This window comes from Streptomyces sp. NPDC048269 (assembly GCF_040652395.1).
GTDB lineage: Bacteria > Actinomycetota > Actinomycetes > Streptomycetales > Streptomycetaceae > Streptomyces.
This window is the reverse complement of sequence record NZ_JBEZLW010000040.1, coordinates 1-57671: the sequence shown is the minus strand read 5'-3', so window position 1 is coordinate 57671 and position 57671 is coordinate 1. Positions and strand designations below refer to the sequence as shown.

General features: G+C 72.1%; 48 protein-coding genes and 1 pseudogene. 27 read left to right on the top strand and 22 right to left on the bottom strand.

From position 1 onward, the window contains the following. Positions 1 to 135 precede the first annotated feature (135 nt). Both nadE and AB0D48_RS29920 read right to left on the bottom strand, forming a co-directional pair. Positions 136 to 966 (bottom strand): ammonia-dependent NAD(+) synthetase, encoded by an 831-nt coding sequence (gene nadE / locus AB0D48_RS29925; protein ID WP_362403741.1) that lies wholly within the window; start codon positions 964 to 966, stop codon positions 136 to 138. A gap of 140 nt (positions 967 to 1106) precedes the next feature. Beyond that, the gene (locus tag AB0D48_RS29920) at positions 1107 to 2735 is read right to left on the bottom strand and encodes a carboxylesterase family protein (RefSeq protein WP_362403738.1); all 1629 of its coding nucleotides are present in this window, start codon (positions 2733 to 2735) and stop codon (positions 1107 to 1109) included. 198 nt (positions 2736 to 2933) lie between these two features. Between AB0D48_RS29920 and AB0D48_RS29915 the strand changes: the two genes are divergently transcribed. The 6 genes from AB0D48_RS29915 to AB0D48_RS29890 all read left to right on the top strand — a co-directional run bounded on the left by AB0D48_RS29915 (position 2934) and on the right by AB0D48_RS29890 (position 8561). Then, complete coding sequence (locus AB0D48_RS29915) at positions 2934 to 4109, top strand: ABC transporter substrate-binding protein (RefSeq protein WP_362403735.1); 1176 nt, start codon at positions 2934 to 2936, stop codon at positions 4107 to 4109. A 1-nt stretch (position 4110) separates the two neighbouring features. Beyond that, positions 4111 to 4989, top strand: coding sequence for a branched-chain amino acid ABC transporter permease (locus AB0D48_RS29910; RefSeq protein ID WP_362403733.1), 879 nt, complete (start codon positions 4111 to 4113; stop codon positions 4987 to 4989). After that, entirely contained in the window at positions 4986 to 5963 is a 978-nt protein-coding gene (locus tag AB0D48_RS29905) for a branched-chain amino acid ABC transporter permease (protein ID WP_362403731.1), read from the top strand. The genes AB0D48_RS29910 and AB0D48_RS29905 overlap by 4 nt, the downstream gene beginning before the upstream one ends. Before the next feature lie 29 nt (positions 5964 to 5992). Continuing rightward, positions 5993 to 6721, top strand: coding sequence for an ABC transporter ATP-binding protein (locus AB0D48_RS29900; protein ID WP_362403729.1), 729 nt, complete (start codon positions 5993 to 5995; stop codon positions 6719 to 6721). Further along, complete coding sequence (locus tag AB0D48_RS29895; RefSeq protein WP_362403727.1) at positions 6718 to 7422, top strand: ABC transporter ATP-binding protein; 705 nt, start codon at positions 6718 to 6720, stop codon at positions 7420 to 7422. Before AB0D48_RS29900 ends, AB0D48_RS29895 begins: the two co-directional genes overlap by 4 nt. 137 nt (positions 7423 to 7559) lie before the next feature. Beyond that, positions 7560 to 8561 carry an RNA ligase family protein gene (locus AB0D48_RS29890; protein WP_362403725.1) on the top strand — a complete coding sequence of 334 codons (1002 nt, stop codon included), beginning with the start codon at positions 7560 to 7562 and terminating at the stop codon, positions 8559 to 8561. Positions 8562 to 8628: 67 nt separating this feature from the next. Here the strand turns inward: AB0D48_RS29890 and AB0D48_RS29885 are convergent, their stop codons facing one another. The 3 genes from AB0D48_RS29885 to AB0D48_RS29875 all read right to left on the bottom strand — a co-directional run bounded on the left by AB0D48_RS29885 (position 8629) and on the right by AB0D48_RS29875 (position 14128). Then, a complete protein-coding gene (locus tag AB0D48_RS29885; protein WP_362403723.1) occupies positions 8629 to 11445 on the bottom strand; it encodes an AAA family ATPase in 2817 nt (938 codons plus the stop codon). A gap of 278 nt (positions 11446 to 11723) precedes the next feature. After that, the gene (locus tag AB0D48_RS29880) at positions 11724 to 13076 is read right to left on the bottom strand and encodes a cytochrome P450 (RefSeq protein WP_362403720.1); all 1353 of its coding nucleotides are present in this window, start codon (positions 13074 to 13076) and stop codon (positions 11724 to 11726) included. A gap of 14 nt (positions 13077 to 13090) precedes the next feature. Next, positions 13091 to 14128, bottom strand: a complete 1038-nt coding sequence (locus AB0D48_RS29875; RefSeq protein WP_362403717.1) for a terpene synthase family protein — start codon at positions 14126 to 14128, stop codon at positions 13091 to 13093. 627 nt (positions 14129 to 14755) lie between these two features. Between AB0D48_RS29875 and AB0D48_RS29870 the strand changes: the two genes are divergently transcribed. Further along, a complete protein-coding gene (locus tag AB0D48_RS29870) occupies positions 14756 to 15163 on the top strand; it encodes a hypothetical protein (protein WP_362403714.1) in 408 nt (135 codons plus the stop codon). Positions 15164 to 15294: 131 nt separating this feature from the next. Then, positions 15295 to 15480: a hypothetical protein gene (locus tag AB0D48_RS29865; RefSeq protein WP_362403749.1), complete on the top strand. Its 186-nt coding sequence runs from the start codon at positions 15295 to 15297 to the stop codon at positions 15478 to 15480. Here the strand turns inward: AB0D48_RS29865 and AB0D48_RS29860 are convergent. The 3 genes from AB0D48_RS29860 to AB0D48_RS29850 all read right to left on the bottom strand — a co-directional run bounded on the left by AB0D48_RS29860 (position 15447) and on the right by AB0D48_RS29850 (position 18885). Then, positions 15447 to 16835, bottom strand: a complete 1389-nt coding sequence (locus AB0D48_RS29860) for an LCP family protein (protein WP_362403711.1) — start codon at positions 16833 to 16835, stop codon at positions 15447 to 15449. The two genes, AB0D48_RS29865 and AB0D48_RS29860, sit on opposite strands and share 34 nt — an antisense overlap. Positions 16836 to 16906: 71 nt before the next feature. After that, complete coding sequence (locus AB0D48_RS29855) at positions 16907 to 18517, bottom strand: N,N-dimethylformamidase beta subunit family domain-containing protein (protein ID WP_362403708.1); 1611 nt, start codon at positions 18515 to 18517, stop codon at positions 16907 to 16909. 86 nt (positions 18518 to 18603) lie between these two features. Next, positions 18604 to 18885 carry a hypothetical protein gene (locus AB0D48_RS29850; protein WP_362403705.1) on the bottom strand — a complete coding sequence of 94 codons (282 nt, stop codon included), beginning with the start codon at positions 18883 to 18885 and terminating at the stop codon, positions 18604 to 18606. Positions 18886 to 18981: 96 nt separating this feature from the next. On the opposite strand from AB0D48_RS29850, the gene AB0D48_RS29845 reads away from it, so the two are divergent. The 4 genes from AB0D48_RS29845 to AB0D48_RS29830 all read left to right on the top strand — a co-directional run bounded on the left by AB0D48_RS29845 (position 18982) and on the right by AB0D48_RS29830 (position 22978). Beyond that, positions 18982 to 19554: a putative glycolipid-binding domain-containing protein gene (locus tag AB0D48_RS29845; protein WP_362403703.1), complete on the top strand. Its 573-nt coding sequence runs from the start codon at positions 18982 to 18984 to the stop codon at positions 19552 to 19554. A 364-nt stretch (positions 19555 to 19918) separates the two neighbouring features. Further along, the gene (locus AB0D48_RS29840; RefSeq protein ID WP_362403700.1) at positions 19919 to 20497 is read left to right on the top strand and encodes a sigma-70 family RNA polymerase sigma factor; all 579 of its coding nucleotides are present in this window, start codon (positions 19919 to 19921) and stop codon (positions 20495 to 20497) included. Between the two features lie 941 nt (positions 20498 to 21438). Then, positions 21439 to 22188 carry an IclR family transcriptional regulator C-terminal domain-containing protein gene (locus AB0D48_RS29835; protein WP_362403746.1) on the top strand — a complete coding sequence of 250 codons (750 nt, stop codon included), beginning with the start codon at positions 21439 to 21441 and terminating at the stop codon, positions 22186 to 22188. Between the two features lie 301 nt (positions 22189 to 22489). Further along, entirely contained in the window at positions 22490 to 22978 is a 489-nt protein-coding gene (locus AB0D48_RS29830; protein ID WP_362403697.1) for a hypothetical protein, read from the top strand. A gap of 51 nt (positions 22979 to 23029) precedes the next feature. Here AB0D48_RS29830 and AB0D48_RS29825 read toward each other — a convergent pair whose 3' ends face one another. The 3 genes from AB0D48_RS29825 to AB0D48_RS29815 form a co-directional block, all read right to left on the bottom strand. After that, a complete protein-coding gene (locus AB0D48_RS29825; protein WP_362403694.1) occupies positions 23030 to 23263 on the bottom strand; it encodes a DUF6213 family protein in 234 nt (77 codons plus the stop codon). A gap of 73 nt (positions 23264 to 23336) precedes the next feature. After that, positions 23337 to 23660, bottom strand: a complete 324-nt coding sequence (locus AB0D48_RS29820) for a hypothetical protein (protein ID WP_362403691.1) — start codon at positions 23658 to 23660, stop codon at positions 23337 to 23339. Between the two features lie 271 nt (positions 23661 to 23931). After that, complete coding sequence (locus AB0D48_RS29815; RefSeq protein ID WP_362403688.1) at positions 23932 to 24669, bottom strand: VOC family protein; 738 nt, start codon at positions 24667 to 24669, stop codon at positions 23932 to 23934. A gap of 278 nt (positions 24670 to 24947) precedes the next feature. Between AB0D48_RS29815 and AB0D48_RS29810 the strand changes: the two genes are divergently transcribed. Together AB0D48_RS29810 and AB0D48_RS29805 are read left to right on the top strand one after the other, a co-directional pair. Beyond that, a complete protein-coding gene (locus tag AB0D48_RS29810) occupies positions 24948 to 25349 on the top strand; it encodes a hypothetical protein (protein WP_362403685.1) in 402 nt (133 codons plus the stop codon). 81 nt (positions 25350 to 25430) lie between these two features. Continuing rightward, positions 25431 to 26114 (top strand): DUF6766 family protein, encoded by a 684-nt coding sequence (locus AB0D48_RS29805; RefSeq protein WP_362403682.1) that lies wholly within the window; start codon positions 25431 to 25433, stop codon positions 26112 to 26114. Between the two features lie 81 nt (positions 26115 to 26195). Here AB0D48_RS29805 and AB0D48_RS29800 read toward each other — a convergent pair whose 3' ends face one another. Then, positions 26196 to 26396 (bottom strand): DUF5988 family protein, encoded by a 201-nt coding sequence (locus tag AB0D48_RS29800; RefSeq protein ID WP_362403680.1) that lies wholly within the window; start codon positions 26394 to 26396, stop codon positions 26196 to 26198. Positions 26397 to 26457: 61 nt separating this feature from the next. Next, complete coding sequence (locus AB0D48_RS29795) at positions 26458 to 26874, bottom strand: VOC family protein (RefSeq protein WP_362403677.1); 417 nt, start codon at positions 26872 to 26874, stop codon at positions 26458 to 26460. 212 nt (positions 26875 to 27086) lie between these two features. On the opposite strand from AB0D48_RS29795, the gene AB0D48_RS29790 reads away from it, so the two are divergent. Continuing rightward, complete coding sequence (locus AB0D48_RS29790; RefSeq protein WP_362403675.1) at positions 27087 to 31052, top strand: Pls/PosA family non-ribosomal peptide synthetase; 3966 nt, start codon at positions 27087 to 27089, stop codon at positions 31050 to 31052. Positions 31053 to 31119: 67 nt separating this feature from the next. Beyond that, positions 31120 to 32514, top strand: coding sequence for a M1 family metallopeptidase (locus AB0D48_RS29785; protein ID WP_362403672.1), 1395 nt, complete (start codon positions 31120 to 31122; stop codon positions 32512 to 32514). 56 nt (positions 32515 to 32570) lie between these two features. On the opposite strand, the gene katG is transcribed toward AB0D48_RS29785, so the two are convergent. Then, positions 32571 to 34802 carry a catalase/peroxidase HPI gene (gene katG / locus AB0D48_RS29780; protein WP_362403668.1) on the bottom strand — a complete coding sequence of 744 codons (2232 nt, stop codon included), beginning with the start codon at positions 34800 to 34802 and terminating at the stop codon, positions 32571 to 32573. Between the two features lie 320 nt (positions 34803 to 35122). Between katG and AB0D48_RS29775 the strand changes: the two genes are divergently transcribed. Beyond that, positions 35123 to 35533 (top strand): Fur family transcriptional regulator, encoded by a 411-nt coding sequence (locus AB0D48_RS29775; protein ID WP_362403665.1) that lies wholly within the window; start codon positions 35123 to 35125, stop codon positions 35531 to 35533. 168 nt (positions 35534 to 35701) lie between these two features. Beyond that, on the top strand, positions 35702 to 36319 hold the full coding sequence (locus AB0D48_RS29770; protein WP_362403662.1) for an NAD(P)H-dependent oxidoreductase: 618 nt from the start codon (positions 35702 to 35704) through the stop codon (positions 36317 to 36319). 41 nt (positions 36320 to 36360) lie between these two features. Here AB0D48_RS29770 and AB0D48_RS29765 read toward each other — a convergent pair whose 3' ends face one another. After that, positions 36361 to 38274 (bottom strand): protein kinase, encoded by a 1914-nt coding sequence (locus AB0D48_RS29765; RefSeq protein ID WP_362403659.1) that lies wholly within the window; start codon positions 38272 to 38274, stop codon positions 36361 to 36363. 193 nt (positions 38275 to 38467) lie between these two features. On the opposite strand from AB0D48_RS29765, the gene AB0D48_RS29760 reads away from it, so the two are divergent. Next, positions 38468 to 39022, top strand: a complete 555-nt coding sequence (locus AB0D48_RS29760) for a PadR family transcriptional regulator (protein ID WP_362403656.1) — start codon at positions 38468 to 38470, stop codon at positions 39020 to 39022. A 60-nt stretch (positions 39023 to 39082) separates the two neighbouring features. After that, on the top strand, positions 39083 to 40807 hold the full coding sequence (locus tag AB0D48_RS29755; RefSeq protein ID WP_362403653.1) for an acyl-CoA dehydrogenase family protein: 1725 nt from the start codon (positions 39083 to 39085) through the stop codon (positions 40805 to 40807). A gap of 62 nt (positions 40808 to 40869) precedes the next feature. Here the strand turns inward: AB0D48_RS29755 and AB0D48_RS29750 are convergent, their stop codons facing one another. Together AB0D48_RS29750 and AB0D48_RS29745 are read right to left on the bottom strand one after the other, a co-directional pair. Further along, a complete protein-coding gene (locus tag AB0D48_RS29750) occupies positions 40870 to 42975 on the bottom strand; it encodes an FUSC family protein (RefSeq protein ID WP_362403650.1) in 2106 nt (701 codons plus the stop codon). 95 nt (positions 42976 to 43070) lie between these two features. Further along, positions 43071 to 43493 carry a YjbQ family protein gene (locus tag AB0D48_RS29745; protein WP_362403647.1) on the bottom strand — a complete coding sequence of 141 codons (423 nt, stop codon included), beginning with the start codon at positions 43491 to 43493 and terminating at the stop codon, positions 43071 to 43073. Positions 43494 to 43608: 115 nt separating this feature from the next. On the opposite strand from AB0D48_RS29745, the gene AB0D48_RS29740 reads away from it, so the two are divergent. Beyond that, the gene (locus AB0D48_RS29740; protein WP_362403644.1) at positions 43609 to 45012 is read left to right on the top strand and encodes an MFS transporter; all 1404 of its coding nucleotides are present in this window, start codon (positions 43609 to 43611) and stop codon (positions 45010 to 45012) included. Beyond that, positions 45009 to 46259: an anhydro-N-acetylmuramic acid kinase gene (locus AB0D48_RS29735; protein WP_362403640.1), complete on the top strand. Its 1251-nt coding sequence runs from the start codon at positions 45009 to 45011 to the stop codon at positions 46257 to 46259. Before AB0D48_RS29740 ends, AB0D48_RS29735 begins: the two co-directional genes overlap by 4 nt. A 10-nt stretch (positions 46260 to 46269) precedes the next feature. On the opposite strand, the gene AB0D48_RS29730 is transcribed toward AB0D48_RS29735, so the two are convergent. Beyond that, positions 46270 to 48849: an MDR family MFS transporter gene (locus tag AB0D48_RS29730; RefSeq protein WP_362403637.1), complete on the bottom strand. Its 2580-nt coding sequence runs from the start codon at positions 48847 to 48849 to the stop codon at positions 46270 to 46272. A 116-nt stretch (positions 48850 to 48965) separates the two neighbouring features. Here AB0D48_RS29730 and AB0D48_RS29725 point away from each other — a divergent pair, with 116 nt between their 5' ends. Beyond that, entirely contained in the window at positions 48966 to 49466 is a 501-nt protein-coding gene (locus AB0D48_RS29725) for a hypothetical protein (RefSeq protein WP_362403634.1), read from the top strand. Between the two features lie 155 nt (positions 49467 to 49621). Here the strand turns inward: AB0D48_RS29725 and AB0D48_RS29720 are convergent, their stop codons facing one another. Further along, positions 49622 to 50605 (bottom strand): aldo/keto reductase, encoded by a 984-nt coding sequence (locus AB0D48_RS29720; RefSeq protein WP_362403631.1) that lies wholly within the window; start codon positions 50603 to 50605, stop codon positions 49622 to 49624. Between the two features lie 99 nt (positions 50606 to 50704). Between AB0D48_RS29720 and AB0D48_RS29715 the strand changes: the two genes are divergently transcribed. After that, a complete protein-coding gene (locus AB0D48_RS29715) occupies positions 50705 to 51304 on the top strand; it encodes a TetR family transcriptional regulator (protein ID WP_362403628.1) in 600 nt (199 codons plus the stop codon). A 561-nt stretch (positions 51305 to 51865) separates the two neighbouring features. Here the strand turns inward: AB0D48_RS29715 and AB0D48_RS29710 are convergent. Continuing rightward, positions 51866 to 53176, bottom strand: a complete 1311-nt coding sequence (locus AB0D48_RS29710; RefSeq protein ID WP_362403625.1) for a phytase — start codon at positions 53174 to 53176, stop codon at positions 51866 to 51868. Positions 53177 to 53403: 227 nt separating this feature from the next. Between AB0D48_RS29710 and AB0D48_RS29705 the strand changes: the two genes are divergently transcribed. After that, a complete protein-coding gene (locus AB0D48_RS29705) occupies positions 53404 to 54465 on the top strand; it encodes a hypothetical protein (protein WP_362403622.1) in 1062 nt (353 codons plus the stop codon). A 15-nt stretch (positions 54466 to 54480) separates the two neighbouring features. Here the strand turns inward: AB0D48_RS29705 and AB0D48_RS29700 are convergent, their stop codons facing one another. After that, positions 54481 to 55911, bottom strand: a complete 1431-nt coding sequence (locus AB0D48_RS29700) for an amidase (RefSeq protein WP_362403743.1) — start codon at positions 55909 to 55911, stop codon at positions 54481 to 54483. Between the two features lie 140 nt (positions 55912 to 56051). Here AB0D48_RS29700 and AB0D48_RS29695 point away from each other — a divergent pair, with 140 nt between their 5' ends. Beyond that, positions 56052 to 56648, top strand: a complete 597-nt coding sequence (locus AB0D48_RS29695; protein WP_362403619.1) for a TetR/AcrR family transcriptional regulator — start codon at positions 56052 to 56054, stop codon at positions 56646 to 56648. A gap of 277 nt (positions 56649 to 56925) precedes the next feature. Then, positions 56926 to 57474 carry a DUF1062 domain-containing protein gene (locus AB0D48_RS29690; protein ID WP_362403616.1) on the top strand — a complete coding sequence of 183 codons (549 nt, stop codon included), beginning with the start codon at positions 56926 to 56928 and terminating at the stop codon, positions 57472 to 57474. An 89-nt stretch (positions 57475 to 57563) separates the two neighbouring features. Here AB0D48_RS29690 and AB0D48_RS29685 read toward each other — a convergent pair. Then, positions 57564 to 57671: pseudogene (locus tag AB0D48_RS29685) on the bottom strand (carboxyl transferase domain-containing protein); the annotation flags it as partial.

Genomic DNA, 57671 nt, shown 5'->3' with positions numbered 1-57671 from the left:
CTCGTCCGGCTCGCGGCCGTGCCGGGCGTTTCGAGCTGCGGTACCGACGCCGGCCCGGACGGGCGCCGGGTGTGGGCGCTGCTGGAGACGACCCCGCCACGCCGCCGGACACCGGCGGCGTGACACGCGGGGCCCTTACGGCGCGATCGGCAGCCGGCGCTTGTGGTCGGTCAGGCGGTAGCGGCGCACGATCGTGTCGAAGGCCCGCTCACCGACCGGCTTGCCTTCCAGGAAGTCGTCGATGTCGTCGTACGTGACACCGAGCGCGTCCTCGTCGGCCTTGCCCGGGTCCAGGGTCTCCAGGTCCGCCGTGGGGGTCTTCCATACCAGCTCGGCGGGGGCGCCCAGGGTGTCGGCGACGGCCCGTACCCGGCGCTTGGTCAGGCCGGTCAGCGGGACCAGATCGGCCGCGCCGTCGCCGAACTTCGTGAAGAAGCCCGACACCCCCTCGGCCGCGTGGTCGGTGCCGACGACCAGGCCGTCGTGCGCGCCGGCCACCGCGTACTGGGCGATCATGCGCTGGCGGGCCTTGATGTTGCCCTGCACGAAGTCCTGGTGATGGGCGTCCCGGAAGACGGCGCCGCCGGCCAGGACGGTTTCCAGCGCGGCGTCGCTCGCGGGCTTGACGTCGACGGTCAGCACCCGGTCCGCATTGATGAAGCCGAGGGCGAGCTGGGCGTCCTTCTCGTCGGCCTGGACACCGTACGGAAGCCGCATGGCGTAGAACGTCGCGTCGTGGCCGGCCGCGCGGGCCCGCTCCACGGCGAGCTGGCAGAGCCGGCCGGCGGTGGTGGAGTCCACGCCTCCGCTGATCCCGAGCACCAGGGAGCGCAGGCCGGTGGAGGTGAGCCGCTCGGCGAGGAAGCCCACGCGGCGCTCGATCTCCCGCTGCGCGTCGAAGGTCTGCGTCACCTGGAGTTCCAGGGCGATCTCCTGCTGCAGGGCGGTGGACGCCGGCTGGCTCACTGCTGCTCCTCGTGGTCGTGCGTGGCGGGTGGTGCGCTGTCCCGTCGACCCTAGTCGAAACGGCTGGTCCGGGATCCGGCTGGGGCGCCCCGAGGCCGCTGGACCGGCCTGGGGCGCCCCCGAGGGCCGCGGTGGACCGGCTACGAGGTCGCCGGATGACGCAGCCGGCGCCAGTATCCGGCGACGTCGTCGACGGCGGTGGTGACCGAGTCGAGGGTCATCGTGGTGCGGGAGTCCCGGCCGTAGCGCTCCCAGCGGGACATGGGGCGGTGATTGGGGTCGCCCGTGCGGATGAAGGAGATCCACGACGCATGCATGGTCGCGGCGAGACCGTCCCGGACCCTGGGATCGAGCCCGGCGAGGAAGGGCGCCTGCGACCACTTGTCGAAGTTGTCGAAGACGAACGGCAGCTCCAGGCAGTGCGCCGCCGCCAGCCGGCCCTGGTGGGCGGGCGTCGGGAGGTTGAACTGGTACGCCCAGACCGGACGCCCGCGGGCCGCCCGCTGCTCGGCCAGCGCCAGGGCGGGCATGCGGAACAGGTCGTCGGTGATCAGGTCCATGAGCACGTCCACCGGGCGGGCACCCGGCCGGGCCTCCTCGTACGCGGTGTAGGCCTCGGCCGCCCGGTTTCCGAAGGTGTCCCGCGCTCTCGCGAGCACCTGTTCCTTGGTCGCCGCGGCGTACGGCTCACTGAGCGCGAAGGCGAAGTTGGCCTCCTCCCTGGTCCAGCCGATCAGGACGTCGATGTCCGCCCCCGCGCCGCCGAGCAGCAGATCGGCCGCGTCGCGGTCCAGCGTGACCCCGTCGAGCACGGGGAGGAACGGGGTGGACCAGTACCCCCACCGTCCGGTGCGCCCGAACATCTCGAAGGCGGCGGCGATCAGACGTGGCCAGGGCACGGCCCGCAGTTCCGACACGTCCTTGGCCTTGAGGATGTCCAGGTAGGCGGCGGTGCGCTGGAGCGATTCGGCGCGGGTGGGGATCCGCAGACCGAGCGGCGGGCTCTGCAGGATGGCGCGCCGGAACAACGGGCGGCCCTTGGGCCGGGCGCCGGCCAGCGCCGCGACCGACAGCGCGCCGCCGGACTGGCCCGCGACGGTGATGTCGTCGGGGTCGCCGCCGAACGCGGCGATGTTGTCCCGCACCCAGCGCAGCGCGGCGAGCTGGTCGGTGAGCCAGAAGTTCCCCCCGGCGCCGTCCTCGCCGAAATAGAGGTAACCCAGCGGCCCGAGCCGGTAGTTGATGGTCACGACGACGAGGTCGCCGTCGCGCGAGAAGGTCTCGCCGGAGTAGTTGGGCAGCGAGCCGGATCCGGAGATGAAGCCGCCGCCGTGGATCCAGACCATCACCGGTCGCTTGGCGTCGTCGGCTCCGGGGGTCCAGACGTTGAGCGTGAGGCAGTCCTCGTCGAAGGGGGGCGAGCCGTGGGTTCCGAGGACTTGGTCCCCGCCTTCCCGGTACGGCTGCGGCGCGCTGGGGCCGAAGGCGGTCGCGTCGCGCGTCCCCTGCCATCCGGGGTGGGGCCGGGCGGGCCGCCATCGAAGGGCGCCGACCGGGGGCGCCGCGTACGGCACGCCCTTGAACACGGCGAGGCCGCCTTCGACGGCTCCGCGCAGCCGTCCCGCGGGCAGGTCGACGACGGGCGAGGGGTCGTCGGCCCGGGCGGCGGCCTGCGCCGCCCGGCCGCCCGGCATGGCGACGAGCAGTGCGGCGCCGGCCAGCACCCCGCTGCTCCTGAGGACTTTGCGCCGTGATGGATCGTCGGTCATCGTGCCTTCACTCTCCCCGGCTGACATAGCGCGAAATTGACGAGGGTCAGTGTTACGGCACATATCGCGGCCGGGTCAAGGGGTGTGACCGCTGCGGAATGCCCATGCCTCGCGAAGTCTTGACGGACGTCGAAATGACGCGATAGACACGTGTCACTTCAAGGCGCGAAGGCACGATCGACTAGGTACGGAGTTCCCATGGCAGGTCGGTTTCGTCCCGTTGGTCTGATAGCCGTCACCACCGGCCTCATGCTGGCCACCGCATGCGGTGGTGCCAGCCTCGGGACCGGCGACGGCACCAAGCAGAGCGGGCCCGTGAAGATCGGGCTCCTCGTCCCGCAGTCCGGCACCTACAAGGCGCTCGGCGACGACATGAAGCAGGGCTTCGAGCTCTACCTCAAGCAGCACGGCGGCACGCTCGGCGGCCGTCAGGTGGAGATCGTCATCGCCGACGAGGGGGAAACCGCCGACTCCGGCAAGGCGGCCGCGGAGAAGGTGGTCAAGCAGGACCGGGTGCTCGCGGTGAGCGGGGTGGTGAGCTCGGCCACCATCAACGGGGTCAAGGACCTGTTCGAGACCAGCAAGATCCCGCTCGTCGGCTCGAACGCCTCACCGACGACCTTGACCGGGACCACGTACGTCTGGCGCACCTCGTACGTCAACGACGAGCCGGGCAAGGCGCTGGGCAAGCACGTGGCCGAGAAGGCCGGCGGCCCGGTCTTCCTCGTCGCCGCCGGCTATCAGGCGGGCAAGGACGAGATCGAAGGCTTCAAGTCCACCTTCCTCCCCGCGGGGGGCAAGATCGCGGGGGAGGAGGTCTACACACCGTTCCCCGGGACCAAGAACTTCCAGCCGTACCTCGCGCAGATCGAGAGGTCCGGTGCGAAGGCGGTCTTCTGCTTCTACGCCGGCGGCGCGGCCGTCGACTTCGTCAAGCAGTACCGGGACTTCGGACTGGCGGGCAAGATCCCGCTCTACGCCCCGGGCTTCCTCACCGAGGGCGGCGTGCTCAAGGGGCAGGGCGAAGCGGCCACCGGCATCCTCACCGCGCTCAACTACAGCGCGGACCTGGACAACGCCGCCAACAAGCAGTTCGCACCGGCCTACGCCTCCGCCTACGGTTCGCCCCCGACCACCTACGCGATGGCGTCATGGGACGCGGCGCAGGTCCTGGACAAGGCCATCGGGGCGGCCGGCTCCACGGTGACCTCCGAATCGGTCAACGCCGCCATCTCCAAGGTGGGGGACATCGACAGCCCGCGGGGCACCTGGCGCTTCAACAGCGGCGGTACGCCCGTCCAGCCCTGGTACCTGCGCGAGGTCAAGCAGGGTGCCAACACCGTCAGCTCCGAGCTCGGCAGACTGGGCGGCTGACATGTCCGGATGGTTGGACGGCAACTTCGTCAGCGTCGTCGACGGGGTCGCCTTCGGTCTGCTGCTGTTCACGATCGCGGTCGGCCTCTCCCTGGTCTTCGGCATGATGGACGTGCTCAACCTGGCGCACGGCACGCTCTACCTCGCCGGGGCCTACGTCGCCTACGCACTGTCCGACGGAAGCCTGCCGGGTCTGCTCCTCGCGCTGCTGGCCGGAGCCCTGGTCGGCACCATGGGCGGGGCGGCGCTGACGTTCCTCACCCAGCCGCTGGCCCGGCGCGGGCACCTGGACCAGGCCGTGCTGACGCTCGGCATCACCTTCATCGCCGCCGATCTGCTCGCCGCGGCGTTCGGCGGCGAGGTGCTGCCCACCGACCCGCCGGCCGCGCTGCGCGGGACGGTGGACCTCCTCGGCCACGCGTATCCGGTCTACCGGCTCGTGTTCATCGGCACCGCGGCCGGGCTCGCGCTCGTCGTGTACCTCGTCTTCGAACGCAGCTCGCTCGGAGCACTGGTACGGGCCACCGTCGCCGACCGGGACATGGTCCGCGCGCTCGGTGTCGACATCCGCAAGGTGCTCTACGGGGTCTTCGCGGCCGGCGCGGCCCTGGCGGCGGTGGGTGGTGTTCTCGGGGCTCCGATCCTGGGCCCCGGGCCCGGCGTCGACGAGACCGTACTCGTCCTCTCGCTCGTCGTCGTGGTCGTGGGCGGTCTCGGGTCGGTACGCGGCGCACTCGCCGGAGCCCTTCTCATCGGCCAGGTGCAGACCCTCGGGGTGGCGCTGCTCCCGGAGTACGCGCCGTTCCTCCTCTTCGGCACCATGCTGGCCGTGCTGGTGGTCCGCCCGAACGGCCTGGTCTCCTCGGCGGTGCGCACATGAGCCCGCGTACGACCGCCGGATCCGCCCCCCGGCGGCTCGCGGTGACCGCCGTGGTCCTCGGGCTCGTGTCGGCCCCCTTCGCCCTCGGCCCGTACGCCGTCGGCACGCTGTCACGGATCCTCGTGTTCGCCCTCCTCGCCATGAGCGTGAACCTGCTCACCGGCCTGACCGGACTGCCGACCCTCGGCCAGTCCGCGTACTTCGGAGTCGGCGCCTACACGGCGGCGATCGTGGCGACACGGCTCACCGACATCGGGATGCTCCAACTCCTCATCGCAGCGGGGGTTTCCGCGCTGGTGGCCGTACCGACCGGGTGGCTGGCGGTCAGGGCACGGGGCGTGGTGTTCCTGATGCTGACGCTGGCCATCGGCGAGATCGTCTACAGCGCCGCGGTCAACTGGAAGTCGCTCACCAACGGCAGCGACGGGGTGTCCGGCATCCCGCCCGTCGTGCCGCTGCCCGGCATGCCCGCGCTGGAGCTCGACGGACTGGTCTACCTCTACGTGCTGGCCGTGTTCCTGCTGCTCTTCGCGGCCGTCACCCGCCTGGGCTCGACACCGTTCGCCCTCGCCCTGCGCGGGATCCGCGACAACGAGCCCCGGATGAGGGCGATCGGATATCCCACCCGCCGGTACGCCCTGACCGTGTACTGCGGCGCCGGGGCGCTGGCCGGCGCCGCCGGCGCCCTGTGGGTCTCGGTGCAGCGGTTCGTCTCGCCCGGCGACGCCGGGTTCGAGATCGCGGCCCTGGCGCTGCTGGCCGTCGTCATCGGCGGCGCCGGCTCTTTGTGGGGGGCCTGCGCGGGCGCCGCGCTCGTCTGGCTCACCCGCGACTACCTCGGCAACCTCGAAGCCGTCGCCGGACGCGGTCCGCTGCTGCTCGGACTGCTCTTCGTCATCGCCGTATACACACTGCCCCGCGGGCTGGCCGGCGTACGGCTCCCGCCCCAGCTGGCCCGGAAGAGGACGGCGTGACAGAACGCGACCTGTTGGAACTACACCAAGTGACACGGAAGTTCGGGTCCTTCACGGCCGTGGACGACGTCTCCCTCACCGTGCGGGCGGGCGCGCGGCACGCGATCATCGGTCCGAACGGTGCGGGCAAGTCGACCCTGTTCGGCCTCATCTCCGGAACCCTGGAGGCCACCGCCGGATCCGTCCTCGTCGACGGGCGGGACGTGACCCGGCTGCCGGTGGACCGGCGGGTCGGGCTCGGTGTCGCCGCGACCTTCCAGCACTCCAGTCTCTTCCTGCGCGAGACCGTTCTGGAGAACGTGCTGCTCGCCGTGCTGCGTCGGACCGGTACCGGACTCGGCGGCCGGCGGAAGGTGAGTGCCCGGGCCGGGGCGATCGAGCAGGCGCGGAGCCTGCTGGAGCGCGTGGGCCTGCCCGCCCGGCACGAGGTCGCGGCGGCCGCGCTCTCGCACGGCGAGCGCCGGCAGCTGGAAGTCGCCGTGGCGCTGGCCACCGGACCCCGGCTGCTGCTGCTGGACGAGCCGGCCGCCGGCATGTCCCCGGCCGAGACGGCGCGGCTCACGGAACTGCTCGCAGTGCTGCCCCGTGAGGTGACCGTACTCCTCGTCGAACACGATCTCGACATGGTCTTCGAGCTCGCGGACACTGTGACGGTCATGCACCTCGGCAGACACCTGACCACCGGCTCGCCGGACGAAGTGCGGGCCTCCGCCGAAGTGCAGAGCGCCTACCTGGGCAGTGCGGAGGTCCCCTCGTGACGTTCCTCAGTGTGCGCGAGCTGAGCTCCGGCTACGCGGGCGGTGTGGTCCTGGGCGGCGTCGACCTCGACCTCGACGCGGGCGGGATCGTCGCCGTCCTCGGGCGCAACGGGGTCGGGAAGACCACCTTCATGTCGACCGTCATGGGATTCGTCCGGCCGTACGAAGGCAGCGTCAGCCTCGCCGGCCGGCAGATCGCCGGCGCCCGCGTCGACGTGATCGCCCGGGCCGGAGTGGGCATCGTCCCCCAGGGGCGCCGGGTGTTCGCACCGCTGACGGTCGCCGAGCACCTCGCCATCGCCTCCCGTCGCCCCGCGCGGGGGCCGTGGACCCGGGCCCGTGTCCTCGACCTGCTGCCGAGGCTGGGGGAGCGGCTCGGGCACCGCGGTGACGAACTCTCCGGCGGGGAGCAGCAGATGCTCGCGATCGCCCGGGCCCTGCTGGGCAATCCGCGTCTGCTGCTCCTCGACGAGCCGTCCGACGGTCTCGCTCCCGCGATCGTCGCCCAAGTGGGCGAGGTGATCCGCGAGGTGAGTGCGCAGGGGATGTCCGTGGTCCTCGTCGAACAGAACCTGGCGCTCGCCTTCTCCGTCGCCCAGGACGTGGCCGTCATGCAGAAGGGCCGCATCGTCCACCGGGCGACCTGCTCGGAATTCCGGTCCCGGCCCGACGACCGCAGGCGCCTGCTGGGCGTCGACTGACCGGGCTGCGCCCGCCTGGACCGCGGCCCGGGCGGGCGCGCCCCTGCTTCAGGCAGGGGCCGGCGGCACTGGTGGGTCTGAGGCGTCCGGCGAAAACCCCGCTGCTCCGGACCCGTCGTACCCGCTACCATCGCCCGGTGCAGCCCCACCCCCGCCCCTGGTCCCCGTATCCGAAGATCCCGGCGAACAGCCGTCTGGGAGAGACGGGCGGGCGGAACTGGGTCGCCCACGAGAAGATCCACGGGGCCAACTTCGCGGTCGTGTGCGACGGGACGGGCGCGCACCCCGCCAAGCGGCGCGAGCTGCTCGGAGACGGCGGACTGGACGACTTCTTCGGCGTCGGCCGGATCTGGCCCGCCCTGGCGGTTGCCGCGACCCGCTGCGCGCAGACCCTGCGTGAGCACACCGGGGCCGCCGCCTCGGCGGTCGTGACCGTGTACGGCGAACTCGCGGGCGGCCGCTACCCCCACCCCGACGTGCCGCCGTCCCCGGGAGCGGAGCCCGTACAGACCGGAGTCTGGTACGCCCCCGAGCTGCTCTGGCTGCCCTTCGACGCGACCGTCACCGGCGAAGGCGGCCCGTGCTGGGTGTCCGACCGGACCCTTCGCGCCGCGGCGGAAGCGGCCGGTCTGCTCTGTGCCCCGCTGGTGGCCGAAGGCCCGGTCGCGAGGCTCCAGGAGCTGCCGGTGGTGTTCCCCACCCGGCTGCCCGGCCTGCTGGGCCTGCCCGCGCTGCCGGACAACCTCGCCGAAGGCCTGGTCGTCAAACCTGCGGGGGAATCCCGGGGGCCAGCGCGGCCCATGGCCAAGTTCAAGCAGCCCGCCTTCGCCGAGGACGAGCGGTTCAACGGCTCGCGCCCCTTCCAGGCGCCGGCCGGAGGCGCGGCCGGCGTCCCCGGCTGGCTGCTCGCCCACGGCACCGGCCTGCTCACTCCGGCCCGGGCCGCGTCGGCCGTGAGCAAGGTGGGTCCCCGCACCCCTCCGGAGGACCTGGCCGCCGAGATCGCCCGGGACGCTGCCGAGGAGGCGGCCGAGACGCTGGGCGGTCTGGACGAGGTCACGCTCCGCGCGCTGGAAGGGGCTTTGTTCGCCGGAGCCCTGATCCTGGCCCGCTTCGACGCGACCGACCGCCGCGCCTGAGGTAGGCCCCGCGCACCACACGGGCCGCTGCGGCGTTGGCAGCGACCCGCGTGGGGCGGTCGGTGGGTCAGATTCCCAGGGCCCTGCGGAGTCCCTGCCGGTCGGTGCCCAGTTTGGTGAAGACCGCGGACAGCAGCTCCGAGACGGCTTGGGCGTCGGTGCGCATCTCCTTGGCGATCGCCGAGTTGTCCAGGCCGAGCGCGGCGTGACGCGCCGCCGAGTGCTCCGCGACCGTCAAGGTGTCCCGCTCGGAGGTGTGCAGACGGCGCGGCCGCAGGCCGGCAGACACCAGCTGGGCGCGGGCGCGGCCCGCGAGCGCGTCGGCGCCGCAGGCCGCGGCGGCCTCCATGCCCCGGTAGAGCTGCTGGGCAGCCTGGTGCGGGTCACCGATGGCGTGCAGGGCAGTGCCGTGGTCGACGAGCGCGTGGGCGAGTTCGCAGGCGGCGGGGGACTGTTCGAGGTGGTCCACCGCCTCCTGCAACAGGCCGACCGCCTGGGACGGCTCCGTGGCCGCCGCCAAGACGCGCAGGGCGTGACCGATCACGCTGGACGCTCCGAACGCGCGGGCGCGTGCCACGGCTTCGGTCGCCGTGGCCCGTGCCAGGTCGGCCTTGTGCGTGACCTGGGCGAGGGCCAGATCGAGCTGCCACGGACTCCACGAGGGGTTCCGCGTACCGCGGAGGTCGAGGCGCTTGCCCGCCGCGGCGAGGTGCTGCTCCGCCTCCTTGATCCTTCCCTGCGCCAGCAGGAGCTTGCCCCACACGGCTTGGGGGTCGGGGTAGACGACGGCGTTGGGGAAACCCTCCGCCAGTTTGTACGTACGGGCGACCTGCTTGGCTTCGGTGACGTTCCCGCGGGCGAGCAGCGTCTCGATGAGGGTGCCGATCGCGTACCACTGCGCGGGGGTGCCGTGTCCGATGCGGTCGGCGATCTGCAGGCCGTTGCGTACGAGGTCCTCGGCCTCGGCGAGGCGTCCGCGCCGGTAGCGGACGTAGGCCAGCAGGGTGTAGACGAACGAGAGGTGTGCGCCGCGCCAGCCCTTCGCCTCGAACTCGACGATGCCGGTGTTGAAGAGCTCCTCGGCGCGGCCCGGCTGGTCGCAGTACATGAGAGTGACCGCGACTGAGGCCGGCACCTCGGAGCCGAAATCCTGGTCGGTCCAGCTCATGCCCCCGTCCAGCGCCTGCTCCGCGTAGTCCAGCGCGATGGCGGCGGGTTCGCCGCGCATGGCGGCGTCCCAGGCCCGCAGGCCCAGGATGTGCCGCTCGGGCAGACCGCGGCCGACCAGCCGCTTGGCGAACTGGGCGAGGAGCCGGGACCGGGCCGGTGAGTTCTCCTCGTCCACCCGGACCGAGTTCCACTTGAACTGCTCTGCCTGCATGCGCAGCCGGGTACGGGAACTCGTGGCACGTCGGGCCTCGTCGGCGAGCAGCTCGGCGGCCTCCGCCAGCTGGCCCGTGTGGGCGAGGGCCTGCGCGAGCCGGTACGTGATCGCTTCCCGCAGGCTCTGTTCGGTCTTGGGCTCCTCCAGTGCGGTCCTGAGCTGGTTGATGGTGGTCGCCGGATCGTGCAGGAGGTTGGCGGATCCGAGTTCGAACAGCACTTCGGCCCGGTCCTCCACGTCCGGCGGTTCGCGCAGCGCCCGGGCCAGATAGCGTCGTGCGGCATCGGGCGCGCCCGCGGAGAAGCTGTCCCGTGCTGCCTGGCGCAGCTGTTGCACCACCCAGGGGTCGCCCTCGGGATGCATCTCCAGCAGGTGACGGGCGGCGGCAGCGGGGCCCTGCCCGTCGTCGACCAGGGCCTGCGCGGCCATGCCGTGCATGGCGACACGCACGCCGGGCGGAATGGACCGGTACACGGCCGTGGCGATGAGCGGGTGGAAGAACTCCACGACCTCTTTGCGGCGCACGCTGGTGAGGACGGTCAGGATGCGTGCGGCGCGCAGTTGGTCGATGGCATCGGAGGTCTGTGCCTCGCCGAGCGCGGCGACGCTTCCGACTATGCCGGTCGGGACCGCGGTGCCCAGCACCGCGGCCGCCCAGGCGAACCGGACGGTGGACGGCCCGAGCTGTTCGAGGCGGTCGATCAGGCCGCTGCCCTTGACGGCGGAGGCCAGATCGCGCAGCTGGGGGATGTTGTCCTGGTGCGGTTTCAGCCCGCGGTCGCGACCCTTCATGGCCAACTCGACGACCTCGAAGGGGTTGCCGCCGGTGATCGCCCAGCACTCCCGGCAGAACGCGTCATCGGCGTTCTCGCCCAGTGCGTCGCGTACGATGCGCGCCACCGCGCTCGTGGTGAGCGGAGCCAGCTCGTGCGGACGTGCCCCCTGGCGCCCCATCAGAGCGCGGAGAGGGGCGGCGCCGGCGGGGATCTCGTCCGGTCGGCAGGCCACCATGATCAGCATGGCGAGTTCCTCGGCCCGCGCCGCGAAGGCGGTCAGCCACGCCAGGGATTCCGCGTCCGCCCAGTGCGCGTCGTCGAGGACCAGGACGACGGGGGCGCTCCGAACCGTCAAATGCGTGACGACCCAGTCCAGTCCGTCCCGCACGCCTTGCGGGTCGGGTGCCGTCGGGCCGTTCGGGGCGGCGGTCAGCCCGAGCGCCGGGGCGACGATGCTGTGCCAGTTGCCGAGGACATCGAGCCGCTCGTCCTCGCTCATGGCGGCGAACGTCGGCTGTATGAGCTGCCGCATCACGTGGAACGGCACCTGTTTCTCCTGCTCGCCGCCGCGCGCGAACAGCACGGTGCAGCCGCGTTCGGCGGCGAGCCGACGGGCCTCACTGAGCAGCGTGGTCTTGCCGATGCCGGCCGACCCCGCGAAGGTCAGTACGCCCCCGCGGCGGGTGACCGGACCGCTGTCCGAAGCTCCGCAGAGATCGTCCACCGCGCGGTGGATCGCCAGAATTTCGGACTCCCGTTCGAGCGGAGGCTGTGAAGCCCATCCCCTCGTTTCCGTGCCATGTGACATTCCTGCCCCCTCCTGCGCGTGCGGCCGAGTGTATGGCTCGGAGGGGGGACGTTGCTGAGTAAAGATGATATTGGGGTATCTCGCCACTCGTACGTGGCCAATGCTGTACTCTCGGTCGACTTCATTGCGGTGCGGTGCTAAGGAGTTGGCGAGGACCCGCCCGGACGGGGAGCCGGGCCCGGTCGAGTCCGTCATCAACGGCGCGCGACGGGAATCATGGGCAGCTCGCTGGGCTGGGGGATGCCCGCGGGAACTTCACGCACCGTGATGCCGGGCGCTGGGGCCAAGTGCCACCGGGAGGCCACGCTCGCCACTGCGACCAGGATCTCCGCCACTGCGAACGAGTCGCCGATGCATTTGTGCTGGCCGGCGCCGAACGGCATGTACCTGTGATCATGCGGTCGCCCGTCCGCGTCCTCCTGCCAGCGGTCCGGATCGAAAACCGTGGGATCGCGGAACAGCCCGGGATCCCGGTGCAATGCGTAGGGGCTGTAGGCGACTTCGGCGCCCGCCGGGATCGAGACACCGCCGAGTGTGACGGGAACCAGGGCGCGCCGGGTGAAGAGCAGCGGCGAGTGCAGGCGCAGCGCTTCCTGGAACACGCTGTTGGTGTACGGCAGTTCGCAGAGGTCGGCGGGGCGGACCGGGCGGGTGCCCACCACCGCGTCGACTTCGGCATGCAGGCGCTTCTCCACCTCGGGGTGACGGCCTAGTTCGTGGAAGATCCAGGCCAGGGTGGTCGCCGGGGTCTCCGTACCGGCGAACATGATGGCGATCGCTTCGTCCCGTACCTGCTCGGCGCTCATCGTCGCACCCGTCTCGGCGTCCACGCTGGACAGCAGCAGCGAGAGCAGGTCGTGTCGGTCTTCGTGCGCGTCCCGGTACTGCGCGATCACCTGGTCGATGATCTGGCGCAGGCGTGCGGCGGCCGCGTCGAACCGCCGGTTGAGCGGAATGGGCAGCCGGTCCAGGGACCTGGGCATGACCGCACGCAGCAGCATGCCCTCCAGAACGACGGGAAGCGAGCGGTGCACCTCCGCGACGGCGGGCCGGCTCAGGTCCCCCGAGAAGATCATCTCGGCGACCGAGGACAGCGCGTACCGGCGCGTCTCGGTGAGCATCGAGACTTCACGGCCCGCCGTCCACGACGCGGACATCGTCTCCGCCTGCCGGCACATCACCTCGGTGTACTCGGCGATGTGCTTGCGGTGAAAGGCCGGTTGGATCATGCGGCGCTGTTTGCGGTGGAACTCGCCGTCGGTCGTCACGATCCCGTTGCCGAACATCGGGCGGAGCCTGTCGAAGACCCTGCCCCGGCCGAACCGCTGCGCCTGCTGGACCAGTACGGCGTGGACGTGGTCCGGATCCGTGAGGACGTGCACGGGCCACGTGCCGATGTCGAGCCGCACGATCCCGCCGTGGTCCCGCAAGGACTCCAGGAACGCGATCGGCTGGCGCCACAATTGCAGCGCGTGGCCCAGGAGCGGTAACCGCCCCGGAACCACGGGCGCTTGGACCGCAGAGCCGGGATGCTCCACATGCTCCATGGACCGACTCCCTGTCATGCCACTGAGACCAGGCCCGGGCGGATGTATGCAGACTCCAGCCCGGCCGCGAACCGTTCGTCGCTGTAACGCGTGCACTCGTAACGCTGCCACAGATCCGCGCCGATCATCCAGTCCTCGTAGCTCCGCACGCATCGGGAGACGGCGGCGCGTACCGACGGGTCCGTCTCTCCGTGGGCGTCCAATGCCTGCACCAGGCGCTGCTCTCCAGCCAGGTACTCCTCAATGCGGACCTGGATGCGGTCCTCGACCACCCGGACCGCGTCGGGAAGCGAGCACCGCTCCCATGAGGAGATGAGGGAGACGAGGTTGTTGTTGTCACCGCAGGAGTGCTCCTTCGGCAAGGAGAACACGTCGTTCCCCCACGAGATGACGTCCACGGCGCTCGCCATGAGCTCCTGGAACTCGGGGAGGTCATGGATGCGTTGCGGCAGGTCCAGCCCCAGGCCGGCCTCCACCATGTCCATCATCGGCAGCAGTTGGGAGCTGTGCCGGCGCATGAGGATGTAGTCCTGGATCGCCGGAGGCCCTCCGGCCCGGCGGTTGCAGGCCTCCTGGTCCAAGGAGCGCAGTATGAGCGGGACGTGGTACCGGTACCGAGCCGCAGTCCCCTCGGACATCCCGGCGAGGATGCGGTCGCACAGGTCGATGAAACCGGTCACCAGCGGACTCACACGGGACGACGTCCTGTCGGCCTTCCCCGTCTCCAGATACTCGGTGATCGCGACTGCTACGGGTTCCCAGGCCGCCAGCTCACCGGTCCTGATGAGGTGGTCGTGCTGGTCGTCCAGGACGAACGACCAGGCCATCCACTCGGCGAGCAGGACGATCCTCTCGTACGGCACGTCACCGCTCACCCGGCCCGCGAGGTGGCCGAATCCGATCCCCGCGAACTCCTCGACGGCGTCGGTGACGAGTTCGTGGCGGACCACCCACGCGGTGGCCTCGGCGTTGGCCCGTGCGGCCTGAGGATGCTTGGAGTTCCCGAACGGAAGGTGAAAATCGGGAACAGGGAAAGAGTTGAGCTGGGTCATTGATCCCCCGTAAATAGCCTGCTTCGTCAATACCCGCTCAATTCGCAATCGCGATTGTCGCGACGACTTGTCACACACCCCTCTGCTGCGGCTACGTCCCGGCGGCACGCTGCGGCTCTCGGAATGAACCGGTCGTGGAGCGACCAGATTCCGCCGAGGCGCGACCACATCAGGCCACCCGTGAAGTAATTAACTCTCAGGGCGCAGCGCACTGTCAATGTAGGGCGGGATGAGGCGCTGAACTAATCCGGAAAGTTCCGAAAGTGTATTCGCTCAGAATATGCGGACGGCATAGTCGGGCCTCGTGCGGGCCGTTCGGACGGGTGTCGTCGGGTGCCGGGCCTTGCCCAGAGGGGCGGTTGGGGCTGAAGCCGCGGGCCACCGACTGGCCGTAGCCCCCTTCCGGCCACTGGTGCGCACGCCAGGGACGGTGCACTCGGGCGGTGTTGCCCGGCCCCCGGTACGAACCCACGCGGAGGACACCGCTGTTCGCACCGGGGATGGGGTGCACGGCATCGAAACGACCGGGTGCGCGGAAGGGCGGGCGGGTGGCCGAAGAGCGCCGTGGCGCTACCGGGCGCTGCCTACACTGCGAGTGGACACGGCCGTCCGGGCAGGGGTGGGAGCATGCGCGAGAGCGATCCGGCGCGCCCGGGCGACGACTGCGGGGCTGATGTCCTGGGCCCCTACCTGGAGGCCCTGCGGGCGCGCCTGAACGGGGAACGGTTCGAAGCGCTCATCCGCGCGGTCCAGGTCACCTGCGCGTTGCTCGGGGACGGCCACCAGCCCGTGCTGGAGGTCCCCGGAGAGGGCGAACTCGCCCCCGACCTGCAACGCGAGTACCTGTCCTTGATGGCAGTGATGATCACGGGTCACCTCGACCACCGCCTGGTCGAGCTCGCCGCCCCCGACGGCGCCCGCGGCTGGGCCGTCGTGGAGAACGACCACCCCCACCGGGCGCGCGAGACCGAACGGATCCGGATCGAGGAGCAACTGGAGGTCATCGTCCGCGCCGACGACTCCTCGGCGTCCTGACTTCCCCGGCGGCCGGGGGCTCCATGTCCATCCGGACACATGCCTGGGACGGGCAGCCCGGGCACTCGTACCGGGCACTCGTACACTCGTACGGTGAGCGACGGAAGTGTACGTACTGCGGTGCCGTCGGGCTGGAGCCGGGATTCGTGGAGGACAGCGGTGAGGGGGCTCGCGGCTATGCGCGGTGGATCGCCGGGCCGTTGGAGCGCGGCCTGTTCGGCGGGGCGAAGAGGCTGGGGAAGCCGCGCCGTCGGATAGAGGCATACCGCTGTCAGCGGTGCGGTCACATGGAGCTCTTCGCCACTGACCCCGTCTGAGATCCGAGAGCGGGCGCCGGCCGGGCCGGTGTGCCGGCGCAGCGCAGACGGTCGGCGGTGACGGGGGCGCCGTCGACGATGTTGCGGTCGTAGGTGACGGTCTTGACCTCGACGGGTTGGGCGCCGACCGTGACGTCGAAGAACTTGTCGCCCTCCGGGACGGCTCGCAGGCGGGAGCCGGGCAGGGCGGCCGCTAGCGTGGCGGCGTCCTCCTCCCGGCCGGCCGGGTAGCTGATGACGGGCGGCCCGGCCGGGCGTACCGCCGGCGCGGCCTTCGAGGTGTCCGTGACGACGAACCCGCTGCCGTGCAGGGCCGCGGCCACCGCGGCGTCGTCCACGCGGACCGCGATCCCGGTGGGGTTGGTCGCGGCGGGGGTTTCCGGGACGGGCTGGATGCGGGTGTCACCGGTGATGGGGCGGTCCGCGCCCAGGGCCTCCCACAGCGCCGCGGATCGCGGCTCGTCCCACACCAGCGTGGAGCCCACACCGGGTACGCGGTGGTCGAAGAGCCGGATCGGGACGGTCGCGAACTCGGTACGGTCCGCACGCAGACGGCCGAGCGCCCAGCCGATACGGACGAGGTCCTGCAGGTCCGTGTCCTCGTCGGTGCGTACGGACTTCAGCAGGGCCCGTGCCGTGCGCGCCGTGTTCACGGGGCCGTCCAGTGCGCCCTCCGCGGTGAGGCGGGCCAGCAGGTCGGTGACCACGCGCTGCTGGCGCCGGACGCGGCCGAGGTCCCCGGGCCGCAGATTGACGTGCCGGGCCCGGACGTAGCGCAGCGTGCTGTTGCCGTCCGTGTGGTGGACGCCGGCGCCGATGTCGAGACCGGAGTTCTCGTCCTTGAGGGGCCGGTCCGTGCACACGGTCGCCCCGCCGAGGTTGTCGACGGCCTGCTCGAAGCCGGTGAAACCGGTCTCCAGGTAGTGATCGATGCGCAGACCGGTGGCCTTCTCCACGGTGCGCACCGTCAGCGGGCCGCCGCCGAGCGCGTACGCGCCGTTGATCTTGCCCAGGCGGGGAGGGCTGGCGTCGCCGGTGGAGCCGGAGGTCCCCGCGGTCTCGGCGTACTCGACGTAGGAGTCGCGCGGGATGGAGACCACGCTCGCGCGCCGCTGGTCCCGGGACAGGTGCACGAGCATCATCACATCGGTGCAGTTGCACCCCTTGCCGCCCACGTGGAGCCTTCGCTTCTCGGCGGCGGAGAGGCCGGCGCGGCTGTCGATGCCGACGACCAGGATGTTCGTACCCCCGCCGTGGGCCGGAGCTGCGCGGCCGGCCGACACGGCCTGCGACCCCAGGAACGAGCCGGATCCGAGGGTGACCAGCAGGGCGAGAGCAACAGTGAGACGACGCAACGCACACCCCTGAAATCGGCAGAAACCACGACGAAACGGGACGATAGCGGGTCGATGTATCAGCCACAGCGCTACGCGCCGGGAGCGGCCACGCCCTTGCCGTAGTGGACGGCGACGTTGTCGCGGGCCGGCCGTGCCCGCCCCGCCGGCCCCTGTGCGAACGCCCGCAGAACGTTCGCCGTGACCGCACGGGTGAACGTCCCCGCCCTCGCGTCCAGGCCGTGACTCGCCTTGCCCGCGCCATCGGCTCCGGCTTCCAGGGCCTCGACCCAACGCATGGTGCCCGTCGCGAAGACGCCCGCTCCGCCCGGCAGCGAGAGGTACGCGGTATCCGCGTACGAAGCGCGGCCTTTGCACACCACGGGGGAGTGCGCGAGGATCTCGGCCGGCCGCGGGGTGGGGTGGACCGGGTTGACCCGGTCGAACTCGATCCCCACCAGGTTGGGGAACGAATCACCCAACCGCGCCCCGGAGCCCGTCAGAAGCCAATGGTGCGGGTGGGACACCACGTACGGCGCGTCCACCGGATAGCCGTCGTACATCACGCCGAGCAGGGAACTCTCCGGATCGGGAGCGGGCTCGCGCCGGAAGTCGTTCGTCGCGGGCTCTCCGCGCCGGAAGCCCGGGTCCGCGGCGTAGTCCTTCTTGTAGCAGACCACGATCCGGTCCGCTCCCACGGGGGAGGCCTCGAAGCGCACCCGCCGGTAGCAGCAGTTGGCACCGAACACGGCCAGATTCATGCCCGCGTCGCGCGCCCGGGTCACGTTCCGGCGCTGCTCGGGGCTCCAGTACTCGTCATGCCCGGGAGACAGCAGGGCGACGGCCCCGCACAGGAGTTCCGGTTCACGGGCCACGTCCACTCCGGTGGCGTAGGCCAGCGGCAGGCCCATCCGTTCGGCCAGCGCGATCAGGGGGGCCTCGAAGACGAGGAACTGACCGGCGCCCTTCCTGTTGGCGTAGGGGCGGTCGAAGCAGACCTGAAGGGAGCGTGACCCCGTCTTCCCGTTCGTCCCCCGGTAGAGGTCGGCTCCGCCCCACCGGTTGTACGCCTGCCACGTGGCGACCGCGTTCACCACCACCATGCGGCCGGCCGCCGACGGAGAACGGACGGTGACGGGTACGAACCGCTGCGCCTGCCCGTCGCCGCTGTCCAGCCGCAGCAGATAACTGCCCTCGGGCCAGCCCGAGGTGTTCACCTCCGCGGTCTGCCGCCACTCGGCGCGAGCCATCCGCGTCACCGGATCGAGCCGGGCCGGCGGCTGGCGCACACCCGGCAGGAGCGCCGAGCGCCAGACCAGACGGGCCCTTGCCCCGCCGTACCAGCCCATCCGGTAGGCCGACACGGTGTAGGAGGCGGAGGTCGTCGACACGCGCAGGGCGAACGACTCGCCGGAGCACACACTGGACCGGTCGGCGAAACCCTCGAGGGCCCGCGCCTTGCCGGCCCGGGTGATCCGCCAGTCACCGGCCCCGGGGAGCGCGTTCTCGGCCGGTACGTCGAGCACGGACGCCTGGGCGACGGCTCCGGCCGACGGCGCCGAAGCCGTGGTGGCCCTCGCAGCCGTGGCCAGCCACGACTGCGACGAGGCGAGCGTGGCGGCGGCGAACGTCAGGATCCGTCGACGCCCGGGGTCCGTCCCGTGACCCCCGGCACCGGGCGCGGCATCCGCTTGCGGCGCCACCACATCACCTCACCTGTGCCGGGAGCCGTTCCGTACCTGTTCTAACCCGGCCCCCTGCCGCCGCCCCGCACGCCACGCCAGGCCGGTCAGGGCCGGCCCCCGGCGGTGATCTCGTCGCGGATCAGGTTGCGGTGCTCCTCGTACAGGAGCCGCGCGTCGTCGCCGGCGATCGCCTCGGTTTCGAAGCCGCACGCGCACGTGACGATGGTGAGATCCGAAGCGGCGCTCAGGGTGTCGCCCTCAGGACCGGTCCAGCCCTCGCCCGGGACGTTCTCTAGGCGGAGGCGGTGGCGGTGGACGGGTCGCCGCGGCTCGCCGGGAGTGGACGTCGCGTTGCCGTCGTCGAAGGGGAACCGGTGTTCGTTCATGCACCCATCATCGCTTCTCCGACCGGTCCGGTACCGGTTGCGGCGCGCCCCGCGCGCCTCGTCACCTGCACGCCGCCGCGGCGTACGCTCGCCCGTATGAGTACCCGTCACCTCGTGCGCACGTGGGCGGTCCTTCCCGACAGGGGGTACTCGACGGCGTGGCTCGGCCTCACCGGCCGCCGTCTCAGCGCGCGCGGGCGGGCCGTGGGTCTGGTCCCCGAGCCGTACTGGGTGACGTACTCGCTGGAAACCCACGACGCGTACGTGACCTCGCGCCTGCACGTCACGGTCGAGACGGCGGCATCGACCAGGACGCTGGACCTGCGCAACGGAGCGGGCCGTTGGACGGCCGACGGTGAGTACCGGCCCGATCTCGACGGCGCTATGGACTGCGACCTGGGCCTGTGCCCACTGACCAACACCATGCCCGTACTCCGTCACGGCCTGCACCGGCAGCCGGGGACGGCCCCGCACCACTTCCTGATGGCCTGGGTCTCCGTCCCAGGCCTCGAAGTCAGCGCGAACCGGCAGACGTACACGCACCTCGCCCGCACCGAGCACGGCGCGCGCATCCGCTACGGGTCCGGCGACTTCCGCAGCGACGTCGAGTTCGACGACGACGGACTGGTGCTGGACTACCCGCTCTTGGCGACCGCACTCACCCGCTGACGCCCGCGTCCGCGCCCGCGTTCGTTGCGCGTCCGCGTGGTGACGCCCTGCCTCCGCCAGGCGTCGGACGCGTTCGCGAGGAGGCGCGCGCGGGCGTGAGGGGCGCGCGAACAAGCGGATGCGCCAGTTCCAGAAAAATTCCGGACACCGGCGTGCACGATCGGACGCCATTTCCGATGGGGTGGTCCGTAGGGGCGCTCGATGCTCCACCACAGCCGCGTTTCCGGGGCCGGGCACGCCCGTTTCGCACACGCCACCTGAAGGGTTTACGCCCACGTGAATCTTGCCGAGATCACCGCCCTCGTGCTCATAGCCGCCACCGCGTTGCGCGTGTTAGCCGTTGATGTCAGCCGTGGAGGAGTGCATGAGTGAGGGCGAGTTCGACCCATCGGGAGACCGGGCGGTCTCCAGCGAGCTGGCGGGAGTCCTGCCGGTGGACTTCACCGCCTTCCACTCCCAGCAGCACCGTGCCTACCTGCGCTATGCCCATCTGCAGCTGGGCGGCCGCAAGGACGCCGAAGACGTCGTCGACGACGTCTTCACCTTCCTGCTCAAGGTGTGGCCGCACGCCCTGCAGGAGGCGAGCCTGCACGCCTTCGCCTGGGCGGCACTGCGGGAGCACGTCGAGCGGCGGATGGCTGCCCTGAACCGGCCGGTGGCGATGGTGGAAACGGCATGGTTCGCGGCACTGCGCCGTTCCTCCCGGGAGCGGCTGGAGCTGCTGGAGTCCAAGCTCGGCCTGTACGCGGCGATCGCGGACCTGCCGGAGCGGCACTACGACGTGGTGCTGCTGGCCTTCCTGCTGGGCAACGAGTGCGACGCGGTCGCGCGGATGATGGGGATCGCCCCCGCGACGGTCCGCTCGCACATCCGCGGCGCACGCCGAACCCTGTCCCGCAAGCTCGGGGTGGACTGGATCCCGGGAGAGGAGAAGGCCCAGTGAGCGACATGACACGCGACCGCGACACGGAGCTGTGCGAACTGGACGCGGCCCTGGAGAACGCGGTGGTGCTGGCGGAGGAGTACGCCGGGTACGACGAGTACGCCGCCCGCCGCCGGATCGCACGCCGCGTCGTGGCCGACCGCGCCCGCCAGGCGAAGGCCCCGGCGAGGGGTGCCGTGCCGTTGCCCGCACAGGGAGCGCCGGCGTCGCCGGCCGATCATCTGGTGCTTGACGCGGCCTGCCATGTGCGGGCCGCCAGGAGCCTGGAGGACCTGACCCGCCACCTCGTGGAGAACAGGGGCTTCGCCCAGCTGGCCCTGGCCGCCGGATCCTGGCCCCACAGCGGGGAATCGGCGCTGCTCTTCGGCAGCCTCCTGCACCTGGCCGGGAAGACGGAGGGCGCGCAGTTCTGGTTCCAGTACGCGGCCGGAGCCGACTCGCGGACCGGCGCCAAATGCCTCTACCTCCACCACCTCGCCCGCGCCGAGGTCGCCACCGCACGCCACTGGAAGCGCCAGGCCGCGCTGCTGCCCCCGGACGACGGCCTGTCCGCACTGCCCGAGATCCCCGACGACCTGGAGGCCGCGCTCGGAGCCTCCGTCATCTGGAGCTCCCCACCCATCACCACCCAGGACCTCACCACCCTCGCGGGCGGTCCCGGATACTGCGGGCGCACGGGCTACCGGCTTCCCGCACTTCTGCGGGGAGCCGTCACCGCGCGGCTGTACTCGGCGGACCCGGACCTGGGCGAGGTCTTCTACCCGGGCCCCCAGGTCGCGGTCGCCGTCGCCCAGCACGCCCGGCTCAATCCGCTGCACCTGACCGACGAGGCGAACGCGTGGGCGCCCGGGGCACTCAAGCCGCCCCGTCTCACCCAGGCGGCACGCAGGTCCCCGGAGGGACAGCCCGCCCCTGCGGCGCTCGCATCCGTTCACCAGGCCTTGCGCGTCCTGGAGATCATCAACCGCCACTCGGGAGGCGTGAGCCTGGCGCAGATCGCCCGTGAGACGAAACTGCCCCAGCTGGTGCTGGCCCGGGTGATGGAGCAGTTGAACAGGGCGAACCTGGCCACCGCGATCGGACCGGGCGCCTATGTGGCGGGTACGGCCCTGGTGCTGACCGGCGCGGTGAAAGCGGACGGGCGCGGTCAGCTGCACGAGGCCCTCGCCTGGGTGAGGGACGCCGTCGGCGCCGCGGTCTACGTGGCCCGGTACACCGACGGGGAGGTCTCCATCACCCAGTACGCCGACGGCCCGGCCACACCGCTGGTGGAGGAATGGGTGGACTTCCGGGCGGCGGCCCATGCCTCCGCCGTCGGGAAGGCGTTGCTGACGCAGCTCGACTACGACGGCCGGAGAGACCACCTGTCCCGGCACGGGGCCGTCCGCTTCACCTCCCACACCCTGACCAGCCATCGGGCGCTCTTCCACCAGCTCGACGCACGCGAGCCGAACGAACCCCTGCTGGACCTGCAGGAGTACGCGCTGGGCACGGTGTGTGCCGCGGTCCCCATCACCGCGGGCCCGAACGCAGAGTGCCTCGCCCTGTCGATCCCGGCCCCGGACCCGTACCGGCTGCAGCAGGCAGCCCGGATCCTGCAGAGCGAGGCCGCCGCCGTGCTGCTCGCCCTCGTCGTGGCGGGCAGCGCGTCGAGCGGGCCGGGAAGCGGCGTCCTGACCACGACCGTCTAGGGAGTGTCGTCACAGTAGCGTGGGCCGCCCGGAGGGCGGGGCGTGCGTGCCGGGCCCCGCCAGCCGGACGGGACTCTGACAACACACCTAGGGCCGGCCATCTGAAGGACGGACCCGCAGCGCACGCGCGACGGGCCCGTCCGCCGTTCCCTCGGGCGTACGCCCGCCTGCAGGTGATCCGGGCATGTTCTGACACGGACGGCAGGGTCGCACCCGCTCCAGCGGGTGCGCGGTCCGCTCGAATGGGGGAAGCTGGGCATGGCCGCAGCGTGGACGGTGACAGGCAAGCGAGGAGGGTCTCGTGAAGGCTTCAGGAGACGGCCGGCTCGCCCGCGCACCCCGCTCGAGAGTGCGGACGGCCACTTTGCTCTGCGCGGCGGCAGCCCTCGTGGCGGCCGCCGTTCCGGCCACCGCGCAGCCGGGGGCCGTACCCGCCCCGACCCCGGCGCCGGGAACAGTGGTGGTCGCCGACTGCTTCTCGAAGGCCCAGGTACGCCCCGACGAATACCTGCTGGCCTGCGGGGACGGCAACAACCGCCTCGTCGGGCTGCGCTGGGACACCTGGGGACCGCGGAGCGCGACGGCCACCGGTACCGACATGGTGAACGACTGCCGCCCCTACTGCGCCGCAGGCCGCTTCCGCCCCTACCCGGTGACGGTGACCCTGAGCAAGCCGGAGCCCTGGCCCGATCGCCCCGGCGTCCAGCGCTTCACCACGATCCGGCTCGTCTACACCGACACCGCGCCGTCTCCGGTCGCGAAGGACGTCACGTACAAGCTCGTGTACTGACGGCGCTCCCGGCACGCACGGACCGCCTGCCCCGCCCCGTCCACCGGCGCGTCACTGGGGCGGGGCGGATGCGAGCCCGATGCATTCGACGTCGATCTGGTCCGCGAGCTGGTCCAGCACCCCGGCCAGATCGAGCACTGTCTGTGCATCGCCGCGCATCTCTCCGGAGTCGGTGGACCGCGTCCAGTCGGCCGCGAGGCGGCGCAGCAGCTCGGTGACATGGTCGGCGGGTATCAGCAGCAGGCCGTCGGCGGCGGGGACCAGCGGTATGGACACTTGGATCATGGGACCGCCTCCCGGCGACGAAGTAGCGACAACCGTCCCGACCAGGTCCGTGACCAGCTGATTCCGGTCGGGATCAGGACCGGGCCTCAGCGACCGGTCTTCCTCCGGCCGCCCAGGCGGGGTAGCTCATCGTGGAGCAGTCTGCCCGCGAGAGCGCCGCCGAACACCACGACGCGACACCGAGCAGCCATGACTGGATGACGAGGACGGTCCCGAAGGGGCCGTAGGTGACGGCGTTGGACGCGATCAGCGGTGAGAAGACGAGCTGGGAGAAGACCCTGAGCCCGAGGAGCCCCAGCATGGTGGCCGCCGCGCCCGGGAGCAGGGCCGTCCACGCGATCCGGCTGCCCAGCAGCAGCCGCTGTGACCACCAGAAGAACAGGGTGCCGATCAGCACGGTGACGACACCGCGGGCCGGGGACTCGCGCCAGGGCGGCGAGATGGCCCAGGTACAGGCTGCCGATCAGCACGGCGAGCCACAGCACGCGTCGCCACCTGGCCCACCAGCGGTCCGGGGGAAGACCCCAGACCTTCTCGTAGCCGCTCTGCACCAACGTGCCGAACGACAGTCCGAACACGGCCAGCAGGGCGAGGCCGAACGCGGTCGTGGTCCGCCGGGCGGGCCACCAAGAGGTGGCCGCGCCAGAGGTCCACTGCGGGAAGCGGCCTCAGGCCGAAGGCTGCTGAGGGCTCATCACGGTGAAGAGCGCGCCCTCGGGGTCGGTGAGGATCACCGAGCGGTCGGAACTCGTCGTACGGACGGGACCGGCGGCCCGGCCGCCCAGAGCGGTGGCGGCGTCCATCGCGCTCTCCAGATCGGGCACGTGGAAGTGGACGTGCCAGCGGGGGCGCACCTGCGGGTCCGGGTCCTCCTCCAGCGCGCCGCCGCTGATCCGCGCGACGGTGTCGTGACCGTGCCGCAGCACGACGTGGTCGTGCTCGTAGGAGACGGTGCAGGAGCCCGGCCGCTCGCCGGCCCAGTCGAGGACCTCGCCGTAGAAGATTGCCGCGGCGAACGCGTCGCGCGTACGCAGTTCCAGCCAGGCCGGGGCGCTTCCGCGGCCCACCGCCCAGTCCGGGATGACTTCGCCCTGCCAGAAGCCGAAGACGGCCCCCGCGGGGTCGGCGGCCAGGGCGGCCCGCCCGGTGCCGAAGGCGAGGGGGCCGACGGCCATGGTGGCTCCGCGCTCGCGGATGCGCGCGGCGGTGACATCGGCGTCGTCGACAGCGAAGTACGGGGTCCACGCCACCGGCACGCTGAGGCTCCTGGCCAGTGCGCCCATGCCCGCGACGGGAGATCCGTGGCTCACCGCAACCGTGAAACCCTCGCCGAGGCGGGTGCTGCGGAACTCCCAGCCCAGCACGGCGCCGTAGAACCGCCGTGCGGCATCAAGATCCCGAGTCATCAGGCTGACCCAGCACGGTGCACCAAAGACTTCATGGCTCGACGTCGACACAGCTGTCAGCCTCATCCGCAGGTCGCAGGGCGCAGGACTCCTCCACGGTAGCCCCGCCGCGCTCGACCGGCCGCGAGGCTCGGCGCCCGCTTACCCGTGCGCGTGAGCAAATCGGCGGGGCGGGCAGAGCCGTCGGCGGCAGCGGGGCTTCCGCTCACCGGGGCAACGTCCTGCGTGTCGCGGACGGCCGGGTGCGACCGCAGCGGTCACCGGTCCATGATCGGACCATGCGTCCGATCATTGCCTGCCTGCTGTCCGGCTCCTTGTGCCTGGGCGTATCGGCATGCGCCTCTGCCGGAGAACGAACGAGGGCCGCGCAGGCCGCGGCCACCGCGTTCGAGGGCGCCCTCGCGGACGGCGACACCCGGCTGGCGTGCGCGGCCCTGGCGCCCGGTACACGGGAGGAACTGGAGCAGGACGCGCCGTGCACGGCCGCCCTGAGGTCCCTGAAGCTCACCCCGGCCACGGGCCGCGCGCGGGAGTCGATGGTCTACGGCTCCCAGGCGCGCGTCGTCTACGCGGATGACAGCGTCTTCCTGGCCCTCTTCCCGGAGGGCTGGAGGATCACCGCCGCGGGCTGCGTCCCGAGGCAGGGGCGCCCCTTCCGGTGCGAACTGAAGGGCGACTGAGGTGCGCACGATGTTCCTGCTCTGCCTGACCGTGGTGTTCGGCGGGCTCGCGTACGCGCTCACGGTGGGGCTGATGCAGCGGTGAGCGGCTTCGGACGGTTTGCCCGCGAGAACGGGCTCACGCTGGCCTTCGGCACGGGCTTCCTGCTCACCCTGGCCGGTCAGGCCGTCGCCGGGCACGCCGAGCTCAACACGATCCTGACCGCCGAGAGCCTGCACCCGCTGTCGTTCGCCGACTACCTCTTCACCTCCGACTTCATGGTCGACGTCACCGAGAACTGGCAGTCGGAGTTCCTTCAGTTCTTCCTCTACATCGTCGGCACCGTGTGGCTGCTCCAGCGCGGATCGCCGGAGTCCAAATCGCTCGACAAGGCCGGCACCGAATCGGACGAGGAACAGAAGGTCGGAGCCTGGGCCACGCCGGACTCGCCGAAGTCGGCGTCCGCCGGAGGCCTGCGCCAGGCCCTCTACTCGAGATCGCTCGGCATCGTGATGTGCCTGATCTTCGTCCTGTCGTGGCTCGCCCAGTCCGTCACCGGCCGCGTGGCCTTCAACGAGGAACAGCTCCGCGACCTGCAAGAACCGGTGGAGTGGCCTGCCTATGTGGCGTCGGCGGAGTTCTGGAACCGCACGCTGCAGAACTGGCAGTCCGAACTCCTCGCCGTCGCGTCGATGGCGATCCTGGCGGTGTACCTGCGCCAGCGGGGCTCACCCGAATCGAAGCCGGTCGGCGCGGCGCACACCTCCACGGGCATCGAAGGGTGACCCCATCTCCGAATGGGGAGGGAGCCGTACGGGATGCCCGTGCGGCAGAGGGCGTGCGCGGGGCCGTGGTGTTGCGGGGGCCTACTCGGCGATCTCCGTCCGCTCCCACCACTCGTACACGGGCAGCTCGCCCTCCTGGCCGGCCCGGTGCCGCGACGTGGGCTTGAAGTGCTCGTATCCGCCGCGGTGCGGGATCTTCAGGTCTTCTCCGGGGGCGGGGGCCGTGACGATCCGCTCGCGCAGGTCGTCCGGGCCGCCCTCAAGCATTGCCTTGTCTGCCATGCCTCCAGTCTTCCGACCGGCGGGAGGACCCGCATGTCGAATCCCTGTCGGCGTCGGCCGTTCAGGCCTGCTGTTCGCTGATGTTGACCATCCAGGTGATGCCGAAGCGGTCCATGCACATGCCGAAGACATCGCCCCACATCTGCTTGTCCAGCGGGACCGCGACCGTGCCGCCGGTGGAGAGCTTGTCCCAGTAGCCGCGCAGTTCGCCGGCGTCCTCCCCGCTCAGGCTCACCGCGATGTTGTTCCCGGGGTTGTGCTGCGTTCCCGGCGGGTTGTCGGCGCCCATGAGGGTGAAGCCGCTGTCGGACTCCAGCATGCCGTGCATGATCCTGTCGCCGGCGTCTCCGGCCTCCTTCCCGCCGAAGTCACCGTAGGTGTTCAGCGTCAGGGAGCCGCCGAAGACGCCCTTGTAGAACTCCAAGGCCTGGCGGGCGTCACCGTCGAAGCTGATGTACGGGTTGAGACGGGAAGGCATGGCATTTCCCCTTTCGTGATGAGACGTCAGTTCCCGCAGGGTAGGTGATGCGCAATACCGTCCCTTCCCAGCCACGCGCAAGGCTTCAACGAGAAAATCCTTGAGGGCGCACTAGACTGGTGGGTTGTTTGGCGCTGGACCGGAACAACCTGGGCAGACCCGGGCTCCGCCCGGCGACCCGGATGTCTGCCGGGAACGAGACACGAGGGCCGATGTCAGCCACACCTGAGCGCGGTGAACTCACTCTGCTCGACGACGGCGCAACCCACGAGGAGACGCACGAGGAGACGCACGAGGAGACGCCTGAGGGGACGCACGCGGAGACGCCCGAGGAGTCGGGCAAATCCGCCCGGTTCTCCGCCGGGCCCGCCGCCCCGACGCGCACCCTCGTCGACATCCTGGAGGCCTCCGTCCAGGCGTACCCCGACGAACTCGCCCTCGACGACGGCGCCGAGCAGCTGACCTACCGTGCCCTGGCCGCCGAGGTCGAGCGCCGGCGGCGCGCTCTCTCGGCCGCCGGGGTGGGGCTCGGCGACCGGGTCGGCGTACGCGTGCCGTCCGGGACCAACGAGTTGTACGTGACCATCCTCGCCGTGCTCGCCGCGGGAGCCGCCTACGTGCCCGTCGACGCCGAGGACCCGGACGAGCGGGCCGAGCTGGTCTTCGGCGAGGCCGGCGTACGGGCGGTGCTGGGCGCCGGACGGCGCATCGACGTCACCGGCCTCGCGGACGTTCCCGTGTCCGCCGCGCGGCCCGGCCCCGGGCACGACGCCTGGATCATCTTCACCTCCGGCTCCACCGGCAAGCCCAAGGGCGTCGCCGTCAGTCATCGCAGCGCCGCCGCCTTCGTGGACGCCGAGGCCGCGCTCTTCCTCGCCGAGGAGCCGATCGGACCCGGCGACCGGGTCATGGCGGGGCTGTCCGTCGCCTTCGACGCCTCCTGCGAGGAGATGTGGCTGGCCTGGCGCCACGGCGCCTGCCTGGTACCCGTGCCGCGCTCGCAGGTGCGCAGCGGCGCCGACCTCGGCCCCTGGATGGTCGAACAGGAGGTCACCGTGGTGTCCACGGTGCCGACCCTGGCCGCGCTCTGGGAGCCCGAGGCGCTGAACGAGGTCCGGCTGCTGATCTTCGGCGGTGAGGCCTGCCCGCCCGAACTGACCCAGCGCCTGGTCACCGAGGGCCGCGAGGTCTGGAACACGTACGGCCCCACCGAGGCCACCGTCGTCGCCTGCGCCTCGCTCCTGACCGGTGAGGAACCGGTCCGGATCGGCCTGCCGCTGAACGGCTGGGAACTGGCCGTGGTCGACGAGTCCGGTGAGCCGGTGCCGATGGGCGGCAGCGGCCAGCTCGTGATCGGCGGCGTCGGCCTGGCCCGCTACCTCGACCCCGCGATGGACGCCGAGAAGTACGCCCCGCTGGAATCACTCGGCTGGGAGCGCGCCTACCGCAGCGGTGACCTCGTCCGCGCGGAACCGGAGGGGCTGGTCTTCCTCGGCCGGGGCGACGAGCAGATCAAGCTCGGCGGCCGCCGGATCGAGCTGGGCGAGGTGGACGCCGCGCTGCAGGCCCTGCCCGGCGTCGCCGGCGCGGCCGCCGCCGTACGCACGGCACGCAGCGGCAACCAACTGCTCGTCGGCTACCTGGTCGCCCAGGAGGGCTGGGACCGCGCTGCGGCCGTGGAGCGGCTGCGCGCCGAGCTGCCCGCGGCCCTCGTACCGCTGCTCGCACCGGTCGACGAGCTGCCCACCCGCACCTCCGGCAAGGTGGACCGGGACGCGCTGCCCTGGCCCCTGCCCGGACTGGAGACCACCGGCCCCGCCGAGCAGCTGTACGGCACCGAGGCCTGGCTCGCCGAGCAGTGGAGCGAGACCCTCGGCGTGACCGTCGCCGGCGCAGCCGACGACTTCTTCGCGATCGGCGGCAACAGCCTCGCCGCCGCCCAGCTCACCACCCGCCTGCGCACCCGCTACCCGAGCGCGGCCGTACTTGACATCTACCAGCAGCCCACCCTGCGCAAGCTGGCCCGACGCCTGGAGAAGTCCGTACAGGACGACGGCGAGGCCCGGACCGTCACGCCGGTTCCGCTCCGGACCAAGGTGATCCAGTCGCTCCTGCTGCTCCCGCTCTTCACCCTCGTCGGCCTGCGCTGGACCGTGGCGCTGCTGGCCCTGGGCAACGTACTGCACTGGTTCGGGCCCCATCCGTGGGCGCCGACCGCCTCCTGGTGGCTCGTCGGCGCAGGCGCGGCGCTGCTCTTCAGCCCGCCGGGCCGCCTCGCCCTGGCGGCCGGAGGCGCCCGCCTGCTGCTGCGCGGGGTGAAGGCAGGACGCCACCCGCGCGGCGGAAGCGTGCACCTGCGGCTGTGGACGGCCGAGCGCCTGGCCGAGTGCGCCGGTGCGACCTCACTCACCGGATCCTGGCTGGAACGCTACGCACGGGCCCTCGGCGCCAGGATCGGCCCCGAGGCGGACCTGCACTCGTTGCCCCCGGTCACGGGCATGCTCAAGCTCGGCCGCGGCTGCGCCGTGGAGACCGAGGTGGACCTCTCCGGGTACTGGCTGGACGGCGACCGGCTCGAAATCGGCCCGGTCAAGGTCGGTGCGGGCGCGGTGGTCGGCACCCGCAGCATCCTCTTCCCCGGCGCACGGGTCGGCAAGCGGGCGGAAGTGGCCCCCGGCTCCGCCGTGGTCGGACAGGTTCCGACCGGCCAGCGCTGGGCCGGGGCGCCCGCCGGCAAGCTCGGCAAGGCCAAGCGCAACTGGCCCAAGGAGCGCCCGCCGCGTGCCGTCCACTGGCGCGCCATGTACGGAGCGACCGGCTTCGGCCTCACTGCTCTGCCCGTGCTCGCCACCGTGCCCGCCCTGCTCGTCGTGAGCCGGTTCGTGCCCGCCGACGCCGGGCTCGGCCGGGCGCTGCGCGGGGCCCTGCTCGCCGTGGTGCCCGGGGCGCTCGCCTTCGGGTTCGCGTACGCGCTGCTCCTGCTGATCTCGGTACGTCTGCTCAGTCTCGGACTGCGTACGGGGAACCATCCGACGCACAGCCGGGTCGGCTGGCAGGCCTGGACGGTCACGCAGCTGATGGACCTGTCGCGGGGGACGCTCTTCCCGCTGTACGCGGGGCTGATCACACCGGTGTGGCTGCGGCTGCTCGGCATGAAGATCGGCCGCGGCGCGGAGGTCTCCACCGTGCTCGCACTGCCGAGCCTCACCACCGTGGGCGAGGGCGCGTTCCTCGCCGACGACACCCTGACCGCCCCCTACGAACTGGGCGGCGGATGGATGCGGATCGGACACTCCGAGATCGGGCGCCGGGCGTTCCTCGGCAACTCCGGAATGACCGCGCCGGGCCGCAACGTGCCGGACGACGGGCTCGTCGGCGTGCTGTCCGCCACCCCGAAGAAGGCCAAGAAGGGCAGCTCGTACCTGGGGCTGCCACCGGTCCGGCTGCCGCGCTCCGCCGCGGCCCACGACCAGAGCCGGACGTACGATCCGCCCGCGCGGCTGCTGTGGGCGCGCGGGCTGGTGGAGCTGTGCCGGCTCGTCCCGGTGTTCTGCTCGGCCGCCCTGGCCGTAATGACCGTGGCGGCGCTCTGCGCACTGATCACGACGAGCGGTCTGGGGATCCGGGGGGCCGCACTGCTCTCCGGGGCGGTCCTGCTCGCCGCCGGGGCTGCCGCCTGCGCGGTCGCGGTGGCCGCGAAATGGCTGCTGGTGGGCCGGCACCGGGTGGGGGAGCACCCGTTGTGGAGCGGCTTCGTGTGGCGCAACGAGCTGGCCGACACGTTCGTCGAAGTACTGGCCGTGCCGTGGCTGGTCGGATCGGTGCCCGGTACGCCGCTGCTGGCCCTGTGGCTGCGCGGGCTCGGGGCCCGGATCGGCCGGGGCGTGTGGTGCGAGAGCTACTGGCTGCCCGAGACGGACCTGGTGGTGCTGGGCGACGCGGTCAGCGTGAACCGCGGCTGTGTACTGCAGACACACCTCTTCCATGACCGGATCTTGAGGACGGATACTGTGGTCCTGCGCGAGGGCGCCACCCTGGGCCCGGGCGGAATCGTCCTGCCCGGGAGTACGGTCGGGGCCCGCAGCACACTCGGTCCCGCCTCCCTCGTGATGGCCGGGGAATCCGTCCCCGCCGACACCCGCTGGCTGGGCAATCCGATCGAGGCCTGGCGGACCTGAAAGGGCTTGCCCGTCCTCGGCAACACCGGCACGTCGTACGAGCACAGCGCAGGGAGCGGAAGCGGCAGTGAGCGGCCAGAAGACAGCGGCATCGGACCCGTACTTTCCGGCCAACGGCGACTCCCGTTACCGCGTGCACCGGTACGAACTCGCCCTGGATTACCGCCCGGGCCCCAACCGGCTGGCCGGGACGGCCCGGCTCAGCGCGATCGCCGGGCGGGCACCCCTCACCGAGTTCCACCTCAACCTGGCCGAGTTCAAGATCGGCCGGGTCCTGGTGAACGGGCGGGCCCCGCACTACGCGCACCGGGGCGGCAAGCTCCGCATACAACCGGCCAAGCCGCTGCCCGCGGGCGCCGCCTTCACCGTGGAGGTCCACTGGGCGGGCAACCCCAAGCCGGTGCGGAGCCCCTGGGGCGGCCTCGGCTGGGAGGAGCTGACCGACGGCGCGCTGGTCGCCAGCCAGCCGGTCGGCGCGCCCTCCTGGTACCCGTGCAACGACCGGCCCGCCGACAAGGCCTCGTACCACATCTCCGTCAACACACCCTCCCCCTACACGGTGGCGGCCGGCGGCCGGCTGCTCACCAGGACGACGAAGTCCAGCACCACCACCTGGGTGTACGAGCAGTCCGCGCCGACCTCCAGCTACCTGGTCGGCCTGTCCATCGGCATGTACCAGACGGTGCTGCTCGGCGACCCCGGGCTCGGCGGCGTCCCGCAGAGCGCCCACGTACCGGCGCACCTGCTGCCGCGGTTCTCCCGGGACTTCGCCCGGCAGCCCGCCATGATGCAGCTGTTCGAGGAACTGTTCGGGCCCTATCCCTTCGGCGAGTACGCGGTGGTCGTCGCCGACGAGGAACTCGACGTCCCGGTGGAAGCCCAGGGTCTGTCCCTGTTCGGTGCCAACCACGTGGACGGCGTACGGGGTTCGGAGCGCCTGATCGCCCATGAGCTCGCGCACCAGTGGTTCGGCAACAGCGTGACCATCGCCGACTGGCGGCACATCTGGCTGAACGAGGGCTTCGCGAAGTACGCGGAATGGCTGTGGTCGGAGCGCTCCGGTGGCCGTACCGCGCACGCGCTGGCGGTCACCGCGCACCGGATGCTGGCCTCGCAGCCGCAGGACCTGCGGCTGGTCGACCCGGGCCGCAAGCTGATGTTCGACGACCGGCTCTACCAGCGCGGGGGCCTCGCGGTGCACGCGATCCGCTGCGCCCTGGGCGACGGCGCGTTCTTCCAGATGCTGCGCGACTGGACCGCAGTGCACCGCCACGGCGTGGTCACCACTGCCGCCTTGACCACTCATGTGGCCCGCTACGCGGGCGAGGCGGTGGACGACCTGTTCTCGGCCTGGCTGTACGAGCCGGCCCTCCCGCCGCTGCCCCCGGCGCCCGCACCGGCGAGGCCCGGGTACCCGCCCACGAACGGCGGGCCCGCGGGCCGGGGCAGGGCCTCCGCGTAGCGGAGCCCCGCCGAGGACGTACGGGCCGGCCGACGCGGGCCGGCCCGTACGTCCTGTCAGACGAGGTCGAACCGGTCGAGGTTCATGACCTTGTCCCACGCCGCGACGAAGTCCTTCACGAACTTCTGCTTCGCGTCGTCGCCCGCGTAGACCTCCGCGAGGGCACGCAGCTCGGAGTTGGACCCGAAGACGAGGTCGGCACGGGTGCCGGTCCACTTGACCTCGCCCGTGGCGGCGTCGCGGCCCTCGAAGGTGTTCGCGTCCCCGGACGTCGCCGTCCACGTCGTGCCCAGGTCGAGCAGGTTGACGAAGAAGTCGTTCGTCAGGGACCCCGGGGCCGTCGTGAAGACGCCGTGCGGCGACTGCTGGTGGTTGGCGCCCAGGACGCGGAGGCCACCGATGAGTACCGTCAGCTCGGGGGCGCTCAGCGTCAGCAGGTTCGCGCGGTCGAGCAGCAGGTACTCGGCCGGCAGCCGGTTGCCCTTCCCGAGGTAGTTGCGGAACCCGTCGGCGGTCGGCTCCAGCGCCGCGAACGACTCCACGTCGGTCTGCTCCTGCGACGCGTCCGCGCGGCCCGGCGTGAAGGGGACCTCGATGCCGAAGCCGGCGTCCTTGGCGGCCTGCTCGACGGCGGCGCCGCCGGCCAGCACGATCACGTCGGCGAGCGAGATCCGCTTGCCACCGGTCTGGGCGGCGTTGAAGGCCTCCTGGATCCCCGTCAGGGTGCGCAGCACCGTCGCGAGTTCGTCGGGTTCGTTGACCTCCCACCCGCTCTGCGGCTGGAGGCGGATCCGCGCACCGTTGGCACCGCCGCGCTTGTCGCTGCCGCGGAAGGACGAGGCCGCCGCCCACGCGGTGGACACGAGCTGCGACACCGACAGGTCCGACGCCAGGATCTGGCTCTTGAGGGAGGCGACGTCCGCGGCGTCGACGAGCTCGTGCGTCACCGGGGGCAGCGGGTCCTGCCACAGCAGCGTCTCGGTCGGGACCTCGGGGCCGAGGTAGCGCACGATCGGGCCCATGTCGCGATGGGTCAGCTTGAACCAGGCGCGGGCGAAGGCGTCCGCGAACGCGGCGGGGTTCTCGTGGAAGCGCCGCGAGATCTGCTCGTACGCCGGGTCGAACCGGAGCGAGAGGTCGGTGGTGAGCATCGTCGGGGCGTGGCTCTTCGACGGGTCGTGGGCGTCGGGCACGGTGCCCGCCCCGGCGCCCTCCTTCGGTCGCCACTGGTGCGCGCCGGCGGGGCTCTTGAAGAGCTCCCACTCGTAGCCGAACAGTATGTCGAAGAAGCTGTTGTCCCAGGTGATCGGGGTGTTCGTCCAGATGCCTTCGAGGCCACTGGTGATCGCGTCGGCACCCTTGCCGGTGCCGTAGGAGTTCTTCCAGCCGAGGCCCTGCTGCTCGATCGGGGCAGCCTCCGGGTCTTCGCCGACGCTCTCCGCGGGACCCGCGCCGTGGGTCTTGCCGAAGGTGTGACCGCCCGCGATCAGGGCGACCGTCTCCTCGTCGTTCATCGCCATCCGGCGGAAGGTCTCACGGATGTCGCGGGCCGCGGCGAGCGGGTCCGGGGTGCCGTTCGGGCCTTCGGGGTTGACGTAGATGAGGCCCATCTGCACGGCGCCGAGTGGGTTCTCCAGCTCGCGGTCGCCGGTGTAGCGCTCGTCGTCGAGCCAGGTGGTCTCGGGACCCCAGTAGACGTCCTCGTCGGGCTCCCACACGTCGGCGCGGCCGCCGCCGAAGCCGAAGGTCTCGAAGCCCATCTGCTCCAGGGCGACGTTGCCGGTGAGGATCATCAGGTCGGCCCACGAGAGGCTCTGGCCGTACTTCTTCTTGACCGGCCACAGCAGGCGGCGGGCCTTGTCGAGGTTGCCGTTGTCCGGCCAGCTGTTCAGGGGGGCGAAGCGCTGCTGGCCGGCCCCGGCGCCGCCGCGGCCGTCGCTGATCCGGTAGGTGCCGGCGCTGTGCCAGGCCATCCGGATCATGAAGGGGCCGTAGTGGCCGAAGTCGGCGGGCCACCAGTCCTGCGAGGTCGTCAGCACCTCGGCGATGTCCCGCTTGACCGCCGGGAGGTCGAGGGTCTTGAACGCCGCGGCGTAGTCGAACTCCTCACCGAGGGGGTTGGCCACGGCGGGGTTCTTGGCGAGGATCTTCAGGTTGAGCCGTTCCGGCCACCACTGGCGGTTGCCGCCGCCCTGCGTCGGGTGCGGGGCGCGCTCGTGCGCGACCGGGCAGCCGCCTGCGCCCTCGGACTTGGCGTCCGTGACGATTGCATCATGGTTCTCAGACATGGGAATCCTTCCGTACCAGGCGGATCGCGGTGTTCAGGAACTGAATGCGGTGGAACAGTCGTCGGGGCGCAGCGCCCCGGGTGCATGTCCTCGGCCTTTGTCGGTCTCCTCGACGCCGAGGTGGGTCACCGTCCCGGACGGTCTCGTTGTCCGTCTCCCGCCGCTGTGAAGTCGTCCTGCCTCTTTGCCATCGATGAAACCGATCCTACGATGGACAGAATCCAAGTCAAGAAGGCCATCAACTCCATATCCCATCGGATTCCGGACGTGCACGCAATGAACGTCGGGTCTTGCCACCGAACCTGAAGAGGGGAACCGAGATGAGTGACCTGCTGGAGCGGCTGCGGGGGCGTGGCTGGCGGATGACGTCGCAGCGGCGAGTTGTCGCGGAGGTGCTCGACGGCGATCACGTGCACCTCACGGCCGACGAGGTGCACGCCCGCGCGGCGCAGCTGCTGCCCGAAATATCCCGGGCGACCGTCTACAACGCCCTGGGCGAGCTGGTGGCCCTGGGCGAGGTCGCGGAGGTCTCCACCGGCCGCGCGAAGCGTTACGACCCCAACGCGCACCACCCGCACCAGCACCTCGTCTGCTCCCACTGCGGCCTCATCCGCGACGTCCACCCGACCGGCGACCTGCTGGCCGCCCTCCCGGCCGAGGAACGCTTCGGCTTCACGGTGTCCGAAGTCGAGGTGAACTACCGGGGATTGTGCCCGGCCTGCGCCGCCTAGGCGGGTTCGCCCTGGCCACCGGCTGCCGACCGCCGTTTGCCGCCGGCCGTTTGCCGCCGGGCCTCTGCTGTCTGCCGTCCGCCGGAATAACCTTTGAGGCCCAGGAGGTTGGAGGGGTGGAACGCACCCGATACCCCCAAGCCCGGGGGTCTGGCAACCGGAGCAGACATGACCCCCGACAAGCCCCGTGACGCGGACCGCTCGTTCCTCTTCGTCCTCGGCAGCTCCCGCCCGGACGGCAACACCGAGATCCTCGCGCGGGCGGCCGCCGAACAGCTTTCCGCCGGCGTCACGCAGCGATGGGTGGACCTGGCCGGACTGCCGCTCCCCGACTTCCAGGACGGGCGGCACGAGTCCGAATCCCGCGCCGTCGACGAGAACGAGGAAGTGCTCCGCCGGGCCACGCTGGAGGCCACCGACATCGTCATCGTCTCGCCCCTGTACTGGTACTCCCTCTCCGCGCACACCAAGCGCTACCTCGACTACTGGTCGGGCTGGCTCGCGGTGCCCGGCTTGGACTTCAAGCAGCGGATGGCGGGCCGGACCCTGTGGGGGGTGACGGTCATGGCGGACCGCGAGGAGGTGGTCGCCGACGGTCTGACCACCACCCTCAACCACACCGCCGCGTACCTGCGGATGCGGTTCGGCGGTGTGCTGTTCGGCAACGGCACCCGCCCCGGCCAGGTACGGAACGACGAGCGGGCGGTGATCCGGGCCAAGACGTTCTTCGAGCGGGAGGCCCCGCTCGCCCGGTTCCCGTACGAGGAGGGCCCCGCGGGGCAGTAGCCGGCACGGCGGGCCCGGGCCTCTCGGCCCGGGTCCGTCCCCTACGTCTGCCTCGTCCAACGCTGCGAAGCCTCCCCGCCGCAGGTCTTCGTCACCAGGCCGCTGCTCATGCCCAGGTCGAGGCAGCCGCCGCCGTAGTCGCTCCGGAGGCTGCCGCCCGAACCCGTGCGCCACAGCCGGCCGATGTCCTGGGCGCAGTCGCCCACGAAGACGGCCTGGCCGAGGCCGTTGGAGTACAGGCACTGGCCGCTCTGCTGGTTGACGAGCTTGAAGCTGCCGCCCGACGTGCCCTGCACGGTCCAACGGGCGGTCGCGTTCGAGCACTCGCCGAAGTCCGAGGCCCCGAAGACCTGGGTGATGCACTTGCCGTTGTTGCCGTTGCTGTAGCGGTAGGTGCCGGATGCGGGCGGCGCCGGGGCCGTCGGGGCCGTGGACGTACCACTACCGGGGGGACGCGAGGTGCTGGTGCCGCCCGCGTTTCCAGAGCCCGCGGAGCCGCCGGAGCCGTTCTGACTGCCGCTGGCGCTTCCGTTGCCCGGCCCCGGGCCGGAGCCGGGAACGGTTCCGGCGCCCCCGGCGACCGCGATCGGTCCGCCGGGGCCGCCCTGCCCTGGGCCGTTGCCGTCCCCCTCGCCCTTGTCCTGTGCCGGCGACTGCGCGGGTGAGGCCGCTCCCGGGGGGCTGCCGTTCGCCGCCGACGCTGCCGGGTCGGCCGGTGCCGTGACCTGGGCGGAGGGGATGGTCCGGGCCCCGGCCTGAGGCGAGGACGTGTACGGGAGGTGCTGGATGGCGAGTGTCGTACCGCCCGCGACCACGACGACGGGGACGACGGCGAGGAGTACGCGGGTACGGCGGCGGCGCTCGGGCCGCTCGGGCCGCTCGGGCCGCTCGTGTCGTTCCGGGAGGGACTCGACTGCGGGCGTGGGCTCCGGACGGGGTCCCTTCGCCGGTTCCTTCCCCGTCTCCTTCCCCGGCTCCTCCTTCGGTTCCGGTTCCGGGTTCCCGCCGGCGAGCGGGACCGTCGGTACGTCGATCTCCTGCACGTTCGCGGCGAAGGCGGCCCGCTCGGCCAGCCGCTCGGTGATGGCTTCCGGCCACAGCGGGGTGGCGACCGGGCCGCGCCGGGAGGCCCGTTCGAGGAGTTCGGCGGCGGTGGGCCGGCCCTCGGGGTCCTTGTCGAGACAGGCCGCGACGAGCTCGGCGAGCTCCGGCTCCAGCTCCCGCAACGGCTCCAGGTCGGGCTCTTCGTGGACGATGCGGTACAGCACGCCGTGCCCCGACTCGTCGCGGAAGGGCGGCTGCCCGCACGCCGCGTACGCAAGTACCGAGCCCAGCGCGAACACGTCGGTGGCGCCGCTCACACGGCGTGTGCCCGAGGCCTGTTCGGGCGCCATGTAGGCGGGCGTGCCCACGACCATGCCGGTCCTGGTCAGCTGACTCTGCTCGGCGGCCCGGGCGACGCCGAAGTCGATGAGGGTGAGGCCGTCGAGGGTCAGCATGACGTTGGACGGCTTGAGGTCCCGGTGCACCATGTCCAGCGCGTGCACCGACGCCAGGCCCGCCGCCGCCTCCCGCAGCAGCAGCCACAGCGCGTGCGCGGGCAGCGGACCGCCGTGCAGTCCGACGGCTTCCCGCAGGGTGAGTCCGGGGATGTACGCGGTGGCGAACCACGGGGGCCTTGCTGTGCGGTCGCTGGCGAGCAGCGGCGCGGTGGCCTCCGCGGGCAGCCGGGCGAGGTTGTCCAATTCGTGCCCGAATCGGCGCACGAAGTCCTCGTCCTCACCGACGACGGAGGACAGCAGTTGCTTGACGGCGACGTACCGGCCCTCCTGGATCCCGAGGTACACCCGCCCCATACCTCCGGCCCCGAGCCGGCCCGCCAGCGGAATCGACCCGATCCGGCGCGGATCCCCCGCCTCCAGAGGCTCGGCCCCGCTCCCCCTCAGCTCTAACACGTCCGCCCCGCTCGAATTAGAAACAGTTTCCGGAAATCTAACCCGATGATCCCGCAACGGCAACGCGTCGAGGTGAACGCCGACTTGCTCTTCGACGGCGGCGGCGCAGCCCCGGGATCCGCGGCCGTGAGCCGTGTCTCACCGGGGCGGTGGCGCTTGTCTATGCAACGAGTTGCATAGAAGGATCGGGGGCATGGCACTTGAGCACGCGATCCTCGTCTCCCTGCTGGAGAAGCCGGGCTCCGGATATGAGCTGGCCCGCCGGTTCGATCGGTCCATCGGCTATTTCTGGACCGCCACCCACCAGCAGATCTACCGCGTGCTCAAGCGGATGGAGGGCGACGGCTGGGTCGACGTCCTCGAAGTGCCCCAGCGGACGAGGCCGGACAAAAAGGAGTATTCCGTCGCCGCGGCGGGCCGGGCCGCCCTCTCCGCCTGGCTCCACGAGCCGATCCAGCCCGACAGCGTCCGGCACGAGCTCGCGGTGAAGATCCGCGGCGCGGCCTTCGACGACGCGGCCGCACTGATCCGCGAGGTCGAGCGGCACCACCAGGCGCACGCCGACCGGCTCACGCACTATCTCGCGGGGGAGCTGCGCGACTTCACCGGCCCGGACGCGCCCGTGGTGCCGGACGCCGGACGGGAGCTCCAGTACGCCGTGCTCCGCGGCGGCATCGCCTACGAGCGGATGCAGCTCGCCTGGCTCGAGGACGTACTCGCCACGCTCCACCGTCTCGCGACCCCCTGACCGCCTTCATCCCCGATCCTTTCCGACCCCTCTGATCTCCCGACCGAAAGGCGAACCTCCATGACCGACCCGCTGCTGTTCAACCCGCGTACCTACGACCCCGCGCACTTCGACCCCGAGACCCGCCGGCTGCTGCGCGCCACCGTCGACTGGTTCGAGGAGCGCGGCAAGCGCAAGCTCATCGAGGACTACCGCTCGCGTGCCTGGCTGGCGGACTTCCTCGCGTTCTCCGCGAAGGAGGGGCTCTTCGCGACCTTCCTGACCCCGGCCCCCGCCGCCGGCCAGGGGGAGCCGGAGAAGCGCTGGGACACCGCACGGATCGCCGCGCTCAACGAGATCTTCGGCTTCTACGGCCTGGACTACTGGTACGCGTGGCAGGTCACCATCCTCGGTCTCGGGCCGGTCTGGCAGAGCGACAACGCCGCCGCCCGCGACCGCGCGGCGGAACTCCTGCGCGAGGGCGAGGTGTTCGCCTTCGGCCTGTCCGAGAAGACCCACGGCGCCGACATCTACTCGACCGACATGCTGCTGGAGCCCGACGGCGACGGCGGCTTCCGGGCCAGCGGCTCCAAGTACTACATCGGCAACGGCAACGCCGCCGGTCTCGTCTCCGTCTTCGGCCGGCGCACCGACGTCGACGGCCCCGACGGCTACGTCTTCTTCGCCGCCGACAGCCGCCACCCCGCGTACCAGCTGGTGAAGAACGTCGTCGACTCCTCCAAGTACGTCAGCGAGTTCCGGCTCGCCGACTACCCGGTCACCGCCGCCGACGTCCTGCACACCGGTCGCGCCGCCTTCGACGCCGCCCTCAACACCGTCAACGTCGGCAAGTTCAACCTCTGCACCGCGTCGATCGGCATCTGCGAACACGCGATGTACGAGGCCGTCACCCACGCGCAGAACCGCATCCTCTACGGCCGCCCCGTCACCGCCTTCCCGCACGTCCGCCGGGAGCTGACCGACGCCTACGTCCGCCTCGTCGGGATGAAGCTGTTCAGCGACCGCGCCGTGGACTACTTCCGCTCGGCCGGACCTGACGACCGCCGGTACCTGCTCTTCAACCCGATGACCAAGATGAAGGTGACCACGGAGGGCGAGAAGGTCATCGACCTGATGTGGGACGTCATCGCGGCCAAGGGCTTCGAGAAGGACACCTACTTCGCCCAGGCGGCCGTCGAGATCCGCGGGCTGCCGAAGCTGGAGGGCACGGTCCACGTCAACCTCGCGCTCATCCTCAAGTTCATGCACAACCACCTGCTGGAGCCGGCCGAGTACGCGCCCGTGCCGACCCGCCTCGACGCGGCCGACGACGCGTTCCTGTTCCGCCAGGGGCCGGCCCGCGGCCTGGGTTCCGTCCGCTTCCACGACTGGCGCACGGCCTACGACGCGTACGCGGCCGTGCCCAACGTCGGCCGCTTCCGCGAGCAGGCCGACGCCCTGTGCGAGTTCGTCAGGACGGCCGCCCCCGGCGAGGAGCAGAGCCGCGATCTCGATCTCCTCCTGGCAGTGGGCCAGCTGTTCGCGCTGGTCGTGCACGGCCAGCTGATCCTGGAGCAGGCGCAGCTGTCCGCTCTGGACGAGGACGTGCTCGACGAGCTGTTCGGGGTCCTCGTGCGCGACTTCTCCGCGCACGCGGTCGAGCTGTACGGCAAGGACTCCGCCACCGCCGACCAGCAGGGCTGGGCACTCGGCGCGGTCCGGCGGCCGGTCGTCGACGCCGACCGCTCGGCACGCGTCTGGGCGCGCGTGGAGGCACTGGCCGGGGCCTACGAGATGGCGCCCTGACCCCGGACCACTCCGGACGGACGGCTCCCGGCGCGGGAGCCGTCCGTCCGCCGCCGGCCGGTTCACCGCGGTGCGCGGTCGGGTGCCGTCATGCGCTCGATGTCGGTGGTGAGCGAGTCGAGCCAGGCGAGGGCGGCGAAGAAGCGCAGGGGGGCGACACCCAGCGGACCGTCGGGTCCGGCATCGGGTCCGGGCGTGGGCGGGGGCGGTCCGGTCGCCGCGGGGTCCCCACCCGCCCATTCCGCCACCTCGCGCAACCGGGTGGCCACCCCGGAGGCCCGGCCGTGCAGCCGCGCCCCGTTCTCCTGTCCCGGGGCGGGACCTCCGCGGCCGAGGACCCGCCGCGATCCCCACAGCGCGTGATGGCCCGTCATCATGGCCGCCTGCCAGTCCGGAGCGGCGTCGGTGGGCAACCGGGGTTCGCTCTGGCGCTGCGCGTACGCGGACTCCGCCAGCGTCAGCGCGAGCTGGAGCGGCCGGTCGTCGTAGGCCCGTCCCGGCCGGCCCGCCACCACGGCGGCCGTGGCGCCGTCGACGGTCTCGGCGGACCGCGTCAGCAGCAGCGCGACCGCCCTGTGCAGCTCCTCCTGCGCGCCCCGCGGCCAGGCGAGCAGCCCGAAGACGATGCCGATGAGGCTGCCGATGACCACGTCCATGATCCTGACCTCGGCCAGCCGCCACGTCACCGGGGCCAGCTGCGCGAAGACGAAGGCCACGACGAGGGTGAACATGCCCTGGGCCCAGCCCACGCCCCGTACCGGCCCCACCCGGAACGCGACGAGCATGACCACCGGCAGAGCGATGGCGTAGACGGTGGTGCGGCCGCCGATCAGGGCCAGCAGGGCGGCGGTGATCAGGGCCCCCAGCAGGGTGCCGGTGAGCGCCTGGCGCACGGTCGCCTTGGTCTGCGAGGCCGTGGTCCGGGTCAGGCTGAGCACTGCCAGCATCGCCCAGAAACCGTGGGGCAGTGACTCCACGCCCGCGACCGTACGGGCGGCCGCGAGCGCGAGGCTCATCCGGACGGCGTTCTGGAAGTACACGGACCGAGGACCGGCGTGTGCCGCCAGCCGGTGCCACCACAAGCGGGGCGCACTCTGTCCGGCGTACCAGAAGCGGGCCGCGTCGATCTCGGCCGGCAGCCGCGCGCGCCGGCCCCGTACCGCCAGTTCCGCAGCCGTCGTGAAGGTCACGGCCGCGTCGGCCACCTCCATCAGCACCGCCCGGCGGCGGCCCCGCGCGGCGGTCGGGAGCTGCTCCTGCGCCGCCGCGGCCGCCGCCCCGTCCCGTACGCGCCGCAGGGCGTCGGCGGCGTCGGTGGCGTCGTCCGCGCCGTTCAGCAGGGCGGCGGTCTCGGTGGTGGCCGCGGCGACCGCGGGCAGGACGCCCGGCTCCTCCGGCGGCAGTCCGCCCGGCGGCGGCGCCGGAAGGTTCGCCAGGCGGCTGAGGAGCGTGCGGGCGGCCAGGCCCGCGTGGGCGAGGGCGCGGTCCCGCAGGCCCGGCCCTGCGGGACGGTCGGCCTCGGCGACCCGGAAGGGCCGCAGTGACTCGCCGGCCGCCCGGGCCGCCTCCGTCGAAGCGGCGGACAGCGCGTACGGTGCGCGGCTCAGCTCGGCGGCGCAGCGGGCGGCGGTGTCGGCCGCCTCGGCGGCCAGCCGCCGGTAGGAGGGGCCGCGCGGCTCGGGCAGTACGAAGTTCTCGGCGAGGACCAGCAGCGCGAGGCCGAAGGTCGCCCCCGCGAGCCGCTCGCCGAGGGTGTCCGGCGCGTAGGGCGGGAAGCACGGCAGGATGTAGAGCAGTTGCAGCCCGGGCGCGGCGCCCGCCGCCCGGGGCCCGGCCGCCGCCACGAAGGCCAGGACGAAGCCGACCAGCAGCATGCCGGCCACGGCGCTCCAGGTCCGCACCGCGAGATAGGTGCCGGCCGTCACCAGCACCCAGGCCGCGGGTGTCGTCCTGAGCATGATGGCGGCCCGCTGGCGCCCGGTGCCGGGCACGTGGGAGAGGGCCGCCATCGACACCACCGAGAACAGCGCGTACGTCGCCGCGACGGGCCGGTCCAGGCCGTACAGGCACACGAAGAACCCGGCACACGCGGCGAGGGTGGTGCGTACCGCCCGCTGTGCCCCGCTCGCGGGGCCACGGCCGGCGCCTCCGTTCCGTTCGGCGCCCATGACTCCAGCATCGGGCCGCCCGCCGGGAGGCACCACATACTGACGGACAAGCCGGTCAGGCGGGTGCCGCCCGTACCGCTCAGCAGGTCAGCCGGTCAGCCCAGGAAGGACAGCCGCACGGTGCGGTCGGGGTTGTCCCGGTTGGTGTCGACCAGGACCACCGACTGCCAGGTGCCCAGCGCCAGCTCGCCGCCGACCACCGGAAGCGTCACGTGCGGCGGCACGAACGCGGGCAGCACATGGTCGCGGCCGTGCCCGGGGGAGCCGTGCCGGTGACGCCAGCGGTCGTCCGAGGGCAGCAGCGTCCGCAGGGCTTCCAGCAGGTCGTCGTCGCTGCCGGCGCCCGTCTCGATGACGGCCAGTCCCGCCGTCGCGTGCGGGGTGAACACATTGAGCAGTCCGTCCCGCCCCCGGGCGGCCTCCCTCAGGAACTCCGCGCACGCGGCGGTCAGGTCGTGGACGGTCTCCGACGCGCCGGTGTGGACGCCGACGGTCCGGCTGGTGAAGGTGTCTGCCATCCGTCCATCCTCTCGCGGGCCCCGTACGCGTCGCGGCCGCCGCACCGTGCACCCGATCCGTTGAACTCCGGCCGCTCCACGCATCGACGGGCGTCCGGACGGGCAGCCAGCCACCGTGGCCCGTCCCGCCCCCCGCCCACAGAGCCGGCTCGCGGCGTCCGCCGCGCCCGCCGGGCCCGTCCGTACGCCGTCCGCCCGGCATGCTCTCGTCGCCGGATCCGTCGGCAACTTCGTGGAATGGTACGAGTTCGGCGTCTACGGCTCCTTCGCGACCGTCATCGCGGCCCGCTTCTTCACGCCCGACGGCGGTGACCGGGCCCAGGCGCTCATCGCGACCTACGCCGCCTTCGCCATCGCCTTCTTCTTCCGCCCGCTGGGCGCACTGGTCTTCGGGCGGCTCGCGGACCGGGCGGGCCGCCGGCCGGCGCTCGTCCTCGCCGTCTCCCTGATGACCGTCGCGACCACCCTGATCGGAGTACTGCCCGCGTACTCCACCGCCGGCGCCGTCGCACCGTGGCTGCTCACCCTGCTGCGCAGTGTCCAAGGCTTGTCCGCCGGGGGCGAGTTCGGCGGAGCGGTGAGCCTCCTCACCGAGAGCGCACCGCCGGGCCGGCGCGGCCGCCACGGTGCCTGGCAGTCGTTCACCGTCGCGCTCGGGCTCCTCACGGGCGCGGGCGTCGCCACCGGCCTGGCGACCCTGCTCTCCGAGAGCGCCCTGTACGCCTGGGGCTGGCGCATCCCCTTCCTGTCCGCCCTGCCGCTGGGCGCCGCGGCCCTGTGGCTGCGGCTGCGACTGCCGGAGACCGGGGCGCCCGGTGCCGAGGCCGCACCCACCGGACAGGGGCGGCCCCGGGACGCCGAGCCCGAGACCACCGTCACCCCGGGCCGGGCGGCCACCCCGGGCCGGGCAGACCCCTCGGGCGCGGCCGGTACGACCCGCGCCGTCGTCCTCGGCATCGGCCGGATCATGGGGTGGTCCGCGGCCGGATACACCTTCCTTGTCGTCCTGCCCTCCTACCTCCAGGCGACCCTGCACGCCACCTTCCAGCAGGCCCTGGCCGCCACTTTCATCGCCAACCTCGGGTTCGCCGCCGCGATCCTCCCCGCCGGGACACTCAGCGACCGGATCGGGCGGCGTACCGTCATGCTCGCCGGCTCCGTCCTCGTCGTCCTGACCGCCGTGCCGGTCCTGCACCTGCTGCGCGACCCCACCACCTCCGTCGCGGTGAAGGCCCCACTGCTGGCGGCGGCCGGCGCGATGATCGGACTCCTGGCCGGCCCGGGCCCAGCCCTGCTCGCCGAGATGTTCCCGACCCGCGTCCGCAGCACGGGCCTCGGCCTGGCCTACGCGCTCTCCAACGCCGTCTTCTCCGGATGCGCGGGCCTGATCATCACCACGCTGGTACGGCACACCGGCAGCCCGGACCTTCCCGCCCTCTACGCGGCGGGCGCCTGCGCACTGTCCGTACCCGCCCTGCTCACCCTGCGCCCCGACGACCACCTGAGGCCCCTGCGATGACCCACCCCGCCGCGACGCCCTCACCGGCGACGCCGCCGACCACCGTGATCGGGCTGATGTCCGGCACGTCCTGCGACGCCGTCGACGCAGCGGCCGCCCGCCTCACGTGCGACGGCCCCGAACTGTGCCTGACCCCGCTCGGCATGGTCAGCGAGCCGTACGACGAGGAACTGCGCCACGCGCTGGCGGCAGCGCTCCCGCCCGGTCGCACCACCCTCGCCGACGTGTGCCGCCTCGACACCCGCATCGGGCAGTCCTTCGCCCGTGTCGCCACCCGGGCCAACCGTGAACTCTGCGCGGGCCGTGCCGAGTTGATCGCCTCCCACGGCCAGACCGTCTTCCATTGGGCGGAGGGCGGCCTGGTCCACGGCACCCTGCAGCTCGGCGAACCCGCGTGGATCGCGGAGGCGACCGGACTCCCCGTCGTCGCCGGCTTCCGGACCAGGGACATCGCCGCCGGCGGGCAGGGCGCGCCCCTGATCGGCCTCATCGACCGCATGCTGCTCCGCGGACACCCCGGTGTACCGGCTGCGCTGAACGTCGGCGGCATCGCCAACGCCACCGTGCTCACCCGGGACGGGATTCCGGCCGCCTTCGACTCCGGGCCCGGCAACGCCCTACTCGACGCCGCCGCCCGCCACCTCACCGACGGGCGCCTCGACCGCGACACCGACGGCCGCCTGGCAGCCCGCGGCACCGTCCACCGGCCGCTGCTCGACCGCCTGCTCGCCGAGCCCTACTACGCTCTGCCCGCGCCCAAGACCACCGGCCGGGAGCTGTTCCACTCCGGCTACCTGCGCTCCGCCCTGGACGCGGTCGGCCCGGTCCCGGCCCCCGATGTCCTGGCCACCCTCACCCGGCTCACCGCCCGCACCGTCGCCGACGCGCTGCGCCCCTACGGAGTCACCGAGGTGCTCGCCTCCGGCGGCGGCACGCGCAACCCCGTCCTGATGGCCGTGCTCGGGCAGGAACTCGGCGCCGCGGTACGGCTGCGCACCTCGGAAGCCCTCGGGCTGCCCAGCGCCGCCAAGGAGGCGTACGCCTTCGCTGTGCTGGGCTACCTCACCCTGCACGGCCTCCCGGGCACCGTGCCGCAGTGCACGGGCGCGGCGGGCCCCCGGGTCCTCGGCTCCCTCACCCCGGGCCGTACCCCGCTGCGCCTGCCCACGCCGCTCACGGAGGCGCCCCGCACCCTGACGGTCACCCCGCCACGGACCGCCTCGCGGCTGCCCGCGACCGTGCCCTGACCCGGACTCCTCACCAGCCCGCCGGGTCCACGGGCGAAGCGTCGCCCTCTCGTGCCCTGGCGGTGATCATCAGACCGGCGATCAGACCCGCGAGCAGCAGGGCCCCGCCCGCCCACCACAGGGTGCTGACGTAGCCGCGCAGCAGGGCGCCCGCGATGGGCCCCGACGGCCATGACGAATCGCGCAGGCGGGCGACGACGACGCTGCTGAGCAGCGCCGAGCCGATGGCGCCGCCCACGTACTGGGCCATGGTGAGGGTCGCCGAGGTCGCGCCGGAGGCCTGCGGGACGACGCCGGCGGTCGCGGTGGCGTAGACCGGCATGAGAGCCAGGCCGATGCCGAAGCCGGTGAGGAGCATCCCGGGCAGGACGTGAGTCGCGTACGCGCCCTCGGTCTTGAGGCCGGTCAGGAGCAACAGTCCGAGAGCCGTGGTCACCAGGCCCGCCACGATCAGGACGCGGGGCGCCGTGCGGTGCAGCAGGCGGGCGGAGACCTGGGTCGAGCCGATGACGATCGCGGCGACCATGGGCAGGAAGGACACGCCGGTCATGGCCGGTGCGTAGCCGAGGACGCTCTGCAGGTAGAAGGTCAGGGGCGGGAACGAGGCGACGATCCCGACGCCGGCCAGGAACAGGGCGAGGATGCAGCCGATGCGGTCGCGGGCCGTGACCCCGCCGTACGGCGAAGTGCGCGGGCCCGCCATCCGGGTCTGCCACCACAGGAAGGCCCCGACCAGGACGACGCCCCCCACGAGCAGGGCCAGGACCAGCGGGTCGGTCCAGCCGCGCGGCTCGGCCTCGGTGAGCCCGTAGGTGAGGGCGGCGAGCCCGCCGGTGCCGAGCAGCACCCCGAGCCCGTCGAAGCGGGCTCCGGCGCGGCCGGGGCGGTCGTGCACCAGGGTGAGCGCGCCGACCAGGGCGATCAAGGCGAGCGGGACGACGGCGTACTGGGCCGAGCGCCAGCCCAGGAGCTCGACGAGCCAGCCGCCCGTGAGGAGCCCGAGCGCCGAACCGCCGCCCGCGATCGAGGCGTAGATCCCGAAGGCCCTGCCGCGCTCCTTCGGGTCGGTGAAGCCGGTGGCCACCAGGGCCAGCGCGGACGGTGTCAACAGCGCGCCGAAGACGCCCTGCAAGGCGCGCGCCCAGACCAGCATGCCGGAGTCGCCGGCCGAGCCGCCGAGCGCGGAGGCGGCCGCGTACCCGGCCAGGCCGATGATGAACAGGAGTTTGCGCCCCACGAGGTCCGCGAGGTGTCCGCCGAGCAGCACCAGGCCGCCGAAGGCGAACACGTACGCCTTGAACATCGAGCCCAGACCGCTGGCGGGAAGGTTGAGGTCGGCCTGGACGGCCGGGACCGCCATGTTGAAGGTCGTCGCTTCGAGCAGCACCATCAGCTGCGCCAGGGCGATCACCGCCAGGCCCCACCAGCGCCTGGGGTGCGGGGCGGCCGAGTCCTTGGGGCCGGGCGGAGGCGGGGGAGCGGACCAGGCGCCGGGGGGTGGGCCCGGGGGCGGTCCGAATCCCTGAGCGGGGACCGAGTGCGCCGGGGCCGTCGCGGCGTATGCGGGCGGAGCGGGCAGCGGCTGCGCCGGGGGCTGGGCCTGCGCGGGCGGGACGCGGGGGTCCGGCTGGGCAGCGGGTGTCCCGGCGGGGGCGCCGGTGGGGGAGTCGGCGGGGGCTCCGGCGCGTGTTGGCGGGGCGTAGTCCAGCAGCTGGGCCGCGTGACGGCCGAGTTGTGCCAGTACCGTGCCCGGCAGCCACTCCGCGGCCTGATCCGTCGCCGTGCGCGCGGCCACCTGCTCGGGGGTGGGCCGTCTCGCCGGGTCCTTGTGCAGACATTCGCCTACGAGTCCGGCCAGCGTCTCCGGTACGCCGGTCAGGTCCGCCTCCTCCTCGGCGATCCTGAAGAGGTGGGCGTTCAGGCCGGTGTCCTTGGCGCCGAACAGGAGGCGCCCGGTGGCCGCGTAGACGAGGACGGCACCGAGACAGAAGACGTCGCTGGCGGGGGTGAGTTCAAGGCCGCGGACCTGTTCCGGTGACATGAAGCCGGGGGAGCCGATCAGCATGCCGGTGTGGGTGTGCAGGCTGTCCCCGGCGAGGCTGTCCATCGCCCGGGCGATGCCGAAGTCGATGACGCGCGGGCCGTCGACGGTGACGAGGACGTTGGACGGCTTGAGGTCACGATGGATCAGGCCCGCCTTGTGCACGGCCTGCAGGGCGACGGCGAGGCGGTTGGCGAGGGTGTGCACCGAGTGCTCGGGCAACGGCCCGAAGTCCTTGGCGACCACGGTGTGCAGGTCGGGCCCCGGGATGTACTGGGTGGCCACCCAGGGCACGGCGGCCTCGGGGTCGGCGTCGAGGACGGCCGCCGTCCAACTCCCGCCCACCCGCCGAGCGGCGGCCACTTCACGAGCGAAGCGCCGCCGGAACTCGGGGTGTCCGGCGTACTCGGCCTGCACGACCTTCACGGCCACGGTGCGGCCGCCCTCGGAGCGACCCAGATAGACCAGGCCCATTCCGCCCGCGCCCAGCCGGGCGATCAGACGGTACGGGCCTATGCGGGTCGGGTCTCCGGCGATCAACTGGTCCACGAGAGCAAGTTAGTACAGCCGTCCAGCACGGGCGGAGCCATCAGCCAAATCGTTCCCGGGTGCTGTGCGTACCGCTGTGCGTACCGCTGTGCATGCCGCTGTGCATACTGCTGGGCATGACGTCCACGATCGCCATCCGCCTCCACCTGATGATCACGTTCGTGCTGGTGACGTGCGGCGCGGTCAGCGGGGCCTGCTTCGGTCTTCTCCTGGGCGGCCGGATGACGGCCGTGGTCGCCGGAGGCGCGGCCGGCCTCGGTGCGGGGATCGGCTCCTTCCTCTCCCGCCGTCAGGTGGTGGACTTCTTCCGGCCCGAGCGCGGTCTCGCCCGGGCCGACGGGTACGCGGAGGGGATCGCCGACGCGGTCCTCGTGAGCATCGCGACCTACCAGTCCGCGGTCTTTCCGCTCACCCCGGACGGTGTGACCGAGGCGGAACGCGACGCCCGCCGCACCGTCGCCTACCGGGTCTCCGCCTACGACGGTCTGCCCCTTGCCGTACGGGTGTCGGCGGCCGCCGCTCTGGAAGCCGTCGACCAGGGCCTGGACGCCGAGCGCGCCCGGGCAGCGATGAAGGCCTTGTCCCTCACGGTTTACGACCACCGCCGCGGCCGCTGAACCCGTGCGGCCCGTAGGGCCTCGGCTCACGGCAGCCGAACGCCGCCTGGCCGGCCTTCAGTTGGACACGGGCGGAGTCGGGGAAGGGGGCTACGGCTACGGCTACGGCCGGGCGGTCCTCGCCGGGTCTGGCGCTCCGTAGGCCGGTCAGCGGGTCAGCCGTTCAGCGACTGCATCAGCTCGGGGGCGTAGCGGTCGCCCGATGCCACCCCGTGCGGTGCCACGGCGTCGATGGCGGCCAGGTCCGCGTCACTGATCGTCACGGCGGCAGCGGCGATGTTCTCCTCCAGGTAGCGGCGGCGCTTGGTGCCCGGGATGGGCACCGCGCCCTGGCGCAGGGTCCAGGCCAGCGCGAGCTGCGAGGGCGTGACGCCCTTCGCGGCGGCGAGGCGCCGCACCTGGTCGACGACGGCCAGGTTGCGGTGGAAATTCTCGCCCTGGAACCGGGGGTCGGTGCGGCGGAAGTCGTCGGCGGCGAAGTCGTCCGGGCTGGTGATGGCCCCGGAGAGGAAACCCCGGCCGAGCGGGGAGTAGGCCACGAGCCCGATGCCCAGCTCGCGCAGGGTGTCGAGGACGCCGTCGTGCTCGATGCCGCGCTCGAAGAGGCTGTACTCGGTCTGTACGGCGGCCAGCGGGTGCACGGCGTGGGCGCGGGCGATGGTGGAGGGCGCGGCCTCGCACAGGCCGATGTGGCGGACCTTGCCGGCGGCGACGAGCTCGGCCAGGGCGCCCACGCTCTCCTCGACGGGCACGTTCGGGTCGATGCGGTGCAGGTAGTAGAGATCGATGTGGTCGGTGCCCAGGTGGCGCAGGGAGCGGTCGGCCGAGCGCCGGATGTACTCGGGGGTCGCGTTGTGGCCGCGCAAGGCGCCGCCGTCGGTGAACTCGATGCCGGTCTTCGTGGCGATCACGGCGGCGTCGCGGCGGCCGGCCAGCGCCTTGCCGAGAAGCTGCTCGTTGAGGAACGGGCCGTAGCCCTCGGCGGTGTCGAGCAGCGTGACGCCCAGTTCCAGGGCGCGGTCGATGGTGGCGAGGGACTCGGTCTCGTCCGTGGCTCCGTAATGGGCGCTCATGCCCATCAGGCCGAGGCCTTCGGCGCCGACCTTCAGTCCCTGGCCGCCCAGTGCGCGGATCTCCATCGTTGTCTCCCTGATAAGTAACTAACTGGATAGATAGACCATGCACCACGCCTGCGGGTCATGTCAATAACCAGATAGTTACTTGTTAGGGTGTGGGGCATGGCACGGGATTCCAGCGCGACCAAGGCCCGTCTTCTCGACGCGGCCTTCTCCGAGTTCGCCACGTACGGCATCGCGGGGGCGCGGGTGGACCGCATCGCCGAGGCCGCGCAGGCGAACAAGCGGCTCATCTACGTCTACTACGGCAACAAGGAGCAGCTCTTCGACGCCGTGCTCCAGCAGGCCCTGGAGACGGGCTCGGAGTCCGTGCCCTTCGACGCCGACGACCTGCCCGGCTACGCGGGCGACGTCTTCGACCACCTCGTCGCGCGGCCGGCGCTGATGCGACTGGTGCTGTGGAAGCAGCTGGAGCGTCCGGGGACCACGGACGCGACGGCGGCCTCCTATCAGGGCAAGATCGCGGCTGTGGGGCAGGCCCAGGAGGCGGGCCGGATCGACGCCGGGATGGACGCCACCGATGTCCTGACGCTGGTGATTGCCCTGTCGCAGGCGTGGTTCGGCGCGGTGGGGGGTCCGGCGGCCGGCCGCACGGGCACCGACTGGACGCCCGAGCAGCTCGCCCGCCACCGGGCGGCCGTGGTGGAGTCCGTACGCCGGATCACCGCACCGTCCGGGGACCAGGTGCCGTCGTCCGAATAGCTCCGGCCGGGCCCGCGCCCTCGACGGCAGCGCCCAAGGGCTGTCCCGTGATCCCCGGCGGGCGTACGACGTCGGCTACGGCCCTCGCTGCGTTGTCGGAACGCCCGTACGCCCAGTACGGGGGCGCCCCTCCGCCGTGCGATGCACCGCATCTGACGCCGTGCGCTGACCCTCAGGGGATTACGGGACGGCCCTTGGAGTGCATCCTGCCCGTCCCGCAGTGCGCGACCGAGGGCCTGCTCGCCGCGGAAGCCGAGCGCGCCGGTGTGCGCGTGCCCCGCGCGACGGCCGTACGGTCCGTCGACGCGCCGACGCCCTGCGCGTCCGCGCCCGCAGCGGCCTCGCCACCCGCGCCTGGACCCTGCGCTCGGCACCCGCCCGCGCCGTACGGGACACGGCCCTGCGCGGCGTCCTCACCCCCCCCGGCCGGGCGCCGCCTGCTCACCGAGACGGTCGCCGGCCCGCGCCCGGCCCGCTCCTGAATCATGACGGCGGTCCGCTCAAGGCCGGCCGCCGACCCGCTTGTCCCTCGGGCCGGCGGCGGGGATCCGTCGTGCCCCGTCAGTCGTCCAGGGCTTGCAGGACCTTGCCGAGGTCCACGAACTTGAAGCCGGTGGCGGTGCGCGCCGTGGCCTGCGGCGTCTCCCGGCCGTCCTGGACGACGAGGAGGCCCTTGGGGTACTTGCTCCCGAGGGGGGCGTTGAGGGCCGCGGCGCCGTCGCACTCCTCGGAGCCGTCCACCGTGCCGGACGCGGGGATGCGGAAGCCGCCCTCGTACTCGTTGTCCTCGTCGATCTCACGGTCGTAGGCCGCGAAGGTGTTGTCGCCCTGGCTCGACGCGAGCAGGTAACCGTCGCCGTCAGGCTGCGAGATCAGGGTGAGCCCTTCGACGTCGGCGGCGAGCCGACGGCCACCGAATCCGGGGTCGGGCCCCGGCGCGCACTCTTCGGTCTCCTCGTCGTAGGTGCCGGGCCGCCCGTACTCGCGGACCTTGTCGATCAGTTGCGGGGCCGCCGTGAGGTCGGCCCGCAGGCGCCAGATGCCGATGTCCTCCTGGCCGGCGTAGAGGGTGCCGTCGGCCGGGTCGACCACCATGCCTTCGACCTGGGGCAGTTCACCGGGTTCCGCGCACGGTGACCAGGAAGCGCCGTTGGGCAGGCGGAAGGAGGAAGGCAGGTCGAGAGTGCGGATCTTGCGGTAGTCGACGGTGCCGGTGCCGGTGCCGGTGGCCACGAGTTCGAGCAGGGCGATGGTGGTGGTCTCGCGCCGGCTGACGAGGGCGTAGGCGCGGCCGGTGGTCCGGTCGGTCCACGTGGCGAGGCCGTAGGCCGTCCGCTGCTCGTTGACCTCGGCCTGGTCGGCGGAGAAGACCGGCCGGACCGACGGGTCGGTGACGTCGGTGAGCGGCCCGCCGGGCCGGGCGGCGTCGATGCGGTAGAAGCGAAGCCGGTCGTTGCCGCGGTCGCTGATCACGGCCAGGTCGGCGCGGCCCGTCGAAAGCCGCAGACCGTGGACGAGGTCCACGTTGTTGAAGCGGCCGGGCGCGTCGCCGGGTGCCGGGCCGCTCGGCGCGGGCACGGCCTGGACCTGCTGGGCGTCGAGGTCGTAGACCCGCAGCCCTCCCTCCTTGGCCGTTGCCACGACGAGACTACGGCCGGGATCCGCCGCGTTGCGCCAGATCGCCGGGTCGTCGGCGTTCGCGTTGCCGCCGGCCTCGTCGTCGTACAGGGCGGCGGTCTCGGCCCGGGCGGTGACGGCCGGCAGCGAGGCGGTGCGAGAGGTGTGGGCCTGCGCGGGCACGGTCGCGGTGAGCGCCGCGAGGGCGACGAGGCCGGCGAGCACGCGCGACCGCCGGGTGCGGGGGAGGGGCACGAAGTGGCTCCTTCACGTCGGGAACGGATCGTGACCACGATCGGCACGCCTCGTGACCGGTGCCCGAGCACACAGTCATCCCCGGTTGGCCTTGACGTGAACACTTCATCGGGCGAGCCGGCGAGCGGGCGGCCGAGTACGAACCGGCAACGGAGCGCAGGGAAATGGGAGCACCGGGAACGGACAACCGGGGAACCGCACCGTACGCGGGCTTCGTCGTGCCGGTCGTGATTGACATTACCGACCTTTCCGTCGAGCAGCTCGCCGACGCCTGGCAGCACATCCGCGACACGTCCCCGGCGGAGGAGGCGGATCCCTTCGTCCTGGACTGCGCGCGCAGGCTCTCCGCCGACCCCGGCGGAGAGCAGTCGCGTGTATGGGTCTCCGGGCTGCTGGCGATGTCGGGCTACCTCGCCTGGCGTCCCGGGCATGCGGCCGAGAGCGCCGCACTCGACGCCCTGCGCGCCGCGGCGAAGGAGCTGGGCAGCAGGGCCTGCGCGCACGAGGACCACCCGTACGAGGTCGAGATGGACTCGATGGAGGACGAGATCCGGCTGGGTGACAACGGACTGCTGACCGGCGAACTTCCGGCACAGGACGGCGACATCGACCCCGCTCGGGTGCTGTGCCCGGGCAACGCGGCGGGCTGGGCGCGCCTCGCCGTGGACGTGATCGCCCCGCTCACCGTCCGTCGGATCCCCGTGGGTGCGCCGAAGTACCACCACAGTTGCATCAGCACCCTGTCGGGCATCGTGAACGACTACCCCTACTGCGATCCGCACGAGGTGCTGACCGACGAGGCCGCCTGCCTTCCCGCCCGGCCGACCCGCGGAGTGCTGGCCGGCTACCTCGTGACCATGAACGCGACCTGCTGGTACGCGGCGTCGGAGCGGATCACCGAACGCTCGGTGCTCGACGCGATGATCAAGGGAGTCGAGGCCGCCGCGGCGCTGCTGGCAGACGGTCCGTGCGCCCACGGCCCCGGTGAGCATCCCGGCACCGACGATCCGGACCACACGAGCCGGGTCGGCTACCTCCTGCGCAGCCCGGGCGGGCGTGCCGAGATATCCGAGGACCACGGATGGGACGAGGAGGACGAGATGGACGAGGAGGACGCAGAGGGCGATCAGGATCGCGAGGAGGACGGCGGAGCAGGCGAGGACGAGCCCCTGGACGCCTGGGTGTGCCCCGCCTTCCTGCGCGACCTGGCGGCCGAGACGCTCGACACCCTGACGCACGCCCTGGGGCAGTTCGAGGACTTGCCGACCGGGAGCGGGGACGGCGCCTGACGCTCGGCCGCGTGCTCAGCCGGCCGGACCGGCCGCGCGCGGGTCGATCGGTGTGAGAACTCCGAGCCTGTCCTCCACCGCCTGCGCCGCGTCCAGACACAGGTCCTCCCGGAAGGCACGTCCGACGATCTGCACTCCGCAAGGGAGTCCGCCGGCCGTCCCGGTCGGTACGGCCACGGCGGGCACGCCCACGAAGCTGGTCACCGTGCACAGGCGCATTCCCGAGGCGACCCGGTCCCGGCCCGCCCTGTCGCGTGACTCCAGCCCCGGCTCGACCGGCGGCTCGGTGAAGGACGGGCCGAGCACGAGCGGGTACTCGTGCAGGAATTCGGCCCATGAGCGGCGGATGTTCAGCCAGGTGCCCATCAGCTTCACCAACTCGTCCGCACTCGCGGGCGGGGTCTGCTCCATCGCCATCTCGATGTAGCGGTCCCTGCCCGTGCCGAGCAGTTCCCGCACCGCCGGCCAGGTCGGGGCGAACTCGGTCACCGTGATCCGGCCGTACGCGTCGAGGGCCTCGTCCAGCCTCGGTACGTCCTGCACCTCGCGCACGTCGTACCCGGCGGCGCGCAGTGCGTCGGCCGCGGTCCCGACGGCCGCGCGGACATCGGGGTGGACGCCGTGCCCGCCGGGGTCCGCCACGACCGCGACCTTCACCGGGCCGCGGAGGGGTTCGCCGTACGCGGGCACCGGCACGGCCCGGGGGTCGCGCGGGTCGGTGCCCGCCAGCACCTCGTACGCCAGCCTCAGGTCGCCCACGGTACGGGCCAACGGGCCGTCGGTGACCAGCATCTGGGATGCCGGGCCGGGGTCGTCCGGACCGAGGAGACGGTGGTCGGCGGGGAAGCGCCCGGTGGTCGGTTTCAGTCCCGCCACACCGCAGAACTGGGCCGGAACGCGGATCGAGCCACCGGAGTCGTTGCCCAGGCCGAGCGCCGCCATGCCCGTGGCGACGGCCACCGCGTCGCCGCCGCTGGTGCCACCCGGCGTCCGGCCGGGGTCCCAGGGGTTGGCCGTGTCGCCGAACAGCTCGCTGCGCGTGTGCATCCCGGCCAGGATCAGGGTGGGCATGTTGCTGTGCCCGATCGGTACGGCTCCGGCGGCGCGCAGCCGGGCCACCGGGGGAGCGTCGGCAGGCGCCACCAGATCGCGGAAGCGCTTCACGCCGAACGTGGTCGGCACGCCTTGGACCGCGGTGGTCTCCTTCACCGTGAACGGCACGCCCGCGAGCGGCCCCAGCACCTCACCGGCGGCCCGTCGGCGGTCGGTGTCCGCCGCGGCCTCGCGCGCACGCTCCGCCAGCAGCTGCGTGACCGCGTTCACCTGCGGGTTGACGGCGGCGATCCGCTCCAGGTGGCTCTCGACCAGTTCGCCGGCCGACACTTCGCCGCTCCGCACGGCTTCCGCCTGCGCGGCGGCGGACTTCTGCCACAACTCCTCGTGCACGACTCGCACGCTCCTGTCCTCACCTTTGTTCCGATGCGTCTGCATCGGAACAATAGCCCGTGTTTCGATGCGAGCGCATCGAATAGAGTGGGCCGCAACGACAGCGGAGCGGACGCGGTGCAACAGGGAGGCGACCGGGCATGCCCAAGCAGGTGGACCACGAGGGCCGACGACGTGTCATCGCCGACGCCGTCTGCCACCTCGCCGACGAACGCGGACTGGAGGGCGTGACCCTGCGCGACGTCGCCGCCCGCGCAGAGGTGTCGATGGGTGCCGTCCAACGGTGCTTTCGCACCAAGGAAGAGATGCTCGTCTTCGCTCTCGGGCACATCGGCGCGCGGATCGGCGAGCGCGTACGGGCCCGTCTCGTCAGCAGTCCGGCCCAGTCGGCCGCTTCCGCCCTGGGCCACGCGGCCACCGAGATCGCACTTCTCCGGGAGGAGAACCGCGCCGAGGCCCGGGTCTGGCTCGCCTTCGTCGCGCAGGCGGCCGTCAGCAAGGCACTCGCCGAGACGCTGAAGGTGAACTACGCGGCGCTGCAGGACACGTTCGCCCGCCTCATCTCGGAAGCCGGCGCGGGCGCCGGCCGCGCGGCGTCCCTCGACGCGCACCACGAGGCCCGCACCCTCCTCGCCCTCGCGGACGGCCTCACCGCGCAGGTCCTCATCGGTCACCTCACTCCCCAGGAGGCCCAGGACGTCCTGCACGCGCACCTGAGCAACCTCTGGAGACCGTAGGAGCCGTACCCGTCCAGGACCCTCTCGTGCAGCAGCTGCGGCAGGAGCACCGCGGTCAGCACTTCGATCGTGTCGCGGTAGGCCCAGGGGCCGGCGCCGAAAACCGGTGGAACAGCGCCGCTGTGCGCAACTACCGTGCTGCCGAACCCAGTCGTCTGGTCAAGGACGTGCCGTTGTACACCCTGTGAGCCCTCCCGAGCGCTGAATCGTCGCGCGTCGCGCATCTGCGCCGCGCTCCTTTTTGCTGCGGACTTCTCACTGAAACCGGTGTACTCCTGTGCTCGAAAACTGGGCGGTCGTGCCCACCTGCCTGCCGCAAGTTATCCGCCGTTGCCACACCTGCGCGTCCGAGCGCTTCCGGGCAAGCGGTAAATTTCGCGTCAACGCGAACCACAAGCTCATCGACGCCTGGCTCCTCGTGTTGTGTGCCGTCTGCGGGGAAACCGAAAAGCTCACCGTCCTGGAGCGGACGAATGTGCGCTCCGTACGGCCTGAGCTCCTCGACCGGCTGCATGCCAACGACCTTGGCCTGACGGCTGAGCTGCTCCAGGATCCGGTCGTGCGGCGCCGTAATCGCATCGCCCTCGACTGGGACAACGCCTGGCGCCTCGACACCGGCGGATCGGATCACCTGGACCGCGAGGTGATCGACGTCTCGGTGCGCTTCGCGGCGCGGATTCCCGTCCGGCCGGTGCGGCTGATCGCTGACGGCTGCGGTCTCTCACGGGCCGAGGCCGAGAGACTGATCACGGAGGGGAAGCTCGTTTCGGCAGCCCGGCTGAGCGGCAAGCTCTCCGGCGACTTCACCTTCACGCTCAAGCGCTGAGCCCCCTCGGGACCAGGGGCTGGTCCGGCGACGTCCGGCGTCCCGCAGCGCCTGGGCGGAAGCGCAGGCGGCGGCCAGGGCGTCCGCGTCCTGCCGCAGACATACAGCAGCTTCGCGCCGTGCCGGATGATGCCGTTGTGTTCCTGGTCGACGCCGGGCAGGAAGCCGGGTACGTCGACGAGGGTGACCAGCGGAAT

Coding starts and splice junctions, on each gene's coding strand:
- AB0D48_RS29920 (WP_362403738.1), bottom strand. CDS start 2,735: ATGACCGACGATCCATCACGGCGCAAAGTCCTCAGGAGCAGCGGGGTG.
- AB0D48_RS29915 (WP_362403735.1), top strand. CDS start 2,934: ATGGCAGGTCGGTTTCGTCCCGTTGGTCTGATAGCCGTCACCACCGGC.
- AB0D48_RS29910 (WP_362403733.1), top strand. CDS start 4,111: ATGTCCGGATGGTTGGACGGCAACTTCGTCAGCGTCGTCGACGGGGTC.
- AB0D48_RS29905 (WP_362403731.1), top strand. CDS start 4,986: ATGAGCCCGCGTACGACCGCCGGATCCGCCCCCCGGCGGCTCGCGGTG.
- AB0D48_RS29880 (WP_362403720.1), bottom strand. CDS start 13,076: ATGGAGCATGTGGAGCATCCCGGCTCTGCGGTCCAAGCGCCCGTGGTT.
- AB0D48_RS29875 (WP_362403717.1), bottom strand. CDS start 14,128: ATGACCCAGCTCAACTCTTTCCCTGTTCCCGATTTTCACCTTCCGTTC.
- AB0D48_RS29870 (WP_362403714.1), top strand. CDS start 14,756: ATGCGCGAGAGCGATCCGGCGCGCCCGGGCGACGACTGCGGGGCTGAT.
- AB0D48_RS29850 (WP_362403705.1), bottom strand. CDS start 18,885: ATGAACGAACACCGGTTCCCCTTCGACGACGGCAACGCGACGTCCACT.
- AB0D48_RS29845 (WP_362403703.1), top strand. CDS start 18,982: ATGAGTACCCGTCACCTCGTGCGCACGTGGGCGGTCCTTCCCGACAGG.
- AB0D48_RS29840 (WP_362403700.1), top strand. CDS start 19,919: ATGAGTGAGGGCGAGTTCGACCCATCGGGAGACCGGGCGGTCTCCAGC.
- AB0D48_RS29825 (WP_362403694.1), bottom strand. CDS start 23,263: ATGATCCAAGTGTCCATACCGCTGGTCCCCGCCGCCGACGGCCTGCTG.
- AB0D48_RS29815 (WP_362403688.1), bottom strand. CDS start 24,669: ATGACTCGGGATCTTGATGCCGCACGGCGGTTCTACGGCGCCGTGCTG.
- AB0D48_RS29810 (WP_362403685.1), top strand. CDS start 24,948: ATGCGTCCGATCATTGCCTGCCTGCTGTCCGGCTCCTTGTGCCTGGGC.
- AB0D48_RS29800 (WP_362403680.1), bottom strand. CDS start 26,396: ATGGCAGACAAGGCAATGCTTGAGGGCGGCCCGGACGACCTGCGCGAG.
- AB0D48_RS29795 (WP_362403677.1), bottom strand. CDS start 26,874: ATGCCTTCCCGTCTCAACCCGTACATCAGCTTCGACGGTGACGCCCGC.
- AB0D48_RS29790 (WP_362403675.1), top strand. CDS start 27,087: ATGTCAGCCACACCTGAGCGCGGTGAACTCACTCTGCTCGACGACGGC.
- katG (WP_362403668.1), bottom strand. CDS start 34,802: ATGTCTGAGAACCATGATGCAATCGTCACGGACGCCAAGTCCGAGGGC.
- AB0D48_RS29775 (WP_362403665.1), top strand. CDS start 35,123: ATGAGTGACCTGCTGGAGCGGCTGCGGGGGCGTGGCTGGCGGATGACG.
- AB0D48_RS29770 (WP_362403662.1), top strand. CDS start 35,702: ATGACCCCCGACAAGCCCCGTGACGCGGACCGCTCGTTCCTCTTCGTC.
- AB0D48_RS29760 (WP_362403656.1), top strand. CDS start 38,468: ATGGCACTTGAGCACGCGATCCTCGTCTCCCTGCTGGAGAAGCCGGGC.
- AB0D48_RS29755 (WP_362403653.1), top strand. CDS start 39,083: ATGACCGACCCGCTGCTGTTCAACCCGCGTACCTACGACCCCGCGCAC.
- AB0D48_RS29750 (WP_362403650.1), bottom strand. CDS start 42,975: ATGGGCGCCGAACGGAACGGAGGCGCCGGCCGTGGCCCCGCGAGCGGG.
- AB0D48_RS29745 (WP_362403647.1), bottom strand. CDS start 43,493: ATGGCAGACACCTTCACCAGCCGGACCGTCGGCGTCCACACCGGCGCG.
- AB0D48_RS29735 (WP_362403640.1), top strand. CDS start 45,009: ATGACCCACCCCGCCGCGACGCCCTCACCGGCGACGCCGCCGACCACC.
- AB0D48_RS29725 (WP_362403634.1), top strand. CDS start 48,966: ATGACGTCCACGATCGCCATCCGCCTCCACCTGATGATCACGTTCGTG.
- AB0D48_RS29720 (WP_362403631.1), bottom strand. CDS start 50,605: ATGGAGATCCGCGCACTGGGCGGCCAGGGACTGAAGGTCGGCGCCGAA.
- AB0D48_RS29715 (WP_362403628.1), top strand. CDS start 50,705: ATGGCACGGGATTCCAGCGCGACCAAGGCCCGTCTTCTCGACGCGGCC.
- AB0D48_RS29695 (WP_362403619.1), top strand. CDS start 56,052: ATGCCCAAGCAGGTGGACCACGAGGGCCGACGACGTGTCATCGCCGAC.